We start from the raw sequence: 41,636 nt of genomic DNA, 5'->3' as shown, positions 1-41,636 counted from the left end.
GACGCCGCGCTCGAACGGATCGACGACGGGACCTACGGGATCTGCCGCATCACGGGCAAGCGCATCCCGCTGGAGCGGCTCGAAGCGATGCCCTATGCTGATTTGTCGGCGCCAGCGAGCGCGCGTCTGGCGGCCTCGTCGAGTCATTAGGCGGCGGCGGGGATGCCCCGCTACGTACCGTTCAGGAACCGGGGCGACGTTCATTCGCCTCGTTCCGCCAGCCGGCGTGCCGCGCGGTCTATCGAACAGGCCGCGCGCGCCATGCCGGCCCACGGATCGGGACCCCGCTCGATCCGGCCAAAGAGGTTTCGGATGGTGTACCGCTGCGGATGGAGGTCGGCGTCGTCCAACTCGTCCCAGTGCAGCGGGGTCGCGACGGGGGCTTTCGGGAGCGCGCGGACGGCGAACGGCGCCACGGCCGTCTGCCCGTAGGCGTTGCGGAGTGTATCGATGAATACGCGGCCTTTGCGCTTGTTTTTGCGCTGCTCCACGGTAAGTTCGTCGGGAAAGCGGCCGGCGACGCGCTGGGCGAGGTCGCGGGCGAACGCGCGCACGGCCTCGAAATCGGCGGACCGGTCCAGCGGCGTCACGACATGCAGGCCGCGCGACCCGGTCGTCATCAGATAGGCGGGCAGCTCCAGTTCGTCCAGCAGGGTGCGCACCGCGCGGGCGGCCGCGCGCACCCGGTCGAATCCTCCGGCGCCGCTTTTCCCGGGCGGGTCGAGATCGAAGATCAGGCGATCGGGGTGCCGGGGTTTGTCGACGCGGCTCAGCCAGGCGTGGAGCGTGATGACGCCCTGGTTGGCCAGATAGACGAGCGTGGCGGGCGAATCCGCCACGACATGCGTGATCGTGCCGGCGGTTTTCGGGACGGTGACCCGCGTGATCCAGTCCGGGAAATACGCGGAGGCCTGCTGCTGGATGAACCCACCCTCCGCTATCCCGTTCGGGAAACGATGCAGCGTGAGGGGCCGGCCATCGAGGTACGGGAGCATCCGCGGCGCGATGCGTCGATAGTAGGCGATCAGGTCTCCCTTGGTGATTCCGTCATCCGGAAAAAACAGTTTGTCCGGGTTCGACAGCGCGACGGTGTTGGCATCGATGGGCATCGTATCGCTCATGGCCCGCCTGCTACGGTTTGGATGTCGGCGAGGGTGCGCCCCGACGGGACTGGCGGTCGCTTCATGACCTTCTTCGGTGGATCGTGCATGGTATTCAGCATAGATCCTGGCAGCGCGTCCTGCTGTGAGGCCGGACCTGTTTCCGATGTGGGCGCCCGCTGTCAACCTGGGCGCCGGCATGGCGACGGCGTGGGGAAAATGCACAGCCGGGGAGAGGGGGATCGACTACAGCCGGATAGGGCGGCATCGGTCATCGATTGGTTTTCCTTTTCGATAAGATGAAGGCGTACGATGCGGTCGGGTGCGCCCCTGCGACGCACGTTTGCGACCCTCACGCTGTTCTTTACGCATGGGACTGGTTATGAAAGAGAACCCCTACATTCGATGGTTTGAGGCGCTCGGCAACAACGACGTCGCGCTCGTCGGTGGAAAAAATGCGTCGCTCGGCGAGATGACGTCGACGATGCGCAAGGAGGGCATCCCGGTGCCCCAGGGCTTCGCCACCACCGCCGCGGCCTACCGGGAGTTTCTGCGTGAAAACGGGCTCGAAGCGGCCATCCGGCAACACCTCGCCGAACGCGGCGCCGGCCGGCGCACCCTGGAAGAGACCGGCCAGGCGATCCGCGCGCTCATCCTGAAAGGGACCTTCCCGAAGCCCATCGAGGCAGCCATTCGCGCGGCCTACCGCGAAATCGGCCGGCGCTACGGCGTGGAGCGCGCCGATGTCGCCGTACGCAGCAGCGCCACGGCCGAGGATCTGCCCGAGGCGAGCTTCGCCGGCCAGCAGGAATCCTTCCTGAACATTCAGGGCGAGGAGGCGCTGATGGCGGCGTGTGTCCGCTGCTATGCCTCGCTGTTTACCGACCGGGCCATCGTGTACCGCGAAGCGCACGCGTTCGATTCCATGCAGATCGCCCTGTCGATCGGCGTGCAGAAGATGGTGCGCTCGGATCGGGCCGGCTCCGGCGTGATCTTCACCCTCGACACCGAGACCGGTTTTCCCGACGTGGTGCTGATCAGCGCCGCCTGGGGGCTCGGCGAGCCGGTCGTGAAGGGCACCGTCACGCCCGATCAATACACCGTGTTCAAGCCGTTCCTCGGCGACGCCGGCCTGCGGCCGATCATCGGCCGGACGTGCGGGGAGAAAGCGATCAAGATGGTCTATGCCGACGGGCAGGCCATGCAGGAAGAAAACATGCTGGAGCGGTGGGACGACGACGGCGGCTTCGAACCGGAAGCGGCGCACCGGGCGCTGGAACGCCTCGCCGGCAAGCGGACCGTCACGCGGGATACCTCGGAGGCGGAACGCCGCGCGATGGTGCTCTCGGACGACGAAATCCTGATGCTGGCCCGCTGGGCCGTGCGCATCGAGACGCACTACGGCCGCCCGATGGATATCGAATGGGCGAAGGACGGCGACACCGGCGCGTGCTTTATCGTGCAGGCCCGTCCCGAAACCGTGCAGTCGCGCCGGACATCGAGCGCGCTACGAACCTACCGACTCAAGGAAGCCGGCGAAGAACTGGTGCGGGGACTCAGCATCGGCGACGCCATGGCAAAAGGCCCCGTTTGCCGCATCGAGCGGGTGGAAGATATCGGTCTGTTCCGGGATGGCTCCATCCTGGTGACGCGTACGACCGACCCCGACTGGGTGCCGATCATGAAACGCGCCGCCGGCATCGTCACCGATCACGGCGGCCGCACCTCGCATGCCGCCATCGTCAGCCGCGAGCTGGGGGTTCCGGCGATCGTGGGCGCCGGCAACGCCACGGAGGTGCTGCGGGATGGACAGGACGTGACGCTCTCGTGCGCCCAGGGGGACGAGGGGTACGTGTATGCCGGCCTCCTCGACTTCGAGGAAGTCGATCTCGATCTCTCCGCGATCCCCGAGACGCGGACGCGCATCATGATCAACATCGCCAGCCCCGCCGCCGCGATGCGCTGGTGGCGACTCCCCAGCCGGGGCGTCGGCCTGGCGCGCATGGAATACATCATCAACAACGTCATCAAGATCCACCCGATGGCGCTGGTGGAACCGGAGCGCGTGCAGGACGAAGCGGCGCGCGCCCGGATCGAAACGCTGACACGCGGCTACGCGGACAAGACCGACTACTTTGTCGAGCACCTGGCCCAGGGCATCGCGATGATCGCGGCCTCGCAGCACCCGGATCCGGTGATCGTTCGGACGAGCGACTTCAAGACGAACGAATACGCCCATCTGATCGGCGGCGCGGCGTTCGAGCCCGAGGAGGAAAACCCGATGCTCGGCTGGCGGGGCGCCTCGCGCTATTACAGCGACGACTACCGCGCCGGCTTCGCGCTTGAATGCCGCGCCATCCGGCGCGTGCGCGAAGAGATGGGGTTCACGAATGTAATCGTGATGATCCCGTTCTGCCGCACGCTTGAGGAAGCCGACCGCGTTCTGGCCGAAATGGCCGCGAACGGGCTCAGACGGGGGGTGAACGGACTCGAGGTCTATGTGATGGCGGAAATCCCCGCCAACGTAACCCTGGCGGCCCGGTTCGCGGAGCGGTTCGACGGCTTCTCGATCGGTTCGAACGACCTGACGCAGCTCATGCTCGGCGTCGACCGCGACTCGGCGAAGCTCGCGTACCTGTTCGACGAGCGCAACGAGGCGGTGATCGAGACGATCCGCGACCTCATTGTCAAGGCCCATGCCGCCGGCCGGCCCGTGGGCATCTGTGGCCAGGCCCCGAGCGATCACCCGGATTTCGCGGCGTTCCTGGTGGATGCCGGGATCGATTCGATATCCCTGTTGCCGGATAGCGTCCTTCGCGCCGTCCAGACCGTGGCGGAAGCGGAGCGCGCGCAGGCCGGCGAAACCCCGAAACGAGGCGCGCGGAAAGCGGCCGCGCCGTCGCGCGCCCGAAAGACCACGCCCTCAAAGAAACGCCATCCCTGAGCCGGCGGAACGAGGAATCAACCGGCTCGACATGACCCGGGTTCAGGACTCGGTGCGGGCGGACTCCTTCGCGATGGAGAGCCACACTTCGGCTTCGACCGTGGAGTGGAAGACCTTTCGGGGATGCCTGCACGATTTGGTCAGGCCGAAGAGGGCGCGCGCAAACGTGTAGTCGACAAAGCGGGCGGTGACGACCGCGATTTTGCCAGGTTCACAGGCTTCGGGGGGGACGAACGTGCGGAGGAGTTTGACCAGAGCGGTCAAGTCGGGCAAGTCCATGTCGAGTTCGTCGATTCCCCGGCAGTCCCAGATCTGATTGTAGGAGGGCCTGAAATCGTCTTGCAGCCAGAGGGCTTCGAGCGTCGGCAGGAGTTCCTTGCCGGAAACGAAGCCGGTTAGCGAGATGAGGTATAGCTCCTCTCGCGGCATCGGGTTGAGGTGGATGGCCATGGGTCGGCAATACGGGTTGTCCGGTGGTGAACCGGCTATTGCATGTTTTCGCGCGTCTCGATCGGCCGCACACCCCCGCCATCGGTTGGATCGATGACGAGGCGGGCCGCCGTTTTGAAATTGGAACGGATTGGTCTCGGAATAACTGGCAACTGAAGGACCATTCGCCATTCCGGGTGCTTCGAAGCGCTTCCAGTGTGCAATTGTGCGACAGGCGTGGAGCAAATTGCGTTTGATAAGTGGACAGTAACTGAACGGGGGTAGGGAGGATGCTCGATGGGGGATGTGGGTTATGGGATGCGGGATTTTGCGCTGCCGGATTTGCATGCGCGATTATCGCTAAATATCCAGCATCTCGTATCTCACCCCCCTTACCCCCCTTTCCATCAATGGTGGGCGCCCATGCCGCGAAGGATGGTCATGATGCCGAGCGCGATGAGCAGGAGCCCGGTGACGACATTAATGCGTTGACGCCAGTAGGGTTTGATGAACTGGCCGGCCCACGCGAGGCCGAAGAGGGCCGGCAGCGTCCCCAGGCCGAACAACCCCATGGTCAGGGCGCCGTCCAGCGGGGTGGCGGCGGCGCCGGCGCGGAGGAGCATGGCGTAGACCAGCGGGCAGGGCAGGAGGCCGTTCATGAGTCCGACGCTGAGGGCTCCGGTGGCGCCTCCCCGATCGAAGAGGCGCTTCAGCGCGGCCGCGAGCCAGGCCGTGCCGCGCGCGACGAGCCGGCTGCCGGCGAGGCCGCGCTGTCCGAAGAGATAGGTGACGCCCGCGACGATCAGCAGCCCGCCGAGGATCCCCGCCAGGATCTGCTGGCCGCCCATAAGCAGGTGCATCAGGGCGCCGCCGCCGCCGGCGACGAGCCCGAGCGCCATGTAGCTCACCGTTTTTCCCAGCCCGTAGAGGCCCATGCGGGCCGTCCGGCTGCCGGTGTCGGGGGAGAGATGGGCGATCATCAGCGGGAAGCCCCCACACATGCCAATGCAGTGGGCGCCGCCCAGCAGGCCGGCCAGTACGATGAGCAGGGCGTCGGTCATGGGGATGGCGCGCACGACGCCGGGCGGTCCACGCCGGCGACGCGCACGAGGCGATCGAGTCGGATGGGGGGATCGTCCGCCGTCGCGGCCAGGACGATGAATTCCTCGTTTCCCCGGGCGTAGACATCCAGAATCCGCGTTTCCACCACCCGCTGGTTTTCTTCCGGGTCCAGATAGACGATTTCACAGGGAACCCCCCGCACCGCCTGATCTTCCAGGATGTCGTAAAAGCCGCAATCGATGGGGGTATAGGGTGTGTCCGGCATGGCGTAACGGGTTTGCTCGGGTACTCGTGAGGCGCCGCCAGGTTGCGTTCGGCGCGGCGGTCGGATGCGACGAATCCAGAGGGAAGCCGGCGCCTGAAACACGCCGTGTTCCTGATCGAGTACCATCTGTCGCTGCCTTGTGATGCGCACCCCGCTGATCGTGTTACTGCTTTGCTCGCTGGCTTCGGGTTGCGCGCTGGACCATCCGCCCGGCGTGCTCGCTCCCGAGCCGCCGGCGCAGACCAATCTGGCCCGGCAAGGGGCGTTTCCACATGGCGCCTACCGCATCCTGCCCCTGGCGACGTTCGAATTGACGGCGCGGGTGCTGGGGAAGGAGCGCTACTGGTTCGACCGCGGCGCCGAGCTGGCGCCGTACGATCTGGCGCTGGGCTGGGGGCGTATGTCCGACTCCGCCGTGATCGACCGGCTGTCGATCTCGCAGTCGTGGCGCTGGTACCGCTGGCGTGCCCGCGACCTGCCGATTCCGCTGGGCGAAATCGTGTCCAGCAGCGCCAACATGCACATGGTGCCGGCCGACGACCTCGTGCGTCGCACCCTCGGCCGCGTTCGCGACGGCGACGTGGTGCGCATCACCGGCAAGCTCATCGAAGTGAGCGGACCGGACGGATTCCACTGGAAAAGCTCGCTGACCCGCGCCGACACCGGAAATGGCGCCTGCGAGCTGGTCTTCGTGGAGGATCTGGTGATTCTGTGAGGATTAAGGTTCAATGTTCAATGTTCAATGTTCAAAGAGTTCGCCGTGGTCGTTCACCGCGCCTTAAACCTTGAACCTTCCGCCTTGAACTCTCCCCCTCAATCGTCTTCGCGGCCGCGGGGATGGCAGGCGTAGCAGGCGGCTGAGTCGTAGAGGTAATTGCGGACGCCGCGGTGTTCGCTATCCATGCTGCTCTGGCGATGCTCGTGGCAATTGAAGCACGTGAAGGCCATGAATTGGCCGGGCGTGTCGTGGCAGGTCTGGCAGTCGTTGTTCCATTTACCCCGGTGTTCGCCCGAGAAGATGGGGAAGTTTTCGCTGTCGTGGTCGAATGTAGCGCCATCCCACGAGTCGGTGGTGTGGCAATCGAGGCAGACCGTCGTAAACCCGGTGCCGGCGTGTTCGCGCGTATAGTCGGCCTCGTGGCAGGTATAGCAGTCGTTGGCGTCGGAAGGCGTGAAGCGCGGCGCGAGCGAGGGGGTGACGTGGCAGGCGTCACAGGAGAGATACTGGTGTGCGCCCAGGAGCGGGTACCCCTCCGAGGCCCGTTCGTGGTCGAACGCGGTGCCGGACCATCCGAGGGTGGTGTGGCAATCGTCGCATCCGGTAGAGAACCCCATCGCCACGTGGTCGATCGAGGCCGCCAGCACGTAGTCTTCGTGGTGGCAGTCGTCGCAGGCGTTTTCCAGCGGGGCGAAGGCGCCGTAGCGGTCGTCGGTGTGGCAGGTGACGCAGGCCGTCTGCTGGTGCGCGCCGGTGAGGGGGAATCGCGTCTGCAAGTGGGCCTGGAGGCCATCGACGTCGCGGAAGGTCGTCGTCGTATGGCAGTCGACGCAAGCGCCGGCGAGCGCGCCCTGATGCACGTCCAGATGGCAGGCGCCACAGGCGTCTTCCGGCACGTCCGGCTCGCCGAATTGCAGGTCGACATGGCATGCCGCGCAGGACGCGCGCCGATGGCTGCCGGTGAGGGCGAACCCGGCGTCGGCCGTGTGGTCGAAGTCCATGGGGGCGCGGAGCGGCTGCCAGCCGCTCGTCGTATGACACGAGGCGCAGCTGATGTCCGCCCGGAAATCGCCATGCGGATTTACGGCGGCGGGGTCCTGGGCGAAGGCCGCGCCGGCGAACAGGCTGGCCGCCAGGGCCATCGCCGCGCCATACCGCCATGCCAGAAAGGGTGATTTCATGATCCTGCACGTCTTCACGGAGGTACGATTTCTCACAGGGATCCGTCTGCCCGGTTCCATGAGGATTCTCTGAGCGATGGCCTTTTCCGAATCGTCGTCTCGCGGGAGGTGCGATTTGGCTTCCGCGATGTGTACATTAGCGTCGGTACACAAGCTATGAAGCGTCTCACTCTCCTTTTCCTTATCGCCTTCTCGGCGTGCAGCCAGAAGCCGCCGGCCACGGACTCGCCGTTGCCGGATGTGGTGGACTACAACTACCACATCAAACCGATCCTCTCGGACCGGTGCTACACCTGCCATGGCCCCGACGAGCACACCCGTGAAGCCGGCCTCCGGCTCGACACCGAGGAGGGCTTCAGCGCGCCGCTCGGCAAGGCCGGCGACCATGTGGCCGTGGTGCCGGGAAATCCCGGGAAAAGCGAACTGATCCGCCGGATCTCGAGCAGCAATCCGGAGGACATGATGCCGCCTCCGGAATCCAACCTCACGCTGACCCCCTACGAAATCGCGCTGATTTACCGCTGGGTGGAGCAGGGGGCGAAGTGGAAGCCGCACTGGTCGTTCACCCCGGCCGAGAAGCCCGACCCGCCGGCGGTGAACGCGGCGGAATGGCCCGTCAACGACATCGATCGCTTCGTGCTCGCCCGCCTCGAACGGGAGGGACTCACGCCGTCCCCCGAAGCCGGCCGCGAGCGGCTCCTCCGGCGCGTCACGTTCGACCTCACCGGACTCCCGCCGTCGATCGACGCGATCGATGCGTTTGTCAACGACCCGGCGCCCGATGCCTACGAGCGCGTCGTGGATCGCCTGCTCGCCTCCGACGCCTATGGCGAGCGGATGGCGAACGAATGGCTCGACGTCGCCCGGTACGCCGACACCGGCGGCTATCAGTCCGACCGCCTCCGCCGCATGTGGCCCTGGCGCGACTGGGTGGTCGACGCGTTCAACCGCAACCTGCCGTACGACGACTTCCTGACCTGGCAGCTCGCCGGCGATCTGCTGCCCGACGCCACGAAAGAGCAGATCATGGCCACGGCCTTCAACCGCAACCACCGTCAGACCGAGGAAGGCGGCAGCATCGAGGAAGAGTTTCGCACGGAGTACGTGGCCGACCGCGTCAACACGCTCGGGACGGCCGTGCTGGGCCTCACGCTCGAATGCGCCCGTTGCCACGACCACAAGTACGATCCGGTCACCCAGAAAGAGTACTACCAGCTGTACGCTTTTTTTAACAGCGTCGACGAATCGGGGCAGACTTCCTTCTTCACGGATGCCGTGCCGGTGCCCACGCTGTTGATGACGGACGACGCGACGGACTCGGCGCTCGTGGATGTCCGCCGGCGCATCGCCGATGCCGAGCGGGCGCTCACGACCGCCGCCGCCGATGCCGAGGAAGACTTCCTGGCCTGGCGCGCCCGCTTCGCGCCGTCCATGCTCCCCGCGATGCCGTCGCCGGGGCCTGTCGATCTGTTCCGGTTCGAGCGGCTCTCCGGCGGCGTCCTGCCCAACGACGCCCACTCCTCCAGAGCCGGCAAGGCGATCTACGATCCCGCGCTCGTCGAGGGCAAAAACGGCCGCGCGATGGTGTTCGACGGGGAAAACGGCATCGAGGCCGAGGGGGTAGGGGATTTTAAGCGGACGGATCCGTTTTCGATCGCTTTCTGGATGAAGCCGGCGAAATGGAACGAGTGGAATGTGCTCGTCCATCACACGAAGGCCGCGCTCGACGCCGGCAGCCGGGGCTACGAGATCGCGATGCAGGGCAACAGGCTCGTCGCCGGCCTCGCGCACATGTGGCCGCAGAACGCGATCCGGATCGTCACGAAGGACTCGCTCGCGCTCGGCGCGTGGACCCACGTCACGATGACGTACGACGGGTCAAGCCGCGGCGCCGGCCTCCGCCTCTTCGTGAACGGGGCGCCGGCCGCGGTGGATGTCGTGCGCGACAACCTGTTCAAGAACATCGCCTACGAGCGGACGAAGGTCGACTTCACGATGGGCTTCCGCTTTCGCGACGCCGGCTTCAAGGACGGCCTGATCGACGATCTGGCCATCTATGACCGGGAGCTTACGGCGATCGAGGCCGCGCAGCTCGCCGGCGCCGACCCGCTGCCGGAGTCCGAACGGTCGGATCGGCTGCGAGCCTATTACCTGGCGCATCACGCCCCGGGGTATGCGCGGGCACGGCAGGCGCTCCGCCAGCTCCGCGAGGAGGAAAACGAGCGGGTTAGCGCGGTCGAAGAGATCATGGTGATGCGGGACATGCCGCAGCGCCGGCCGGCCTACGTGCTCGTGCGCGGACAGTACGACCGCAAGGGCGACGAGGTGTCGCCGGCCACGCCGGCCTCGCTGCTCCCGTTCGACGAGGCGCTGCCGCGCAACCGGCTCGGGCTGGCCCGCTGGCTCACCGATCCGAAGCATCCCCTCACGGCGCGGGTCGCGGTGAACCGGATGTGGCAGTTCTTTTTCGGAGCCGGCCTCGTCTCGACCCCGGAGGATTTCGGCAACCAGGGACAGCTCCCGAGCCATCCCGCGCTGCTCGACTGGCTGGCGACGGACTTCGTCGCGTCGGGGTGGGATGTGAAGCACTTTGTGAAGCAGATCGTGATGTCGGCCACGTACCGCCAGGCGTCGGAGACGACGCCGGCCGTGCGGCAGCGCGATCCGGCCAACACGCTCCTGGCCCGCGGCCCGAGTTTCCGGCTGCCGGCCGAGATGCTGCGCGACAACGCCCTGGCGGCGAGCGGTTTGCTGGTCGCGAAGATGGGCGGCCCGCCCGTCAAACCCTATCAGCCGGCGGGATTGTGGGAGGAAAAGTCGGGCGCGAAATACGTCCAGGATACCGGCGAGAGCCTCTACCGGCGCAGCCTCTATACGTTCTGGAAACGCACGTCGCCGCCGCCGGCGATGACGACGTTCGATGCGCCCGAGCGCAACAGCTGCCTCGTCCGCCGGCAACGCACGAGCACGCCGATGCAGGCGCTCGTGCTGCTCAACGATCCTCAATTTGTGGAGGCGGCCCGTAAGCTGGGCGAGCGGATGTGGCATGAGGCCGGCGACGACCGGTCGGCCCAGGTGACGCTGGCGTTCCGTCTGCTCACGGGCGAGGCGCCGTCCGATGCCGAACGCGCCGTGCTCGAGGCGATCTACCAGGAGCAATACGACGAATACGCCCGCGACGCGGACGCCGCCGGCAGGCTGCTGGCCGTCGGTGAGTCGCCCCGCGACGCAGCGATCGACGCGCCCTCCCTGGCCGCCGCCACCATGGTCGCATCCGCCATCATGAACTACGACGCGGCCGTGATGCGACGCTGATCATCGCAAAATGAATAGCGTATATCGCAAATTTTTAAGGAGCGAGCCCCATTTGCGATATGCGATAACCGATGTACGATCGAATGTGCGACTGCCATAACTACGAACACCTTCATTCCCGTCGCGACTTTCTCTCGCGCACGGCGATGGGCCTCGGGGCGGCGGCGTTTGCGTCGTTGCTGAATCCGGCGGCGGCGTTCGCCGGCGCAGACGACACGCGGCTGCGCGGCATCATGGACGGCTTTCACGTCCCACCGCGCGCCAAGCGGATCATCTACCTTTTCCAGAGCGGGGGCCCCTCGCAGATGGAGCTGTTCGATTACAAGCCGAAGCTCAACGAGATGCAGGGGCAGGAGCTGCCGGCGTCCGTTCGGATGGGACAGCGGCTCACGGGGATGTCGGGCTTCCAGAACTCGCTGCCGCTGGCCGGCTCCCGGTTTGCATTCGGCCAGCACGGCCAGAGCGGCGCCTGGGTGAGCGAACTGCTGCCCTACACGGCCAGAGTGGCCGACGAGCTGTGCATCGTCAAATCGATGCACACCGAGGCCATCAATCACGACCCGGCCATCACGTTTTTCCAGACCGGCTCGCAGATCGCCGGCCGGCCGTCGTTCGGGTCGTGGCTGAGCTACGGGCTCGGCAGCGAAAACGAAAACCTGCCGGCGTTTTGTGTCCTCATCACCAAAAACAAGGGCGGCCAGCCGCTCTACTCCCGCCTCTGGGGCAACGGCTTCCTGCCGTCGGTGCATCAGGGCGTCCAGTTTCGCTCGGGCAACGACCCGGTGCTCTATCTCAACAACCCGGACGGCGTCACCGAGGCCGGCCGGCGCAAGCTGCTCGACCGGCTCAACGAGATGCACCAGATCCGCATGGAGACCGTCGGCGACCCGGAGGTCGAGGCCCGCATCGCCCAGTACGAGATGGCGTACCGGATGCAGACGTCGATCCCCGAGGTGATGGATACGTCGGACGAGCCGGACCACATCTTCGACCTGTACGGCCCCGACGCGCGCGACCGCGGGACGTTTGCTGCCAACTGCCTGCTCGCCCGCCGGCTGGCGGAGCGCGGCGTCAAGTTCATCCAGCTGTATCACCAGGGATGGGACCATCACGGCGGGTTGCCGAAAGGCATCGTGCAGCAAACCCGGAGACCGACCAGGCTTCGGCGGCGCTGATCCTGGACCTCAAGCAGCAGGGCATGCTCGACGACACGCTGGTCGTCTGGGGCGGCGAGTTCGGGCGGACCAACTACTGCCAGGGGCGGCTGACCGAGGAGGATTACGGACGCGACCACCATCCGCGCTGTTTTTCGGTGTGGATGGCCGGCGGCGGCGTCCGCCCCGGCATCAGCTACGGGCAGACCGACGAGTTCGGGTACAACGTCGTCGAGGATCCGGTCCATGTGCACGACTTTCAGGCAACGCTGCTTTATCTGCTCGGCATCGAGCACGAACGGCTGACGTTTAAACACCAGGGCCGGCGCTACCGGCTGACGGACGTGCACGGCAAGGTGGTCGACAGCCTGCTGGCGTAAGCGTGGTCCTGCCGAGCCGGCGTGCCGAGAGCCCGCCTCGCGGATGCGGGTGGACCTCCCGAACGCGCCTGGGGATGATCGGGCGTCGGGTTGCGGTCCGTGGGGGATGCTTGGGCGTCGGGTTACGGTCCCGTGGCGTCGGGTTACGGTCCCTGGGGGGACCTATTAACCCGACCTACGGGGCTGCCGCAACGTCATCCTCGCGAACGCGGGGATCCATGGAAGGACTGAGATACCTCAGGTGCTATGACGTGACGAACGGCGTTTCTGCCATTCGTAGCGCTTGCATGGATTCCCGCGAACACGGAGCTTGCCCCCGGCATGATCGGGAGCTTGCCCCCGGCATGATCGGGGGCAAGACGAAGTCGCCTCACCGCCTCAGCACCACCTTCCCCGCAACCACCCCGCCGGCCGCATCCACCCGGTACACATACACCCCCGCCGGCAGGTCGCCGGCCTCGATGGTAACCACTTGCGCGGCGCCGGCCGGGAGGTACCCGTCAAACAGCACCCGCCGCTCGCGTCCGAGCAGATCGTACAGCACGGCCCTCACGGGGCCGGCTTCGCGTGTCTGGATGTCGAACGTGGTGCGATCCGCGAAGGGGTTCGGGTAGGGGGAGGAGATCTCGATCCGCGCCGGCAGTTCGGGATCGGATTCGTTGGCGACGATGGATGTGTAATAGATTCTCCGGTAAGCTTCGACCGAGCTCAGGTACGGCGAGGTTTCAAGCGCCGCCAACACGTCGGTGAGCGCGGTCCCACGAATCTCCCAGACCTGCAGGACCGGGTTCGTGGAAAAGGTGCCGACGACGGTAGCGTCGAAACGCGATCGGAGTGAGGCGATGCTATCCGCCGGCGCATTGGCGGGGTAGACAACCTCGATCTGGCCGCCGAGAAAGGCCGGCGCCTCGATCGTCAGCGAATCGCGGTAATCGCCATAGTACGCGACGATGGTGTGCGCGCCACCACTCTCCGGCAGTCCGATAGCTTGCGGATCGATCGTCCAGGTCCATCGCTTGAATGAGCCGTTTGGAGGGAAATAGTGTGGGACGTCGTCCGCGGTGCACACGGTGCTCGGGGTAACCTTGTCGAACTGAAACCACGCCTGGCAGCCCGACGAGCTCCAGATCGTGAAGCCCTCGTCCGTATTGTTCGTGATGGTAAATTGCAGCTCGATCGGCTCGCCGTATTCGTAGACAGCCTTGTCGGTTTCGATGAGGGTGACGACCTGCCCCGTCGCCGGCCCGGCGGCCGCGATCCACAACAGGACGATGCCGATACGAAGCGGTATGCGCATGATTGGTGCCCGGTTATAATGGCATGTTAGTCCGGTTACGCCTCACCGGCATCGGGGATCCGGCGGATCCGCCCGGGCATACAACGCCTCCAACCCACCGGCAAATCCAATGCATACCCATACCACCGACCGCGCCGCCCGTTACGAAGACGTCCTCGAACGCATCGACGCCCTCCTCGGCGACGACGCCGACTGGATCTCGGCCATGGCCACCGTCGCCTGCGAACTGCACCACGCGTTCGACTATTACCACTGGACGGGCTTCTACCGCGCCGTCGGACCCACCCTGCTGGCCGTCGGGCCGTACCAGGGCGGTCACGGGTGTCTCCATATCGACTTTGACCGCGGCGTGTGCGGCGCGGCGGCGCGCACCCGGCAGACGCAGCTGGTCCCGGATGTCGAGGCTTTCCCCGGCCATATCGCCTGCTCGTCGACGACCCGATCCGAGATCGTCGTGCCCGTCCTCACACCCGCCGGCCGCGTCCTCGGCGTGCTCGACGTGGACTCCGACTATCCGGATGCCTTCAACGCCATCGACCAGCAGTTCCTCGAACGGCTCTGCGCGGATCTCGGGGCGCGGTTTGCCGTTACGGCGTCGCTTTAGGGTCGATCCTTCGGTCGCACCCGATCCGATCATCGGGGCGTTTCAGCGGGTTTATGGGATGTCCGCGAGCCATGTCCGCAGCTCTACCGCCCGGCGATCCTCCGCCTTTTCCGCCGCGTCGAATGCGGTCAGCGCCTCTCGCAACAGGGCCCGCGCTTCCTCGCCGCGGCCCTGAAGGGCAAGGCATCGGCCCAGTGCGCCCCGGGCCTCGGAAATCAATAGATCGCCGGCCGGCAATTGCGCCGTACGAATCGCCACCGCTTCCTGGAGCAGCGCTTCGCCGACGACCGGGTCGCCCTGTTCTGACGTCAGCAAACCGAGACTGATCAGGGGAAACGCCATTTCGATCCTCGTTTGCGCTTGCGCGCGCCAGAATGCGAGCGCGGCGTTGAGTTCCGCCTCGGCTTCCGCCGGCCGGCCGCGCAGCCGCAGGATGGCGCCCAGGTTGCTCCGGGCGCTCGCCACGTTCTGGTGGTCGTCGCCGAACAGCTCGCGGTAGATCGCCAGCGACTCGCGCTGGAGCCGCTCGGATTCCTCCAGGTCGCCGCGTTCGCGCAGCACGGACGCGACGCTGCCGAGCGCGCTCGCCACATAGCGATGGCGCGGTCCGAGCGTCGCGAGGTTGATTTCGAGGGTCTTCCGGTAGATGGCCTCGGCCTCATCCAGGTCGCCCTTGCGGAAGAGCAGGCCGGCGAGGTTGTTGAGCGACTGGATCGTCTCGGGATGCTCCTCGCCGTACAGGTTGCGGCGGATGGCGAGGCTCTCGCGCACGATCGGTTCGCCCACGGTCACCCGGCCCGTCGTCCAGTAGAGGCCGCCGAGGTTGCTGAGCGTAAAGGCCAGATCGGGGTCGGCATCGCCGAATTCTTCGCGCTGGATGGCTTCGGCGCGGCGATACTGCACCTCGGCTTCGTCGTACAGGCCCTGCGAATGGAGCGCCCAGCCGTAGTTGTTGAGGGTCCAGGCGAGTTCCCGTTCGTCGGGCGGGTCCACGCGTTCGTATATGGCGACGGCGCGCCGGTAGAGCGGCATCGCGACGTCGAAACGCCCCATCGCCCGGTTATTGCTCGCGCGCTGAAGCACCGTGGCGGCAACCTCGGCGCTTTCGGGGCCGTAGAGGCGCTCCCGGATCGCGAGCGTGAACTGCGTGAGCGAATCCTCGCCGGCGAAGTCGCTCAGCGAGTGCCGGATGTTGGCGATCTCCGAGAGGAGATAGAGCGCTTCTTCGTTCTCGCGACCCTGACGCACCTCCACCAGGGCCAGCGCTTTCTCGAACAAGGATTCGGCCTCACGGTACTGCCCCAGGCCGTGGTACGCGTCGCCGACGGCGCGGAGGAGGCGGGCCTGGACGTCCGGCTGGTCGGCCAGCTCGTCCTCGATGCGCGCCGCGCCGTCGCGCAGCATGTCGAACGCGGTCAGCGTATCGCCCTGGGCCACGTGCGGGTTGGCGGCGTCGAACAGGCTGACCATGAAACGGGTGGCTTCGTCGGCCTTCGATGCCTCGAGCCGCGCCGCGTCGCGGGCCTCGCTCAGCCGCAGGGTGTACGAGAGGACGACCGCCCCGAGCAAGAGGAGGAACAGCGCGGCGGCCAGGAGCAGCGTCCGGTGCCGGCGCCCGAACTTCGAGGCCCGGTAGCGCCAGGCATCGGGCTGGGCCGATACCGGAAGCCCCTGGCGGTGCCGCTCGAGGTCCGACCGGAGGTCGCCGGCCGAGCTGTACCGGCGCTCCGGCTCCTTGCGGAGCGCCATCAGGCAGATCGTGTCGAGGTCGCCCTTCAGCTGGGCGGCGGCTTTTTTCGTGGCGCCGTCGGGCGCCTCGGAGGCTTGCGCATGGAGCAGCGCCAGGCTCGGGCGCCGGGGGATCTGATGGCAGACGACCGCCTCGACTTCCGCCGGCGCATGGCTCGACAGCTTGAGCGGCCGTACGCCCGCGAGCAGCTCGTACAGCACCACCCCGAGCGCGTAGATGTCGGTCTGGGTCGTCACGGCGCCGCCGCGCACCTGCTCCGGCGCCGCGTATTCGGGGGTGAGAACCCGCATGCCGGCATCGGTCAGCGGCACGCCGGCGTCGGCGTCCTCTTCCAGCGCGCGGGCGATCCCGAAGTCGAGCAGCTTCACCTCGCCGGCCCTGGTGACGAGGATGTTGCCCGGCTTGATGTCCCGATGTACGATGAGGTTGCGGTGCGCGTGCTGTACGGCGTCGCACACGCGCTCGAACAGCATGAGGCGCTCCCGGATTCCCAGCGCGTTCTCCCGCGCGTACGCCGGCAGCGGAATCCCATCCACATATTCCATCGCGAAATACGGCCGGCCGTCGTCCGTCATCCCGCCGTCCAGCAGGCGCGCGATGTTTGGGTGCTGGAGGCGGGCCAGCATCTGCCGCTCGGCGAGGAAGCGCTGGACGATCCGCTCCGAGTCCATCCCCCGCTTGATGAGCTTGAGCGCCACCTGCTGCTCGAAATGCCCGTCGGCTCGCTCGGCGAGGTAGACCACGCCCATCCCGCCGGCTCCGAGCCGGCGCAGCACGCGATAGGCGCCCACGCGTTCACCGAGCTGCGCGTCGTCCTCTTCCGCCCCGGCACGGGGCTCGCCGGCGTAGGTCAACGCCTCGAGGGCGTGCCCGTCCACCAGGCTGTTGACCAGCTGATCGGACTCCAGCAGCGAGGCGACTTCCCGATACAGCTCCACATCCTCCCGGCACGCTACCTTCAGGAACGTGATCCGGTTGGAAGGGATCTGGTCGAGCGCCGCCTCGAAGAGCGACTGTACCTGCTGCCAGCGTTCGGAATCCATCGGCGCGTGTTGGTTTGCGGTGTTGGAGGCTGGGTGTATGGGAGTATGGGAGTATGGGAGTGTGAAGGAGGAGGCAGTCGGGGGTGTGGGCTTCAACCTGCTCCCACACCCCCGTACTCCCAAACTTCCTCACGCCCCTCATTCCTTCGCCAGTCCGACATAGATGTCGTTCGAGGCGTCGGCATTGTTGTATATCACGTCTTCTCGGCCGTCGTCGTTGATGTCGCCGACGAGGATGGTAAACTGGCTCCAGTCATCGAAGGCCGGGTGATCCTGCGAGACGCGGCCGAGGTCGAAGCTGCCGGAGGCCGTACCGAGGCCGATGAAGCTCCGGTTGACCGTGCCCATCGTGTTCATCAGCAGATCCTTGCGGCCGTCGCCGTTGACATCGAGGAGGCGCAGCACGAAGGGTCCCTCGTTTTCCTGGGCATTCTGGAGCGGGCCCTCGACGAGCGCCGGCGTGCCGCCGGTCGTCAGATCCCGGTGGATCGGATTCGATCCCGCGATCGAATTCATCCAGACCAGGTCGACGCCGGCCACCCCGTCGATGTTGCCGACGACGACATCGTAGTTCTGCCAGCCCGAGATGCTGCGCTGGAAGCGGCCTCGGAACGAAAAGATCTGTCCCGGGACGTCGCTGACGGATTCGGCGAAATAGACGTGATGCACGCTGAATCCCTTCGTGTACCAGATCAGGTCGTCGCGCCCGTCGCCATTAAAATCGCCCATCGTCCAGGTCTCATCACCCGTCCATGCCGTCGCCGGATGATCCTGCCACCTATTGGTGATCTCCTCGAAGTTATCGACACCGAAGGTGCCGTCGCCGTTCGAAAAGGTCACGTAGGTGCGGTTGGTGCCCACCGGGTGGTTCCACACGAGGTCGTCGCCGTTTTTGCCGTCCACATCGCCGACGCCAAACTGGTAGTCCTGTCCCCAGGACGAGGAGGCGCGGGTGAACATGGGCATTTCCTGGAAGGTGCCGTCGCCGTTGGACAGTCCGATATACGTGGTGTTCGTCGTGAGCACGCGGCCCCAGGCGAGGTCGTCGCGGCCGTCGTTGTTGAAGTCGCCCACCTTCACCTTGTACTGGCTCCAGCCGTTCGCCGGCTGGGCGGAGTGGCTCGTGGGCGCGCCCATCGAGAACGTGCCGTCGCCGTTCGAGAAGGCGACGACGGTCTCGTTCGTGCTGGCGCTGACGTGGTTCCACACGATGTCCTGGTCGCCATCGCCGTCGACGTCGGCCATCATGGTGATCGCCGGCGCGCCGATCGGCAGCGAGAGCGACTGCTTGTCGAGGAAGTTGAACGTGCCCGGCGTGGCGGCGCGCGCCTCGCAGGTCTTGACGTTGTATTCGGTCGTCTCGCTCACCGACGCAATCGATCCGTCGCCCAGGTTGCGGAACGTGTACGACAGCGGCGACGCGCTGGAAAGCGGCGCGTTGTCGGTGAAATAATCGGCCCAGTTGCCGGATCGGATGACGGCCAGCGTGGCCTCGGCGTTGCCGCCGAGCGAGGTGACGCGGATCTCGGACTGCTCCAGGATCGACTTCTGCTTGGCGCTCAGGTTCACCGCACCGCCGCCGCCGATGCCTTCGTACGCCGCCCGCAGGGTGGCGCGCATCTCGGATTCGCTCGCGGTCGAGGTCATCGAGAACATCATCATGCGGCCATACACGACGTTGGACACATACACGGGCAGGTTGTCCGGCCCGATGCGGCCGAGGTCGACCTGCTGCTGGAGCCTGTCGGCCGAGAAGTCGCTGCTGAAAAAGGCGTCCGGCGACTGCGGCGGCGCCACGACGACCTCGAACATCTTCTGGTAGAATTGCGCCGTGATGGTTGTTTTCGACGCGTTGTTTTTCACCGACCCTTTCGCGGAGGCCTCGAAACCCAGGTAGTGCCCGGACAGGCCAACGGAGAGCGCGAACTGGCTCTCGGAGTGATAGACTTCCTGCGTGAAGGTGATCGTGCTCGGCGTGGAAAGACCCGACGCCGTCGCGTTGCCGATCATCGATCCGATGGCCTGGGCGACTTCGGCCTGGCTCGGGGTGTCGACCGTCCGGAAATTGTCGTCGTTGGCCAGGCTCGGGATGGATACCTCGATGGGCGTGCGTTCGGCGATGGGGAGGCCGAGCAGGCTGCCCAGCCCGTCGCGGTGGCTCTTGCCCTGAATCAGAGCGCCCGGCCAGAGGAGGTCGACGTCCGGGCTGTAGAGCGCGATCTGCTGCGGGTTGTCGGTGAGCGTGAAGGGCTGCGTCTGGCAGGAGTACGCCACGTCGGGCAGAATCTCGATGGTGCCGTCGTCGTTCACGACCTCGACGTCGAGCATGACATCGGGTTCGGTCGTCGGTTCGGCGGTGGCGGTGGGTGCCTGTGAGGAAAGGCGGGGGCTGAAGGACGTCCACGAGGGGAGGCTGCTCATGTAATCGGCGACGCCGTCGACCTGGTCGTCGGGGCCGGCGCCGCTGTCGCAGGCGGCAACGAAAAATAAAAAGAGCATCCCTGCCGGGATGAACAGTCGGCGTTTCATGATTCTACCTCGAACGAAATGGCCCGTCGAACGGGACTGGATGGCGTGTGAAGGTGACGGGCACCCCAGGCAGGGTGTGTCAGACTGAGACGCGCCTTCCGTCGGGCAAATCGATCATCGAGGGGGAGAGAATTATTGAGGGGGCCTTCTGACATTCACCGGACGGTTCACGTCAGTCGGCGAGTTCGCGGTTCAGCCACGCGCGGGCCATGCGCCAGTCGCGTCCCACGGTCGGCACCGAGATGCCGAGCACTTCCGCGATCTCTTCGTGTTGCAGGCCCCCGAAATAGCGCATCTCGACGATCTTGCTCTGCCGCTCGTTCAGGGCGGAGAGGCGGTCGAGGGCTTCGTCGAGGGCGAGGAGGTGTTCCGACTGATCTTCCCTGACCACCATGTCGTCGAGCAGGGTCGCCGGCGCGACGCCGCCGCCGCGTTTGCCGGCGTGCAGCTTTTTGGCGTGCGTGATGAGGATGCGCCGCATCACGATCGAGGCGACGCCCATAAAATGCGCCCTGTTTTTCCAGGTCACCGCCCGCTGCCCCATCAGCTTGATGTAGGCTTCGTGGACCAGGGCCGTCGTGTTGAGCGTGTGATTGGATCGTTCGCTTCGCAGGTACTGATGTGCGCGTACCTGCAAATCTTCGTAGATCAGGCCAAAAACGGCGTCGAGTGCCGAGGCATCGCCGCCACCCACCTGCTCCAGCAGGCGGGTAATGTCTACCGATTCTTCTTTCATGCAATCGGATACGATGAGGAAGCCACCGGGCGCCCTTTGAGCCGGCCGGCGGCTTCCTCCGTGCGAATCAGGCTACCCCGAGCTGCTTCGCCGCGTCCTCCACGAGGCCTCTGGCGGCCTCCAGGGTAGGCGCTTCCGAATAGACGCGCAGTACGGGCTCCGTGCCGGAGGGGCGCACCAGCAGCCAGCCGTTCGTGGTCATGTGTTTGTACCCGTCCAGCGTATCCAGCCGGGTCACGTTTTCGCCATGGATCGTTGTCAGGCCGCCGGCCTTCAGGCGTTCCAGGATGGCTTCTTTCTTTTTGTTCGTGGTGTGTACGTCGATCCGGTACGTCTCGTGCGGGCCGAATTCGTCGAACAATTCCTGGACGAGTTCCGACAGTTTTTTGCCGCGCTTCACCATCATCTCGACCGTGAGCAGGCCGATGTAGATGCCGTCGCGCTCGGGGATGTGGCCCTTGACGGCCATCCCGCCGGATTCTTCGCCGCCGACGAGCACGTCGCCCTCTACAATGATCGGGCCGATGTATTTGAAGCCGATCGGCGTCGTATGAACCTTCAGGCCGTATTTGTCGCCCATCTTCTGCAGCATGGACGTGGTCGAGAACGTCTTCACGATGTCCCCGTTCAGGCCGCGCACTTCGTGCAGGTACTTGATGAGCAGCGCCAGCATCTGGTGCGAATTGACGAACTGCCCTTTTTCGTCGTACATCCCGATGCGGTCCGCATCCCCGTCGTTCGCCAGGCCGGCCGCGCACTGCTCGCGGACGACCGTTGCGGCGAGTTCCGTCAGGTTTTTCTCGATCGGCTCGGGCGCCTGGCCGTGGAAGCCGGGGTTGAAGTCGTTGTGGAGCTGCACCACCCGGTCGGCGCCGAGGAGTTCGGCGACGACGCCCTGGCCGGCGCCGTACATCGCGTCATGCGCGATCTTCAGGCCCGACTTTTTGATGGCGTCGATGTCGAGTTTGCTCCGGAGCATGTTCAGGTAATCGGTCGCCACGTCGTGCAGCTCGATCGTGCCGTTGGCGACCAGGTCCTTGAACGCCTTCTTTTCGTAGGGCTGGAGCTGGTCGAGTTCTTTCTCCACCTCGTCGATCATCTCGGGCGAGGCCGGCCCGCCGAAGCTCGCCTTGATCTTGAATCCGTTGTATTCAGGCGGATTGTGGCTCGCCGTGATCACGATGCCGGCGCTGCACGCATAGGCCTGCGCGCCCCAGCTGATCGACGGCGTCGTGGTGAAGGTGCTCGCGAAAAGCACCTTGATGCCCTTGGAGCCGAGGACCGAGGCGACGTGTTCGGTAAAGGCGCGACCCTGGAAGCGGGTGTCGTGGCCGATCACCACCTTCGGCGTCGGACCGTAGTTCTTCAGCAGCCATTGCGCGGTGGCGCGGGCTACTTTTTCGAGATTTTCGTAGGTGTAATCATCGCCGATGACCGCCCGCCAACCGTCGGTGCCAAACTTGATCTTTTTGGTTGCCATAAAACCTTTATTCGTAAAGTGTTAACATCTCTCAAACCGGGCATCTCGCGGCCGGCAGGAAGGGGAGTTGCGTGGAGTTGCCGGCGGCGGAGCACCCATCTGATCGTTACGGTGGGGCGTACGTCCGGGGAGGCACACGCGTTTATTGGCGCGAGTCGGCCTTTTTTGCGGATGCTGCGATGAGCATACGGCGCGGCTTCCTCGCGGTCTGCCTTGAAATTAAGGCCATCCGGTGCAGAAAGCCACCGCTGTTTCGGGTTTTTGAACGGCCGCAAAACGGCCGGAACGGGCGATTATACGCGTTCGGGGCGCCGGCCGGCGGCCATCAGTTCGCGGGCGGACTCGAGCGCGGCCTCGGTAATTTCGGAGCCGCTGATAAGGGAGGCCACCTGCCGGGTGCGTTCGGTGTCCGGCAGGCGCGAGATGGTTGTATGGGTCCGTCCGTCCTCGATGTGCTTGGCGACGCGGAAGTGCACGTCGCCCATCGCCGCGATCTGGGCCAGGTGGGTGATGGCGATGATCTGGTGGTACTGCGCCAGGTCGCGCATGCTTTCGCCCACCTTGTTGGCGATCGTGCCGGAGATGCCGGCATCGATCTCGTCGAACACGAGGATGGGCAGTCGCTCGCTTTTGGCCAGGATGGTTTTCAGCCCCAGCATGATGCGGCTGATCTCGCCGCCGGAGGCGACGCGGGCGAGGGGTTTGAGCGCTTCTCCCGGGTTGGAGGAGATAAAGAACTCGACCTGGTCCATGCCGTCCGGAAAGGCCTGGAGGCGCTGGCCGGCCTCGTCCGTCACCCATCCGTCGGCCGCCGGCGTCTGGCTGAAGCGCACCTCGAACCGGCTGTGCGGCATCCCCAGCCGGGCCAGTTCCGCCAGGATCGCCTTCTCGACCCGCTCGGCGCCCTCGCGACGTTTTTTGGATAGCCGGCGCGCGATGTCCGAAAGCTGCGTCTGCTGCTCCGCGATCTTCGCACGCAGCGTCTCGATGGCCAGCTCGAAGTTGCTCGCCAGTTCGTATTTGGCGCCGATCTCGCGGCGATGCGCGATGACGGCCTCGAGCGTGCCGCCGTACCGGCGCTTGAGCATCTCCAGGTCGCCCAGCCGGGAACGGATGAACTCGAGGCGCTCGGGGTTGAACTCGATCCGCGCGTTGTAATCCTGTAGAAAATGCGCCAGCTCGGCGACGACGATCTGGGCGCTTTCGGCTTCGCGGGCGGATTCTTCCAGGCCGGCGTCGATGCGCGTCAGGTCCTGCAACTCGTTCCGCACGCGCACGAGATGGTCGTTTACCGCGCCGTCGGCTTCGTAGAGGAGGTCGTAGAGCTGGGCGGTCACTTCGTAGAGCCGCTCGGCGTTGGCCAGGATGCGCTCTTCGCCTTCGAGCGCGTCCTCTTCGCCTTCCTCGGGCGCCACGGCGTCGATTTCGCCAATCTGGAATTCGTAGAGTTCCTTCTGCTGCCGGAGGTCGCGCTCCTGGGCGATGAGGGACTCCAGCTCGCGGTGGCGCCCGGCCACCTCCCCGTACTGGCGCTGGTAGCGGGATACGAGGTCGCCCAGGCCGGCGAACTGGTCGAGCAGGTCGATGTGCGTCTCCGTCCGCAGGAGCATCTGGTGCTCGTGCTGCCCGTGGAGGTCGATGAGCTGGCTGGCGATGTCGCGGACGACGTTGAGCGGCGCCGGCGTGTCGTTGACGAAGGCCCGGCTCTGCGAGGCGGAGATCTCACGTCGCAGGATGATCTGGTCCGCGGGGTCGAACGCGTTCTCTTCCAGCAGCTTGCGAATGCGCGGCGACCCCGTGTTGTCGAAAATCCCCTCGATGATCGCCTTCTTCGCATCCGTCCGAATCACCTCGGTGGACGCGCGCTCGCCGAGGATCATCTTTAATGCGCCGAGCAGGATCGACTTGCCCGCACCGGTTTCCCCCGTGATGATGTTCAAACCGCTGTCGAACTCGACCTGGAGTTCCTCGATCAACGCGTAGTCGCGTATGTACATGGAGCGGAGCATACGAACAAAGCAAAAGGCCGATTGGAAAAGGCGAGCTACTGTCGGGATCCGAACGCCCGGGCGCGGGAAGTTACATCAAATGTGGATTATGTAAAAGATATGTGTGGATAGTTCAAGGTTTGAGGTTCAAGGTTCGAGGTATGCACCCTTGAACCTCGAACCTCAAACCTTGAACTACCCACAGCCCTCTGTTTGAATAGACGTTATCGCCGGCGCTCGCGTAACGTGGCGCCGGCGATTACGGTCACTTGCCGTGGCAGTGTTTGTATTTTTTGCCGCTGCCGCAGGGACAGGGGTCGTTGCGGCCGACCTTGTCGCCGCTGGTGGCGCTCTGCGGGCCGGCGGTCGGATCGCGCTCGGCGGCCGTGTTGCCTTCGTTGCCGCCGATGCCGTAGGACGGCGACGTGTTCGGCTGGCTGGACTGGGCGCGGCGCGGGTCGAGGCGCTGCTGCGCCGGGCGGGTGGCGCGGCGCGGGGCCGCGGCGTTGTTCACGAGCGGACCCGATCGGAAGACGAACGAGACGACCTCCTGGTTGATCACGTCCATCATCTCGGCGAAAAGCCGGAACGCCTCGATCTTGTATTCTACCAGCGGGTCGCGCTGGCCATAGGCGCGCAGCCCGATGCCTTCCTTCACTTCGTCAAGCCCGCGCAGGTGTTCGGTCCAGTGCTCGTCGATGAAGACGAGCAGCGCGACGCGTTCCAGGGCGTTGTTGATCGCCTGGCCCTGCGACTCGACGGCGTCGCTCACCCGGACGGTGACGCGCACCACGCGCCGGCCGTCGGTGAAGTCGACGAAGATCCGCTCCGGTTTCTGCTCGGCGTCGCTCTCCATCAGCCGCTGCATGCTTTCCGCGAACGGCCGCGCGAGCACCTCGCGCTTGCGGTTGTAATATTCGGTGGCCGCCTCCATCACTTTGTCGATGACGCCGTCTTCACCGAGCTTCGCGAAGGTCTCCTGGTTGATGTCAAAATCCAGCGCGAGCACGCGGAGGAGTTCGTCGCGCAGGCCGGCGAGGTCGCCTTCCGGGTAGCGGGCGGACACGATATCGCGGACGAGCTTGTCCAGCATCTCCATGATGTCGCCCCGCATGAAGTCGCCATGGATGGCGTTGATGCGGCGGGTATAGACGACCTGGCGCTGCGAGTTGAGCACGTCGTCGTATTCGAGCTGGCGCTTCCGGATGCCGAAGTTATTTTGCTCGACCTTCTTCTGGGCCCGTTCGATGCTCTTGTTCACCCACGGATGGGTGATGACGGCGCCTTCCTCGAGGTTCAGCCGGTCCATCACGCGGGCCACGCGGTCGCTCTTGAAGAGGCTCATCAGGTTGTCTTCGAGCGACACGTAGAACTGGCTTTCGCCGGGGTCGCCCTGCCGGCCCGAGCGGCCGCGCAGCTGGAGGTCGATGCGCCGGCTTTCATGGCGCTCGGTGCCGATGATGGCGAGGCCGCCGAGCTCGCGCACGCCGGCGGCGAGCTTGATGTCCGTACCGCGGCCGGCCATGTTCGTCGCGATCGTTACCGCGCCGCGCTCGCCGGCTTCCGCCACGATGAGGGCCTCCTGCAGGGCGCGGTCGCGCCGGGCGTTGAGCACGTTGTGCTTGATCTTGCTCCGGCTGAGCATGCGGCTCAGCGTTTCCGAGACCTCGACGGTCGTCGTGCCCACGAGGACGGGCTGCCCCTTCTCATGATACTCGGCGATCTTCTCGATCACCGCGTTGAACTTCTCGCGCCGCGTCTTGAAGACGAGGTCGTCCAGATCCTTTCGGATCACCGGCCTGTTCGTCGGAATGACGACGACGTCGATCTTGTAGATCTTGAAGAACTCTTCCGCCTCCGTGATGGCCGTGCCGGTCATGCCGGACAGCTTGTGGTACATGCGGAAGTAGTTCTGCAGGGTGATGGTCGCGTACGTCTGGGTCGCGGCCTGCACCTTCACGTTCTCCTTGGCCTCGATGGCCTGGTGCAGTCCGTCGGAATACCGCCGGCCCGACAAGACGCGGCCGGTATGCTCGTCGACGATCATCACCTTGTCTTCCTGGACGATGTAGTTGACGTCCTTCTCGAACAGGGTGTAGGCGCGCAGCAGCTGCTCGATGGCGTGCAGCCGCTCGGCGCGTTCGCTGTATGTCGTATAGAGCGTGCGCTTTTTCTCCACCAGCTCGTTGTTGATCACGCGAAGATCGTTCTGCAACTTGTGCTCGCGCTTTTCTTCGCTCAGCTGGTCCTGGTTGCGGATCTCTTCCTCGAGGGCGCGTACCTGCTCGGCGTTTGCCTTTTCCATCAGCGCGATTTCCTCGCCGATGTCGGGCAACACAAAGAGGTTGATGTCCTGGTTGGCGGCCTTGGCGATATACTGCCGGCCCTTCTCCGTCATCTCGATGGCATGCTGCTTTTCGTCGAGCGCGTAATACAGCTCTTCGTCGACGAACGGCATGTTCTTCGCGTTTTCCTGCAGATAGAAAAACTCGGTCTTCTGCCGCAGCTGTTCGACGCCCGGTTCGTTGAGCAGTTTGACGAGCCGGTTGTTCTTGCGGAAGCCGCGCGAGGCGCGCAGCAGCGCGAGGCCGGCCTCCGTCTCCGCCTCATTCGCCTTTTTGTTGTCGCCCGCGGCGTGCGCCTTGTCGCGCTCCGCCAGGAGACGCTCGGCGTCGGCCACGAAGCCGGCGACGACTTTCTGCTGGGCGCGCACGAGCTGGTCGACGGACGGCTTCAGCTCGTCGAAGCGCGTATCGTTGGATTGCGGGACGGGCCCGGAAATGATGAGCGGCGTCCGCGCTTCGTCGATGAGCACGGAGTCGACTTCGTCGACGATCGCGAAGAAGTGCTCCCGCTGCACCAGGCTATCTGCGTCGGTGACGAACGAGTGGTCGCGGAGGTAGTCGAAGCCGTATTCGTTGTTCGTGCCGTACGTGATGTCGGCCAGGTAGGCCTTGCGGCGGGCGTCCGTGTGCGGCTCGTGGCGGTCGATGACGTCGGTAGTGAGCCCGAGGAAATGGAAGATCGGTCCCATCCACTCCTCGTCGCGCTGGGCGAGGTAGGGGTTGACGGTGACCAGATGCACGCCGCGGCCGGCGAGGGCGTTGAGGTAAACGGGTGCCACGGCGACGAGCGTCTTGCCCTCGCCCGTCTTCATTTCGGCGACGCGCCCCTGGTGCAGGATGATGCCGCCGATGAGCTGGACGTCGTAGGGCACGATATCCCACACGACCGTCGAGCCGCCGGCCTGCCACGTCTGGCCGCGCATGCGCTCACAGGTGGATTTGACCACCGCGAAGGCCTCGGGGAGCAGATCGTCCAGCACGTCTTCCACCGTGTCCAGCCATTGCTGATCGAGCGCGTCGAGCTCTTCGGCGAGGCGCGTGCTTTCCTCCATCGACAGCTCGGCCGGCTGGCCGTCGCCGCTGACGGACTCTTCCGACATGCCGGTGCGCAGTTCGTGCCGGATCTCGTCGCGCCGCGTCTCGATGTCGGCCACCGCTTCCTTGATGCGCGCCTTGAATTCGCCGGTCTTGGCTTTGATCTCCTCGTCGCTGAGCGTCTTGAAGCGCTCGTACCACGTGTTGATCTCGGCTACGAGCGGCCACACCTTTTTGAGTTCGCGCTCGTTCGAATCGCCGCCGAAAAGCTTCTGGATTAACTTGATCATGTTTCAGTCGTGCCGTGGGGCAGGACCTCCCATTCTGTCAGGGTGTCGGCCGAAACGACAGCCGGCCGCGCCAGAGCGTCAGAAAACAGACGGTGGGAGCCCTTATGGATGCATAAAATCGGGACGTGGCGGACGTGTCAAAAAGCAATCCATTCCGTCGTCCGGTCGTCCGGGGCCGCCATGAGGAAACGCGGTGCCGCCGGGGATCAGGCAAAAACCCTCCCAGGCGCCCCGCGCAGGCTGCTCACGCCGGCTTCTCCCGAACGCGCTCGGGTAGGCAGTTGATCCGTTCAGAACCGGGCTCCGCCGCCTGATTTCATGTGCGCGAAGGTAAACCGCACAAAAAAAGGGCTGCCGGCGTCGTTCGACGCAGCGGCAGCCCTCCCCGGGTACGGGGTGCCGGCCATCCGGCCCTTACTTGGCGTCCAGCTCCAGCTCGAGCAGGATCGTCACCTCCTCGCCCACCACGAAGCCGCCGGCTTCGGTGAGGTTGTCCCACTTCAGGTTGTAGTCGAACCGGTTGATGACGGTCTGGGCTTCGAAGCCGACCTTCTTGGTCTCCATCATCTGGCCGGCGCCGAGGAATTCGGCCTCGAGGACCACTTCCTTCGTCACGTCACGGATCGTGAGATCGCCAACCAGCTCGAACGAGTCCCCCTTGATGTTGCGGACGCCCTTGCTCTTGAACGTCAGCGTGGGGAACTGCTCGGCGTTGAAAAAGTCGTCCGACTTGAGGTGGTTGTCGCGGCGATCGATGCCGGTGCTGATGCTGCCCACCTGGACGGTCGCTTCGGCCTGGATCGTGTTCAGGTCTTCGCCGTCCATCGTCACGCTGGCCGTGTAGTCGGTGAATTCACCCTTGACGTTGCTGATGCCGAGGTGACGCACCTTGAAGCCGATATCCGAATGGGCCTTGTCGGCCGTGTACGTCGTGGCAACCTGGTTGTAGGCCACAAAGCCGGCCATCGGGACCAGCATGACGAAAAGTGCTAGACGTATGTGTTTCAACATATTTTTCGTGTCGTAATTGAGTGGATATGGGGCGAATTGGACGGTAAACAACCGTATTGTGTGTGGTTTAACGCCGATTCGGGTTTTGGTTTCCCACTACAGTTTTTTGTTACGGTTATCTTTTTACATCGAAAAAACCGGGGGTCGACTTCCATGGAGACGCCGCAGGGTGCGTTCTCATTCCATGCAGGATCCCTGCCGGCCGGACGTTGTAGAAAAAAAGCCCGTCTGGATTCTCACTATCGTAACGCCGATCGCATGCCTCAAAAAATGGCCTACCTACGGCAGTTCCGCCGGTTGACCGGGGTCGCGCTCGTGACGGCGTCCCTCGCCCTGGCGGCGCTGCCGGCCGCGGCGCAGAGCCAGCAGAGCGGGTTTTCCTTTCTGCGGATCGAGCCGTCGGCACGCGCCGCGGCGCTGGGCGGCTCCTACGCGGCGGTGTACGGAGACGACATCAACGGGATGTTCTACAACCCGGCCCTGCTGAACGAGGGCGTCGATCGGCAGCTATCGGTCTCCTTTCTGAATCACGTGGGGGATGTGCGGGCCGGCATGGCGGCCTACGGGTTCGAGCTGGGCGGGCTCGGCCAGGCCGGCGTGGGCGTCCGCTTCCTGGGCTGGGGCGACCTCACCGAACGGGATGCCGCCGGCGAAGACCTGGGTTCTTTTCGCGCCTCGGATCTCGCGCTGACGGTCGGGCTGGCGCACCGCTACGACGAGCACCTGCTCGTGGGCGTCAACCTGCACAGCATGTTCTCGCGGGTGGCCGCCTACAACGCCTCCGCGCTGGCGGCGGACATCGGCGTGTTATACCACTCCCTAGATGGCGCCTTCACCGCCAGCGCGTCGGTCAATAACCTGGGCATCACGCTCAACGCGCTGGGGTCGGTGGACGACGAGCTGCCGCTCGATCTGCGCGTCGCGTTTACGCGGAGACTGCGTTATCTCCCGTTATTGTTATCCGTCACGGCCTACGATCTGCACGATGTCGATACCGCCGCCGACGAGGCGAGCACCTTCGGGCAGGTCATGAACCATGTCGCCCTCGGCGGCGAATTTCAGTTCAGCGAAGGGTTCAACCTGCGCGTCGGCTATAACCATCGCCGGCACGAGGCGCTCAAGATCAAGAGCCGGCTCGATTTCGCCGGCTTCGGCTTCGGAGCCGGCATCAAGGTGTCGCGGCTCCGTTTTGACTATGCGTACAGTTCCTGGTCATCCTTCGGCGGGATGCACCTGCTTACGCTGCGCACGGTGATCTGACCGCGGCGCACCGGGAATAGAAACGGCCTCGCGCCGGTCCAATGGCTGCATCGCCATATCGGCCTGCCTAACCTGACCGCCGTCTACCATGAATCACGACCCCGCCATCCGACGCCTTGCCGCCCCGCTGATCCTCGCGCTGCTGTTTTCGGGCGGGCTGCTTGCCGGATGCGCCTCGTTCGGCGCCGAACCCGACGGGGCCGACCGCCGGGTGTCCGAGGGCGAGCCGGTATCCCTGTCGGAAGGCCAGACCGTCCGGCTGCGGGGTTCGGATTTCTGGGTGGAGTTCGTCGAGCGAACGCTGGAGGCCCGGTGCCCCGAAAACGTCGAGTGCTTCTGGGAGGGCGAGGCGGAAGTCGAACTGAAAGCCGGCGCGCCCCAGCACGAGGTGCCGCCATTTCGTATCCGCGGTTTCCTCGCCGGCGGCGATACCACGAACTACGACGTCGATCCGCTGGGCTACCGCATCCGGCTGATCCGCCTCGATCCGTACCCCGTCTACGACCAGCCCGAGCGTGCGCCCATCACGCTCACCCTGGCCATCGAGGTGTTGGACTGATCGGTGCCGTCACATCATCGTTACCGAAAGCGGTCTTTTCAGCATGTTTCGTTTGGGCACTTTGGTAGGGGACTTGCGCATGTAGGAGGGTAGCCCACATTCACACACCACGCATCTCGCTATGGACGTATCTGTCGATCCGGTCAGGGCGCTCGTCGAACGCGCCCGCGACCTGCCGCGTCCCCCCGCACCCCCGTTGCCGGCATTTTTCAAGCGCATCCCGCCGGCCGCGAAACAGCCGACACCGGCGGCACCGACCGAGGACGTGGCGCTGCACGTGCAGGCCGGCCTCGAACCCTATGGCGCGCCGCTCGATCGGAAGCGCGCCGCCCATCTGCTCCGCCGGACCGGCTTCGGCGCCTCGCCGGCGCAAATCCAGGCGCTGACCGGCCTGACGGCGGCGGAGGCGGCCGGCCGTATCCTGGATGAGGCGCTGGACCGTGAAGGCGTGCCCTTCCCCGAACCGCCGGCCTGGGTCGATGAGCCCATTCCCGACCTGGGCGGTCCGCAGGAAATCATCGACGCCTTTATCGAGAGCAACATCGTCTGGCTCGATGAATTGACGAACGGCTGGATGACCCTCTTCCGGACCGTCGGGTTTCGGGAGCGGATGGTGCTCGTGTGGCACAACCATTTCGTGACGCAGGTCGACGACTATTTCCTCGCCACCCACGCGTACCGGTATCTCGCGATGCTGCGCGAGCATGCGCTGGGCGACTTCAAGGCGTTCGTCCGCGCGGTCGGGACCGATCTCTCCATGCTCGCCTACCTGAACGGCGACGACAACCGCGTCGGGGCGCCGAACGAAAACTATGCGCGCGAGCTCCTCGAACTGTTTACCATGGGGCCCCGGGATCGCGACGGGAACGACAACTATACGCAGGACGACATCGTCGAGATCGCCCGGGCGCTCACCGGATGGATCGTCGACTACATCGATAACGTGCCCGTCTTTCTCAATAACCTGCACGACCGGGGCGAAAAGACGATTTTCGGACGGACCGGAAATTTCGGATACGACGATGTGGTGGATATCCTCTTCGAGGAACGCGCCGAGCAGGTGGCCTACTTTGCGTGCGCGAAGCTCTACAAGGCGTTCGTCCACGCCGTTCCGGATCCCGATCTCGTGCAGCAGATGGCCGGCGTGATGCTCGCGAGCGACTTTGCAATCGAGCCGGTGATGCGGGCTCTGCTCGGCAGCGCGCACTTTTTCGACGAGGAGGTGATCGGCGCGCAGCTGTCGAGTCCGCTCGACATGCTCATCGGCATGTACGGCAATGTCGATCTCGTGCCCGACGCCGAGCGGGTGACCCTGCTGCGGTTATTCGCCGGCTTTATCGAGCAGCAGGTGCTCAATCCGCCGAACGTCGCCGGCTGGCCGGGCTATCGCGCGTGGCTCAACACCACCTCGCTCCCCATCCGGTGGCTGATGACCGATTTCCTGCTTTTCGGCGATAACGGTCAGCAACCGCTCGACATCCTCGCGATGGCTGCGCAACTCCCCGAGGCGTCGGACCCGCTCGTTGCCTTCACCCTGCCCGTGGCCCTGGCAGAGCATTTCATGAACGTGCCGGTCGACCGGCTCGATATCGGCTCCGTCACCGAGGCCTTCAGCGGCGATCTGGTCAACAACCCCATCCCGCAGGAGGTGCTCGACGGGCCGGCCTACCGGCAGGATCTCGCCAAGATCTTTCTGGCCGGCGTGCCCTGGTACGAATGGAACCTCGAGGAAGACCTCGCGCCGTGGACGATCCTGTTTTTCATCCGCTTCCTGAGCCAGTTCCCGGAATTTCACCTCACCTGACGCTTCGATCGCCTCCCTTCCAGCCTATCCTGTCCGAATCCTATGTGCGATCATCATGCTACCCGTACTGCGCCGCCACCCGGCAGCGCGCTCGAACACGGCGAGGCGCATTCCCGCGATCATGCCGCGTGGTCCCGCCGCGATTTTCTCACCGGGCTGGGCGCCGCCGTCGGCGGGGCCTTCATGCTGGCCGGCACGCCGGTCCGCGCCTTCGGGACCTCGCCGCTGCTGGCGCAGCTGCGCGCGGCCGAGACCGACCGCGTCCTCGTACTCATCCAGCTCTCGGGGGGGAACGACGGACTGAACACCGTCGTGCCCTACGAAAACGACATCTATTATCGCGAGCGACCCGGCATCGCCATCGCCAAAGCGTCGGCGCAAGCCCTGGCCGTGGGGCAGGATATGGGGCTGCACCCGTCGCTGGCCGCCTTCGAACCCTACTATGTCGACGGTCGGTTCGCCATCGTGCAGAATGTGGGGTATCCCTCGCCGAACCTCTCGCATTTCAGGTCGACCGACATCTGGATGTCGGCCACCGGCGCCGATACGATCGCGCCCACCGGCTGGGTAGGGCGCTACCTCGACCGCGAGTTTCCCGGTTTCGACGAGACGCCGACCGACTACCCCCTGGCGGTGCAGATCGGGGGACTTTCGTCGCTGATGTTCCAGGGGCCGGCGGGCAATATGGGGATGTCGCTGGTGAGTCCCGACTTTTTCGACCGGCTGGCGGAGGATGGCAAGCTGTACGAAACGACGGGGCTTCCGCCGACCCGCTACGGCGCCGAGATGGCCTATGTGCGCACGGTCGCGAACGACTCGTTCGTGTACGCCAGCGCGGTACAGAGCGCCTCGGCGGCCGGCGTAAACGACATCGAGTATCCCCGGAACGGGCTCGCCAACAACCTCTCGATCGTCGCCCGGCTCATCAAGGGGAATCTCGGCGCCCGGGTATACCACGTCTCGATCGGCGGCTTCGACACCCATGCGGATCAGCCGGGGCAGCACGCCCAGCTGCTCAGCGCCCTGGCCACGAGCGTCGACGCCTTTTTGCAGGATATCGCGGCCGCCGGCATGGAAGAGCGTGTGCTGGCCATGACGTTCTCCGAGTTCGGCCGCCGGGTGGGACAGAACGGGTCGGGCGGCACCGACCACGGCACGGCGGCGCCGCTGTTCATCGCCGGCAACGGCGTCAACGGCGGGCTGTTCGGCAACGCGCCCGATCTGGTCAACCTCGACAGCGCCGGCAACCTCGTCTACGAGCACGACTTCCGGACCGTCTACGCCACGCTGCTGCAGGACTGGTTCGGCCTCGATCCGTGGGTCGTGGGGGATGTCCTCTTCGGTCACGCCTACGAGCCGCTCGCGCTCATCGCCGACCCGGCGAGCCCCGTGGCCGTCGAACGCGGACCGCTGCCCGCGTCGTTCCGGCTGGAGCAGAACTACCCGAATCCCTTCAATCCGCAAACCACCATCGGATTTGCGCTGGAGCGCGCGGAGGCCGTGCGGTTGACGGTTTATGACGTGCGCGGCCGGCGGGTGCAGACGCTGGTGGATGGCCCGATGCCGGCGGGGGCGCATCGCATCGCGTTCGATGCGGGGCGGTTGCCGAGCGGGATGTACCTCTACCAGTTGGAAACGGCGGCCGGCGTCGAGACCCGGCAGATGGCCCTCGTTCGCTGATACAGGTTTGACCCACAACATAAAAGGCGAGGCCGGCGTCAAGCCGACCTCGCCTTTTTACGTTCCTTCACCGCAGGACGGTTTACTTCGAGAGCACCATCGTCTGCGTGAACGTACCGGCCGGCGTGCTCAGCCGATACAGGTAGGTGCCGCTCGGCAGGTTGCCGGCGTCGAATCCGGCATCGTAACGGCCGGCTTCGAGGACGCGGTCCACGAGCACCTGGACTTCACGACCCAGCATGTCGTACACCGAGAGGCGAACGTGCGCGGCTTCCTTCACCGCAAAGGTGATGGTCGTGGTCGGGTTGAACGGGTTCGGGTAGTTGCCTTCGAGGCCGAAGCTCGTGGGCGCTTCGGAGGCGACGAAGAGCGGCGCGTCGGTCGCGGCGCCAAACGAGGCGCTGGTCGTATCGCCGCAATGGCCCGGGCCAATCAGGCCGTTGTTGTAGTCATCGAGCGTGCTCGAGAGCGGCTCGCCGCCGTTCCAGTTCTTGATGCCGTTGCCGATCGGGCCGTTGGCTATGAGCCAGGCGTCGGCCGCCGTGATGGTGGAGGCGATGTCGGTGTCGTCGGCGCTGTTGGCGACGTTCAGTTTGGCCGCGATCAACTGGTGCGCGAGGATGATCGTCTTGTCACCCTTCGGCGAGGCGTTGAGGATGCCGAGCAGCGCGCTCTTCGCGTAGACGGTGTTGCCGAGCGTCAGCTGGTCGACGGGCCACGCTTCTTCGTGCGTCTTCCAGTAGCCCAGGGTGAACGAGCACCCACCGCCGGGCGGCGGGGGAGGCGGCGGGAGGAACACGAGGTTGTCCAGACCGCCGGATCCTTTATGGGTCATGACGAGCTTGACGACGCCGGCCGTACCCGTTCCCGGAGCCCCGGCGTCGGTGTACAGCGTGGCGACGCCGTTGTCGCCGGTAGCCGGCGAAGAGTACATGCCGAGCATCACCCCGCCCTCGCCGAGCAGTTCGATGTTCTGGGACTCGTTGCTCTCGCGGTCGATGATCGTGAACTTGAAGAGCGTCACCGCTTCGGGAAACTCGATCGTGATCGTCGTGGCCGACGTCTCGTCATCGGGATTGGTCACGCCGGGCAGGCCGGGCTGGATCTCGACGATTTCGCTCGGGCGCTCATGCACGATGAGGATGTTGCCGAGCGCCGTATCGTTCTGGTACGCGCCGGGGCCGCCGCCGATGCCGAGGCCCGGGCCGCCGAACGCCGTGTTGGGCGATCCGAGGTCACGGTCGCCGCCCGAGCAGCCTCCGACACAGTTGGAGTCGAAAATGACCGCCGAGTTGACGGCCGGGCTGTTCTGGAGGTTGGAGCCGACGACGGTCACCGGACCGTAGCCGCCGTCCGCGAACACACTGCCGACGACCTGGCCTTTGACGAGGCCCTCGAAGTCGATGGTTTGCTGGGCCTGTGCCGAGCCGAACGCCAGCAGGGCGATCAGGGTCAGCATGCAGCCACGCAGGTTTTGCTTGCGACTGATGTTTGGTTTCATCTAGAAATACCCCAGGTAGTGGATGGAGAGTGTTGGGCTGCACGCTCCATCCAACGTAGGGATCTTTCTTTCGCTCGAGCTGGCTGTTATGTATCGTTCGACATGCGCTGGCGGCGCATTCGCATGCGCTTCATATCCCCTGCATGGACGCAGTTTTCACGGAAATGCCTGCAGAAAGAGGATAGATCGGCTCAGGATTCCGAGCGAATCCCGCGAAACGTGCAGGTCGTCGCGCCGGCATAGTCGCACCGTCCCCGCATGTTGCCGTCCTCGACGGTGCCGGAGTAGGTGATCGTCTGGCCGGCGCTCGTCACCTGGAAGGTGAACTCATTGACGCGGACGCTCCCCTTGACGGAAGCGCTTCCGAGGAGGCCCTGGTAGGTGCCTTCGAGCGCCTCTCCGTGCTGCTCCAGTTGAAGATAGGCGGAGCCGCTGCTCGCGTCGAGAAGAACTTGCATGTGCCAGGCGCCTTCTACACGCTCGGCGAACAACGAAGGCGCCAGGGTGGTGAGCGTGAGGGCGCCGACCAGCATCAGGGATCGGATGGCCGAATACATCATGATCGCGGGGGTAATGGGTGTTGGTTGCTGCAAAAGAACGGCGCCCGGGAACGCGGACGCGCGGTCAGGGGGAGTACACGGGCGGACGATCGATCCCCCTATACGGATCCCCCCTACTTACGTGGCGAGCCGGCGTCTGGACCTCGCGGCTGCCGGCGTGTGGCGGTGGTGGAAAGCCGGGTGCACGCGCCGGCCAGGGCGCGGCAACAAACCGGTGATGGAAACCTCCATCTCTCCGGTAATCGTCCGTCAGGGCGCCGACTTTCGGGGATAGTATGAAAAGCGTGGGAAAGATCAAAAAAGGAGGTCTTTTTTCGTTACAACCTCTTTCTTTTCAGGGATCCTACGCCAGCACGGTACGTCCTACCGTCTCTATAACAGAGCGCCCCCGAGGCGCATCGCACCGTTCCATCTTGATCCCGTACGACCTCTATTCCGTACGACACTGTATCATGGAAGGAAAGATCAAATTCGGCGACCGCGTACGTGTGCACCTGTACAATAAGCAGGGGCAGTTGCTGGGCGCTATCGAAGGGGTTGCGAGCGATTTCGCTCCCAACACAGAAGTGGCGCCGGGCATCAAGAAAAATCTCATCTGGGTCACGCAAATCAAGGACTACCAGCGTCCGGACGACATGGGCGAGCCGCAACCGGCCGACGAGGGCTGGTTCGCGGACACCGACGTCGAAAAAATGGAAGACGCCGGCGGCCAGCAAACCATGCGCATCTTCTCCAACTGATTACGCCTCAACTCACTCTTACCGCCTCTTCGGGCCTACAATCACGTGTCAGTACCCGTTTCCAACTCCGGCGACGATAAAGCGCCCGCGACGAACTTTATCCGTGGCATCATCAACGAGGACCTTCGCACCGGGAAAAACGGCGACCGGGTCGTAACGCGCTTCCCCCCGGAGCCGAACGGCTATCTGCATATCGGCCACGCCAGCTCGATCTGTCTCAACTTCGGCATCGCCCGGGATTACCCCGGCGCCGTCTGCCACCTCCGTTTCGACGACACCAATCCCGAGACCGAGGAGATCGAATACGTGGAGTCGATCCAGAACGATGTGCACTGGCTCGGCTTCGACTGGAAGGACAAACTCTTTTTTGCATCGGACTATTTCGAGCAGCTCTATGGCTTCGCGGTGATGCTGATCGAGGCCGGCAAGGCCTACGTCGATAGCCTGACCGAGGAAGAGATGCGCGCGCGTCGCGGCACGGTCAACGAACCCGGCACCAACAGCCCGCATCGCGACCGGTCGGTGGCGGAGAACCTGGACCTGTTCGCGCGCATGCGCGCCGGCGCGTTCCCGGATGGGGCGCACACGCTCCGCGCGAAGATCGACATGGCCTCGCCGAACATGCTCCTGCGCGACCCGGTGCTCTACCGCATCAAACACGCGCATCACTACCGGACGGGCGACGCCTGGTGCATCTACCCGCTCTACGACTTCGCGCATCCGCTGTCCGACGCGATCGAAGGCGTCACGCACTCGATCTGCACGCTCGAATTCGAGGTGCACCGGCCGCTGTACGACTGGCTCGTCGAAAACGTGCCGATCGCCTGGGATCCGCGTCCGCGGCAGCACGAGTTCGCCCGGCGCAACCTGAACTACACCGTCACCAGCAAACGCAAGCTGTTGCGTCTGGTGAACGAAGGGTATGTCGACGGGTGGGACGATCCCCGGATGCCGACCATCGCCGGGTTGCGCCGGCGCGGCTACACGGCGGAGTCCATCCAGGCCTTTTGCGACCGCATCGGCATCTCCCGGGCGACCGGCGAAGACGACATCGCGCTCCTCGAATACAGCATCCGGGACGACCTGAACCACAAGGCGCCCCGTGTGATGGCGGTGCTCGATCCGTTGAAAGTCGTGATCACCAATTTCCCGGAGGGGAAGGTAGAGGAGCACGAGGCCTCGTACTGGCCGCACGACGTGCCGAAGGAAGGCTCCCGGATGGTGCCGTTTTCGCGGGAGCTGTTTATCGAGCGGGAGGATTTCATGGAGAACCCGCCCCGCAAATTCCACCGGCTTTCGCCGGGCTCCGAAGTGCGGCTGCGGTACGCCTACATCATCCGCTGCACGGACGTGGTCAAGGATGCAGCCGGCAACATCCTCGAAGTGCATTGCACCTACGACCCGGATACGAAGAGCGGCGGTTCGGGGGAAAACCGGAAGGTGAAGGGGACCATCCACTGGGTGTCCGCCGCGCAGGCCGTGCCGGCGGAGGTGCGCCTGTACGATCGCCTGTTCTCGAGGCCGGACCCCGAAGGGGACGAAGGCAAGACGTTTCTGGATAACCTCAATCCCACCTCGCGCGTGGTGCTGACCGGTGCGCTCGTCGAGCCCGGCCTGGCCGGCGCGAAGCCGGCCGATCGCTTTCAGTTCGAGCGGCAGGGCTATTTCGTGGTCGATCCGGACACCTCGGCGGGCCGGCTGGTGTTCAACCGGATCGTGACGCTACGCGATACGTGGGCCAAGATCAGCGAGAAAGAGACGCCGGCTGCGGAAGGGAAGGCGGCTGAAAAGAAAGCGCCCGCCGAAGTCGTGGCGGCGCGGACGCGCGCCGACGTCACCCAGAATCTGAACGCCGAGGCGACGACGGCGCTGCATCGATACATCGACGAACTGGGCCTCGACCTGTCGGAAGCGGAGGCGCTCGTAGCGGACTCCGATCTGGCCGGGCTCTTCGAGGCCACGCTGGCGCTCGGGCACGCGCCGAAAGCGGTGGCGGCGTGGGTCGTGCACGTGCTACCCGGCGCGCTGGCCGGAAAGTCCTGGTCGGATGCCGCACCGGCTGCCGGGGCCATCGGTGAATTGATCGATCTGATCGAGGATGGCACGCTGTCGACGCGTATCGCGAAAGATGTCTTCGGCGACATGGTGGCGACGGGTAAACGCGCCGGCGAAATCGTCGAGACACGCGGTCTGCGCCAGGTCAGCGATTCCGGCGCCCTCGCACCCATCGTTACCTCGCTGATGGATCGCTTTCCGGACAAAGTCGCCCAGTATAAGGACGGCAAGACCGGTCTGATCGGCTTCTTTGTCGGCGAAGTGATGAAAGAGACGAAAGGCCAGGCGAATCCGCAGGTGGTCAAAGACCTCCTCGCCGAACATCTCGGGTGAAACGGTTCGAGGTTTGAAGTTCAAGGATCAAGGAGATCCCCTTTCCTCGTACCTTGAACTTCGACCATTGATCAGCCACCGTGACCCGAGGGCTACCGATTCACGGCGATATAGTCGTCGATGAAGTTCGTGACGGAGGTCACGGCCGTGTCGCCGATCAGTTCGAGTGTGTCGTACGAAACGACGCCAACGAGTCCGGTATCCCAGGTCGAGGCGACGGCAGCGATGCGCTGCTCAGCGAGCTGCACCTGCTGGAAAAACTGCGTGTTGACGGCGAAGGGGACGATGCCCTCGCCGGCGTCCAGCATGTTGATGTGCACGTAGAGGTTGGGGACGCGCTCGCCCTCTACCATCTCGGTCGCCTCGATGATGTGGAGGCCGGCAGCCGTCAGGCGCTCCGCGACGCGGCGCCGGATCGTGGCGACGTCCAGCAGCGGCTCCTGGGTCAGGCCACGTGTGCCTTCGACGTCGACCGTGAGGTAGAAGCCCTGGATGTCCTGCAAGGTCTGGCGTGCCCGTTCGACGGCCGGCTGGGCCTGGGCGCACTGGGCCGTGATCAGGAGGAGCAAAGCGATGAGGAGTGTTCGTAGGTGCGGCATGATCGTGTCGGTTTTCTCTTAGAGATCCACAAACCTCCCGCAGGTTGCCGTCAGTGCCCCACGGCACGCCCGTCGAAGGAGCGGGAGTCGGCGGCGCCGTAGATCATTTCCTCCTTGTAGTCGATGTACACGCCCATGACGCGGCCCATGTCCGAACGCTCCACCACGGAGTGCCCCATAGCTTCGTAGAGCGCGCGCGTGTCCGGGGAGATGCCCCAGCGTTCGAAGATCGTCTCGTCCGGCAGCCACTGATGGTGGATGCGTGAGGCCTCGATCGCCTGCCCGACGTCCATGCCGTGGTCGATGACGTTCAGGACGACCTGGAGCACGGTGTTGATGATGGTCCGCCCTCCGGGCGTCCCGATGACGAGGACGGGTTTGCCGTCTTTCGCCACGATGGTCGGCGTCATGCTGGAGAGCATACGTTTGCCGGGCGCGACGAGGTTGGGCGGAGTGCCGATCTGACCGGTCGCGGTCGTCTTGCCCGGCACGGGGTTGAAGTCGCCCATTTCGTTGTTCAGCAAAAAGCCGGCGCCGTCGACCACCATCGACGACCCATAGCTGTATTCGAGCGTGTAGGTCAGCGACACCGCGTTGCCGGCGGCGTCGACGATGGATACGTGGGTGGTTTCTTCGCTCTCGTAGGCCTCGTTGAACAGGTCGGGGTCGCTGACGGAAGCGGTCGTCAGGCTGATCGATTGGCGCAGTTCGTCGGCGTAGGCCTTCGAGGTCAGGCGGTCGATGGGCATGTCGGGGTTAAACGCGGGGTCGCCGATGTACCGGGCCCGGTCGGCGTAGGCGCGCCGCATCGCTTCCGTGAGCACATGCAGGTATTGCGCCGAGTTATGGCCCATGGCCTTGAGGTCGTATCCCTCGAGGATATTGAGCATTTCGACGATCGCGACGCCGCCCGAGCTCGGGGGCGCCATCGCATACACGTCATAACCGCGGTAGGTGCCGTGGATGAGCGGCTGTTCGACAGCCTGGTACGCGGCGAGGTCGGCTTCCGTGATGAGCCCGTCGTTGGCGCGCATGAAGTCGGCGATCAGTCTGGCCGTCTTGCCCTTGTAGAAACCGTCGCGACCCTGGTCGCGGATGCGTTTGAGGCTTTCGGCCAGGTTGGGCTGTTTGAAGGTTTCGCCCGGTTCGTAGAGCTGGTTGCCCGGTTTGAGGAAGGCTCGGGTGGTGGACGGGTACAGGTCGGGCCGTTTCTGCAGGCCCTTCAGGAAGCCCTGCATCGCCCACGTCGAGGGGAAGCCGTCTTCCGCGAGCCGTACCGCCGGCTCCACGAGTTGCCGCCACGGCATCGAACCGAGCCGCTTGTGGGCCATCTCCAGCCCGGCGACCGTGCCCGGCACCCCGATCGCCAGGGCTCCTTCGTGGTTGCTGTTGTTACGGATATTTCCCCGGCTATCGAGATACATGGTCTCGGTGGCCGCAGCGGGCGCTTTCTCCCGGAAGTTGAAGGAGGTGGTCGTGCCGTCCGCGCCGTGGTAGACGATGAAACCGCCGCCGCCGATGTTGCCGGCCGACGGCAGCGTGACGGACAGCGCGAAGGCGGTGGCGACGGCCGCGTCGATGGCGTTGCCTCCCTGTTGGAGGATTTCATTCCCCACCTCGGAGGCGAGGTAATGGCTGCTGGTGACCATGCCCTTGCGCGCCGGCGCCGGCGTGCGCCCCGTTTGCGCGGTCACAGAGGTCGGAACGACCCATAGCAGGGCCAGAACGAACGATAGAAGGCGAATTTTCATCACGGCACGAAAGGACTGGTTGATTGCCGGCCGCAATGTACGCAATCCATCACACTTCGTCTCCAGGTCCCGCCTCAATTCGTGTGGGATGGGGGATGGGGGATCAGGCGTGTTAACAAAAATAGCAGGGCGTCCTTT

At 64.9% G+C, this 41,636-nt stretch carries 30 protein-coding genes; 13 read left to right on the top strand and 17 right to left on the bottom strand.

The features are described from left to right. The first annotated feature begins 18 nt into the window (after positions 1 to 18). Entirely contained in the window at positions 19 to 150 is a 132-nt protein-coding gene (locus R2834_22880) for a TraR/DksA C4-type zinc finger protein (GenBank protein ID MEZ4703191.1), read from the top strand. Between the two features lie 50 nt (positions 151 to 200). Here the strand turns inward: R2834_22880 and ligD are convergent, their stop codons facing one another. Next, positions 201 to 1,121, bottom strand: a complete 921-nt coding sequence (gene ligD / locus R2834_22875; protein MEZ4703190.1) for a non-homologous end-joining DNA ligase — start codon at positions 1,119 to 1,121, stop codon at positions 201 to 203. Positions 1,122 to 1,482: 361 nt separating this feature from the next. Between ligD and ppsA the strand changes: the two genes are divergently transcribed. Next, on the top strand, positions 1,483 to 4,044 hold the full coding sequence (ppsA, locus tag R2834_22870) for a phosphoenolpyruvate synthase (protein ID MEZ4703189.1): 2,562 nt from the start codon (positions 1,483 to 1,485) through the stop codon (positions 4,042 to 4,044). A 42-nt stretch (positions 4,045 to 4,086) separates the two neighbouring features. On the opposite strand, the gene R2834_22865 is transcribed toward ppsA, so the two are convergent. The 3 genes from R2834_22865 to R2834_22855 all read right to left on the bottom strand — a co-directional run bounded on the left by R2834_22865 (position 4,087) and on the right by R2834_22855 (position 5,800). Next, positions 4,087 to 4,494 carry a hypothetical protein gene (locus tag R2834_22865; GenBank protein ID MEZ4703188.1) on the bottom strand — a complete coding sequence of 136 codons (408 nt, stop codon included), beginning with the start codon at positions 4,492 to 4,494 and terminating at the stop codon, positions 4,087 to 4,089. Between the two features lie 386 nt (positions 4,495 to 4,880). Next, positions 4,881 to 5,534 carry a sulfite exporter TauE/SafE family protein gene (locus R2834_22860; GenBank protein MEZ4703187.1) on the bottom strand — a complete coding sequence of 218 codons (654 nt, stop codon included), beginning with the start codon at positions 5,532 to 5,534 and terminating at the stop codon, positions 4,881 to 4,883. After that, positions 5,531 to 5,800: a hypothetical protein gene (locus tag R2834_22855; GenBank protein MEZ4703186.1), complete on the bottom strand. Its 270-nt coding sequence runs from the start codon at positions 5,798 to 5,800 to the stop codon at positions 5,531 to 5,533. Before R2834_22855 ends, R2834_22860 begins: the two co-directional genes overlap by 4 nt. A 142-nt stretch (positions 5,801 to 5,942) precedes the next feature. Between R2834_22855 and R2834_22850 the strand changes: the two genes are divergently transcribed. Continuing rightward, positions 5,943 to 6,515: a hypothetical protein gene (locus R2834_22850; protein MEZ4703185.1), complete on the top strand. Its 573-nt coding sequence runs from the start codon at positions 5,943 to 5,945 to the stop codon at positions 6,513 to 6,515. 98 nt (positions 6,516 to 6,613) lie between these two features. On the opposite strand, the gene R2834_22845 is transcribed toward R2834_22850, so the two are convergent. Next, positions 6,614 to 7,699, bottom strand: coding sequence for a cytochrome c3 family protein (locus R2834_22845; GenBank protein ID MEZ4703184.1), 1,086 nt, complete (start codon positions 7,697 to 7,699; stop codon positions 6,614 to 6,616). 156 nt (positions 7,700 to 7,855) lie between these two features. Between R2834_22845 and R2834_22840 the strand changes: the two genes are divergently transcribed. The 3 genes from R2834_22840 to R2834_22830 all read left to right on the top strand — a co-directional run bounded on the left by R2834_22840 (position 7,856) and on the right by R2834_22830 (position 12,548). Continuing rightward, positions 7,856 to 11,014, top strand: coding sequence for a DUF1553 domain-containing protein (locus tag R2834_22840; protein ID MEZ4703183.1), 3,159 nt, complete (start codon positions 7,856 to 7,858; stop codon positions 11,012 to 11,014). Positions 11,015 to 11,085: 71 nt separating this feature from the next. Next, positions 11,086 to 12,189, top strand: a complete 1,104-nt coding sequence (locus R2834_22835; protein ID MEZ4703182.1) for a DUF1501 domain-containing protein — start codon at positions 11,086 to 11,088, stop codon at positions 12,187 to 12,189. After that, entirely contained in the window at positions 12,114 to 12,548 is a 435-nt protein-coding gene (locus tag R2834_22830) for a DUF1501 domain-containing protein (protein MEZ4703181.1), read from the top strand. Before R2834_22835 ends, R2834_22830 begins: the two co-directional genes overlap by 76 nt. Positions 12,549 to 12,918: 370 nt before the next feature. Here the strand turns inward: R2834_22830 and R2834_22825 are convergent, their stop codons facing one another. After that, complete coding sequence (locus tag R2834_22825; GenBank protein ID MEZ4703180.1) at positions 12,919 to 13,845, bottom strand: T9SS type A sorting domain-containing protein; 927 nt, start codon at positions 13,843 to 13,845, stop codon at positions 12,919 to 12,921. Positions 13,846 to 13,954: 109 nt separating this feature from the next. Here R2834_22825 and R2834_22820 point away from each other — a divergent pair, with 109 nt between their 5' ends. After that, positions 13,955 to 14,449 (top strand): GAF domain-containing protein, encoded by a 495-nt coding sequence (locus R2834_22820; protein ID MEZ4703179.1) that lies wholly within the window; start codon positions 13,955 to 13,957, stop codon positions 14,447 to 14,449. 51 nt (positions 14,450 to 14,500) lie between these two features. On the opposite strand, the gene R2834_22815 is transcribed toward R2834_22820, so the two are convergent. The 7 genes from R2834_22815 to R2834_22785 all read right to left on the bottom strand — a co-directional run bounded on the left by R2834_22815 (position 14,501) and on the right by R2834_22785 (position 28,623). After that, the gene (locus R2834_22815; GenBank protein ID MEZ4703178.1) at positions 14,501 to 17,242 is read right to left on the bottom strand and encodes a serine/threonine-protein kinase; all 2,742 of its coding nucleotides are present in this window, start codon (positions 17,240 to 17,242) and stop codon (positions 14,501 to 14,503) included. A gap of 138 nt (positions 17,243 to 17,380) precedes the next feature. Then, on the bottom strand, positions 17,381 to 19,771 hold the full coding sequence (locus R2834_22810) for a thiol-activated cytolysin family protein (GenBank protein MEZ4703177.1): 2,391 nt from the start codon (positions 19,769 to 19,771) through the stop codon (positions 17,381 to 17,383). Between the two features lie 172 nt (positions 19,772 to 19,943). Further along, entirely contained in the window at positions 19,944 to 20,507 is a 564-nt protein-coding gene (locus R2834_22805; protein MEZ4703176.1) for a sigma-70 family RNA polymerase sigma factor, read from the bottom strand. 67 nt (positions 20,508 to 20,574) lie between these two features. Then, a complete protein-coding gene (locus tag R2834_22800; protein ID MEZ4703175.1) occupies positions 20,575 to 21,987 on the bottom strand; it encodes a phosphoglucomutase/phosphomannomutase family protein in 1,413 nt (470 codons plus the stop codon). Between the two features lie 293 nt (positions 21,988 to 22,280). Further along, the gene (gene recN / locus R2834_22795; GenBank protein ID MEZ4703174.1) at positions 22,281 to 23,984 is read right to left on the bottom strand and encodes a DNA repair protein RecN; all 1,704 of its coding nucleotides are present in this window, start codon (positions 23,982 to 23,984) and stop codon (positions 22,281 to 22,283) included. Positions 23,985 to 24,240: 256 nt separating this feature from the next. Beyond that, the gene (gene secA, locus R2834_22790) at positions 24,241 to 27,645 is read right to left on the bottom strand and encodes a preprotein translocase subunit SecA (protein ID MEZ4703173.1); all 3,405 of its coding nucleotides are present in this window, start codon (positions 27,643 to 27,645) and stop codon (positions 24,241 to 24,243) included. A gap of 414 nt (positions 27,646 to 28,059) precedes the next feature. Further along, positions 28,060 to 28,623 carry a YceI family protein gene (locus tag R2834_22785; GenBank protein MEZ4703172.1) on the bottom strand — a complete coding sequence of 188 codons (564 nt, stop codon included), beginning with the start codon at positions 28,621 to 28,623 and terminating at the stop codon, positions 28,060 to 28,062. A 303-nt stretch (positions 28,624 to 28,926) separates the two neighbouring features. Here R2834_22785 and porQ point away from each other — a divergent pair, with 303 nt between their 5' ends. From porQ to R2834_22765, 4 genes are all read left to right on the top strand, one after another. Beyond that, the gene (gene porQ, locus R2834_22780; GenBank protein ID MEZ4703171.1) at positions 28,927 to 29,916 is read left to right on the top strand and encodes a type IX secretion system protein PorQ; all 990 of its coding nucleotides are present in this window, start codon (positions 28,927 to 28,929) and stop codon (positions 29,914 to 29,916) included. Between the two features lie 88 nt (positions 29,917 to 30,004). Next, a complete protein-coding gene (locus tag R2834_22775) occupies positions 30,005 to 30,475 on the top strand; it encodes a hypothetical protein (GenBank protein MEZ4703170.1) in 471 nt (156 codons plus the stop codon). A 121-nt stretch (positions 30,476 to 30,596) separates the two neighbouring features. Then, positions 30,597 to 32,279: a DUF1800 domain-containing protein gene (locus R2834_22770; protein MEZ4703169.1), complete on the top strand. Its 1,683-nt coding sequence runs from the start codon at positions 30,597 to 30,599 to the stop codon at positions 32,277 to 32,279. Between the two features lie 42 nt (positions 32,280 to 32,321). Further along, positions 32,322 to 33,959, top strand: a complete 1,638-nt coding sequence (locus R2834_22765) for a DUF1501 domain-containing protein (GenBank protein MEZ4703168.1) — start codon at positions 32,322 to 32,324, stop codon at positions 33,957 to 33,959. Positions 33,960 to 34,041: 82 nt separating this feature from the next. Here the strand turns inward: R2834_22765 and R2834_22760 are convergent, their stop codons facing one another. Continuing rightward, positions 34,042 to 35,418: a T9SS type A sorting domain-containing protein gene (locus R2834_22760; protein MEZ4703167.1), complete on the bottom strand. Its 1,377-nt coding sequence runs from the start codon at positions 35,416 to 35,418 to the stop codon at positions 34,042 to 34,044. Positions 35,419 to 35,651: 233 nt separating this feature from the next. Next, a complete protein-coding gene (locus R2834_22755) occupies positions 35,652 to 36,020 on the bottom strand; it encodes a hypothetical protein (GenBank protein MEZ4703166.1) in 369 nt (122 codons plus the stop codon). Between the two features lie 452 nt (positions 36,021 to 36,472). On the opposite strand from R2834_22755, the gene R2834_22750 reads away from it, so the two are divergent. After that, the gene (locus tag R2834_22750; GenBank protein ID MEZ4703165.1) at positions 36,473 to 36,760 is read left to right on the top strand and encodes a hypothetical protein; all 288 of its coding nucleotides are present in this window, start codon (positions 36,473 to 36,475) and stop codon (positions 36,758 to 36,760) included. Positions 36,761 to 36,805: 45 nt separating this feature from the next. After that, positions 36,806 to 39,148, top strand: a complete 2,343-nt coding sequence (locus R2834_22745) for a glutamine--tRNA ligase/YqeY domain fusion protein (GenBank protein MEZ4703164.1) — start codon at positions 36,806 to 36,808, stop codon at positions 39,146 to 39,148. Positions 39,149 to 39,240: 92 nt separating this feature from the next. Here R2834_22745 and R2834_22740 read toward each other — a convergent pair whose 3' ends face one another. Both R2834_22740 and ggt read right to left on the bottom strand, forming a co-directional pair. Further along, positions 39,241 to 39,747 (bottom strand): hypothetical protein, encoded by a 507-nt coding sequence (locus R2834_22740; GenBank protein MEZ4703163.1) that lies wholly within the window; start codon positions 39,745 to 39,747, stop codon positions 39,241 to 39,243. Between the two features lie 50 nt (positions 39,748 to 39,797). Further along, entirely contained in the window at positions 39,798 to 41,498 is a 1,701-nt protein-coding gene (gene ggt, locus R2834_22735) for a gamma-glutamyltransferase (GenBank protein MEZ4703162.1), read from the bottom strand. Positions 41,499 to 41,636: the final 138 nt, after the last annotated feature.

This window comes from Rhodothermales bacterium (assembly GCA_041391505.1).
Lineage (GTDB): Bacteria > Bacteroidota > Rhodothermia > Rhodothermales > JAHQVL01 > JAWKNW01.
The sequence above is the reverse complement of the archived record's forward strand: the minus strand, read 5'-3'. Positions and strand labels throughout refer to the sequence as shown.

Bases quoted from the DNA above. Each gene is read 5' to 3' on its own strand.
- R2834_22835 (MEZ4703182.1), top strand. From the start codon at position 11,086: ATGTACGATCGAATGTGCGACTGCCATAACTACGAACACCTTCATTCC.
- R2834_22740 (MEZ4703163.1), bottom strand. From the start codon at position 39,747: ATGCCGCACCTACGAACACTCCTCATCGCTTTGCTCCTCCTGATCACG.
- R2834_22860 (MEZ4703187.1), bottom strand. From the start codon at position 5,534: ATGACCGACGCCCTGCTCATCGTACTGGCCGGCCTGCTGGGCGGCGCC.
- ligD (MEZ4703190.1), bottom strand. From the start codon at position 1,121: ATGAGCGATACGATGCCCATCGATGCCAACACCGTCGCGCTGTCGAAC.
- R2834_22855 (MEZ4703186.1), bottom strand. From the start codon at position 5,800: ATGCCGGACACACCCTATACCCCCATCGATTGCGGCTTTTACGACATC.
- recN (MEZ4703174.1), bottom strand. From the start codon at position 23,984: ATGTACATACGCGACTACGCGTTGATCGAGGAACTCCAGGTCGAGTTC.
- R2834_22785 (MEZ4703172.1), bottom strand. From the start codon at position 28,623: ATGCTGGTCCCGATGGCCGGCTTTGTGGCCTACAACCAGGTTGCCACG.
- R2834_22775 (MEZ4703170.1), top strand. From the start codon at position 30,005: ATGAATCACGACCCCGCCATCCGACGCCTTGCCGCCCCGCTGATCCTC.
- R2834_22755 (MEZ4703166.1), bottom strand. From the start codon at position 36,020: ATGATGTATTCGGCCATCCGATCCCTGATGCTGGTCGGCGCCCTCACG.
- ppsA (MEZ4703189.1), top strand. From the start codon at position 1,483: ATGAAAGAGAACCCCTACATTCGATGGTTTGAGGCGCTCGGCAACAAC.
- R2834_22865 (MEZ4703188.1), bottom strand. From the start codon at position 4,494: ATGGCCATCCACCTCAACCCGATGCCGCGAGAGGAGCTATACCTCATC.
- R2834_22845 (MEZ4703184.1), bottom strand. From the start codon at position 7,699: ATGAAATCACCCTTTCTGGCATGGCGGTATGGCGCGGCGATGGCCCTG.
- R2834_22765 (MEZ4703168.1), top strand. From the start codon at position 32,322: ATGTGCGATCATCATGCTACCCGTACTGCGCCGCCACCCGGCAGCGCG.
- R2834_22840 (MEZ4703183.1), top strand. From the start codon at position 7,856: ATGAAGCGTCTCACTCTCCTTTTCCTTATCGCCTTCTCGGCGTGCAGC.
- porQ (MEZ4703171.1), top strand. From the start codon at position 28,927: ATGGCCTACCTACGGCAGTTCCGCCGGTTGACCGGGGTCGCGCTCGTG.
- R2834_22830 (MEZ4703181.1), top strand. From the start codon at position 12,114: ATGGGACCATCACGGCGGGTTGCCGAAAGGCATCGTGCAGCAAACCCG.
- R2834_22760 (MEZ4703167.1), bottom strand. From the start codon at position 35,418: ATGCTGACCCTGATCGCCCTGCTGGCGTTCGGCTCGGCACAGGCCCAG.
- R2834_22820 (MEZ4703179.1), top strand. From the start codon at position 13,955: ATGCATACCCATACCACCGACCGCGCCGCCCGTTACGAAGACGTCCTC.
- R2834_22805 (MEZ4703176.1), bottom strand. From the start codon at position 20,507: ATGAAAGAAGAATCGGTAGACATTACCCGCCTGCTGGAGCAGGTGGGT.
- R2834_22770 (MEZ4703169.1), top strand. From the start codon at position 30,597: ATGGACGTATCTGTCGATCCGGTCAGGGCGCTCGTCGAACGCGCCCGC.
- ggt (MEZ4703162.1), bottom strand. From the start codon at position 41,498: ATGAAAATTCGCCTTCTATCGTTCGTTCTGGCCCTGCTATGGGTCGTT.
- R2834_22750 (MEZ4703165.1), top strand. From the start codon at position 36,473: ATGGAAGGAAAGATCAAATTCGGCGACCGCGTACGTGTGCACCTGTAC.
- R2834_22850 (MEZ4703185.1), top strand. From the start codon at position 5,943: ATGCGCACCCCGCTGATCGTGTTACTGCTTTGCTCGCTGGCTTCGGGT.
- secA (MEZ4703173.1), bottom strand. From the start codon at position 27,645: ATGATCAAGTTAATCCAGAAGCTTTTCGGCGGCGATTCGAACGAGCGC.
- R2834_22800 (MEZ4703175.1), bottom strand. From the start codon at position 21,987: ATGGCAACCAAAAAGATCAAGTTTGGCACCGACGGTTGGCGGGCGGTC.
- R2834_22815 (MEZ4703178.1), bottom strand. From the start codon at position 17,242: ATGGATTCCGAACGCTGGCAGCAGGTACAGTCGCTCTTCGAGGCGGCG.
- R2834_22825 (MEZ4703180.1), bottom strand. From the start codon at position 13,845: ATGCGCATACCGCTTCGTATCGGCATCGTCCTGTTGTGGATCGCGGCC.
- R2834_22810 (MEZ4703177.1), bottom strand. From the start codon at position 19,771: ATGAAACGCCGACTGTTCATCCCGGCAGGGATGCTCTTTTTATTTTTC.